The organism is Bacillus sp. ISL-51, assembly GCF_018613535.1.
Taxonomy (GTDB): Bacteria; Bacillota; Bacilli; order Bacillales; family Bacillaceae; genus Bacillus.
This window is the reverse complement of record NZ_JAGGQB010000015.1, coordinates 1-57,671: the sequence shown is the minus strand read 5'-3', so window position 1 is coordinate 57,671 and position 57,671 is coordinate 1. Positions and strand designations below refer to the sequence as shown.

The following is a 57,671-nucleotide window of genomic DNA, read 5'->3' as shown; positions in this document are numbered from 1 at the left end:
TGACGTGTAATACACATCAGAAAAGAAAATCTTTCCCAACACCGGAATGTCACTCAAACCGGGAATATTTGTTTTATAAAAGGGCTCGGGTATTTTATCAGTCTGCGCTTTTCCGTATATGAGCTTGACGATAAACAGCGTTGCGCCTAATGCAAGCATATTAATGGCCACACCGGTTACAGTCTGATCAGCACGGAAGGAAACGGCAGCGGCCGCGTGAATCAGCGAGAACAGACCGCCCGCAATCATCGCTGCAATTAAGGCGAGCCACGGTGTCGCGGACCCGAGCTGATGTCCGAGAAATAAGTTAAACAGGACACTTGTAAAGGCGCCGATAATCATAAGTCCTTCCAAGCCGATGTTGACAACGCCCGATCTTTCAGAAAACACGCCGCCGAGAGCGGTTAAAATAAGCGGGGCAGCGTATACGAGTGTTGCCGGGACAATTATGGATAAGATCTGCAGAAAGTCCACTTATTTCGCCCCCTTTTTCTTCAATTTATCAAGCACGAGACGGATGGCATAGCTTGATGCTACAAATAAAATAATAATGGCAATCACGATATCAACGACTTCTGAAGGCACGCCTGATTCAATCGGCATATTTAACGCGCCGACTTTAAGGCCGCCAAGCAGACAAGCCGCTAGCACTGCGCCGATGGCTGTATTGCCGCCGAGAAGGGCGACCGCGATTCCGTCGAAGCCGACGCCGGTAAAGGCGCCCTTAACCGCCGCGTATTGAAAGGTGCCGAGTCCTTCCATCGCACCGGCAAGTCCGGCGAAAGCGCCTGAAATCAGCATGGAGTACATCATATTTTTTCTGACGCTCATTCCGGCGTACTGTGCGGCATGCTGGTTAAAGCCGACTGCGCGGAATTCAAATCCGCTTCTTGTCTTATGAATGATAAACCACATGACGACAGCCATAAAAAGAGCGATCAGAATGCCCCAGTGAAGGCGGGAGTAATCTGTCAGCTGCTCTAAAAATGGCGAGCGGAGAGAGGCGCTTTCATGGATTTTGGCCGTTTTGTCCCGGTGGTCCGTCATGACATCAGAGATGAGATAATTGGTTAAATGAAGAGCGATATAATTCATCATGATGGTGACAATCACTTCATGGACAAAAAACCGGGCTTTTAAAAATCCGGGAATCAATCCCCAAAGCCCGCCCGCAGCGGCTGCTGCTAATAAAGCAAGCGGAAGGTGGACATAAGCCGGGGCGTCAAAGGAAGTGCCGACCCAAACGGCGGCGGTCCAGCCGACAAGCAGCTGTCCTTCAACACCGATATTGAACAGACCCGTCCGAAAGGCGAACGCCACCGCCAAACCGGACAAAATATAAGGTGTAATCTGCCGTACCGTTTCCCCTATGTAATACACTTCACCGAAGATGCCGTTCCAGAGAGCCGAATATCCGCTGATGACATTGTAGCCGCTGGCGAGCATGATGACGGCTCCCGCCGCTAAACCAAGAATGATCGCAATCAGCGGAACAGCCAGATGAGAAAGTCGATTAATCATGTGTGTTCCCCGCTTCCCTTTGCTTACTTCCCGCCATTAAAAGTCCGAGCTCCTGCTCGTTTGTTTCCAGCGGATTAACGTTTGCGATGATGCTGCCTTCAAAAATGACGGCGATTCTGTCGCTTACATTCATAATTTCATCAAGCTCAAACGATAGCAGCAGCACCGCTTTGCCGTCGTCCCGCTGCTCAATCAGCTTTTTGTGGACGAATTCAATCGCGCCGACATCCAGTCCCCGGGTCGGCTGAGCTGCGATTAAAAGATCGGGGTTTCTGTCCACTTCCCGGCCGATAATGGCCTTTTGCTGGTTTCCTCCCGACAGCGCCCGCGCAGGCGTAAATTCATCAGGGGTTCTGACATCGTATTCTTCAATCAGGCTGCGGGCTTTGTCATAGATGGCATGGCTGTTTAATATGCCGAAAGAAGAGTAGGGCTTTTGGTAGTAACTTTGCAGCACGATATTTTCACCGATCGGAAAATCAAGAACAAGCCCGTGTTTATGGCGGTCCTGGGGAATATGCCCGATGCCTGATTCGGTGACTTTTCGCGGCGGCAGGTTTTGCAAAGGCTTGCCGTTTAACGTGATCGTGCCCGAATGTGTTTTTCTGAGGCCGGTAATGGCTTCAATGAGTTCAGACTGTCCGTTTCCGTCAACGCCCGCAATGCCGACAATTTCACCGGCTCTGACAGAGAGGGACAGCTGTTTGACCGCCTCAACCCCGCGTGCGTCCTTGACAGTGACTTGAGAAAGCGAGAGTACTTCTTTTTTCGGGTCAGCCGCTTTTTTGTCCGTTTTAAATGAAACCTCCCGTCCGACCATCAGGCTCGCCAGCTCATCTTTATCCGTATTCGCCACATCCAGCGTCTGAATGCCTTTTCCTTTGCGGATGATGGTCACCCGGTCGCACACTTCCATAATTTCTTTTAATTTGTGGGTGATGAGAATAATAGATTTCCCTTCATTGACCAGGTTTTTCATAATTTGAATGAGTTCTTGAATTTCATGCGGAGTCAGCACCGCGGTCGGTTCGTCAAAAATGAGAATCTCGGCGCCCCGATAGAGGGTTTTTAAAATCTCAGCTCGCTGCTGCATGCCGACAGAGATATCGGCGACTTTGGCATCCGGATCAATTTGCAGCCCGTAACGGCCGGAAATCTCACGCACATCTTGGGCGGCGCGCTGTTTATCAATTCTGCCGAGCTTTTTCGGTTCTTTGCCGAGAATAATATTTTCAGAGACGGTAAAGGTGTCAACAAGCATAAAATGCTGATGCACCATGCCGATGCCGAGGTCATTGGCTTTGTTCGGGCTGTTAATGTGAACGCGTTCGCCCCGCACGCGGATCTCGCCCTTTTCAGGCTGATACAGGCCGAACAGGACATTCATGAGAGTGGATTTACCCGCGCCGTTTTCGCCAAGCAGGGCGTGAATTTCGCCTTTTTTCACTTGGAGAGTAATGTTATCGTTGGCGACGATACCGGGAAATTCTTTGCGTATATTGAGCATTTCAATTATATATTCCACCGATTTGACCGCTCCTTTATAGAGATGCTTTGTGAGAAAGAGTCTGGCAAAAGAAAAGCTGCAAGAGCTGCAGCTTTTCCTTCACCGCTCTTTTAAGAAAGAGGGGGCAAGAACCCCCTGATCCTTACTCAGCTTTGAAGGTTTTTAATACTTTATCAGTTGAAGGGATGTTAAGCCCGTCTGTGATTTTTTTCTTCCAATCATTCACTGCCTTGATGACATCGTCAGACAGATTTTCCTTGTGGTCGGAGATGCCGACAGCATCTTGATCCAAACCGTATGTTAACGTTTTTCCGCCGGGGAATTTGCCGCTGCTTGCTTTTTTCGTCAAGTCTTCAACGGCCGTGTCCACCTTTTTAACCATTGATGTCAGAGTGACGTTGTCTTTTGTTCCTTCGACTTGGCCTTCCGCGTACTGGTCTTTATCAACTCCGATGACCCACACGCTCCGTTTAGGGTCTTCTTTTTTAAGGTTCTTCGCTTCAGTGAAGACGCCTGTTCCCGTTGCGCCGGCCGCGTGATAAATCACGTCAACGCCGGATTTGTACATGCTTTCAGCCGTAGCCTTACCGACGTCTGCTTTGTCAAATCCTCCCGCGTATTTCACTTCGACTGTCGCATTCGGCTTTGCAGCTTGTACACCCGCGCGGAAGCCGATTTCAAATTTTTTGATTAATTCAGACTCCATTCCGCCTACAAAGCCGACTTTTCCCGTTTTGCTCGATAAAGCGGCCGCCACTCCGACGAGGAATGAACCCTCCTGCTCTTTAAAGGTAAGGCTCGCTACGTTGTCTTTTTTGACAATGGCGTCAATGATCGCAAAATTCGTGTCTTTGCGCTGATCAGCAATTTCGCCGATTGAATCTTGCATTAAGTAGCCGACGCCGTAAATCAGGTCAAAGTGCTCGCGCGCTAATTTATTTAAGTTCGTTGTATAATCTGCATCTGATTTTGATTGAAGGTAGTCATAACCGCTTTTGCCTTTTTCAAGTCCGTTGTCTTTTCCGAACGCCTGAATGCCTTCCCAAGCCGACTGGTTAAATGATTTGTCATCGACGCCGCCGATGTCAGTAACCATCCCGACGGTAAATGTTTTGTCACCGCCTGAGCCGTTTGCTTTGTCGCTTGAGCCGCATGCGCTTAATATGGTTCCGGCTGCCGCAATGAGCGCCATCGCCATTCCGATTTTGCGTTTTTTCAAAGATATAACCCCCCTGTAAAATATGGCTGATGCTGAGTCTGCCCGACCTATGCCCCCGAACCGGGATGCAGAATCGAAAAAACTTTCTGATAATAATGATGAGACTTTTCTCTTTTTCCCGCTGCCGCGAGTGCTCTCATTAAGGTTCGGGACTTATGGCTTATCCGAAAAGATCAGCTAACCAATCATAATTTATCATTTTACCCGCCATAAATAAATAGAAATTTGCTATTTTTTAAAAAATATCAATTTTATGAACCGCCTTCCTCAGCTGGATAAAAAATAGGCGATGAAGATCAGTCATTATTCTTATATAGCATATAAAAGGGAGGTCTCAAGCCTTTTGTCACACGATATGACAGTAAAAAAGCACTGTTCCCATTTGAACAGTGCTTTGGATATTAAAAATATTGCTTTATGCTGCTGACATTGCCGGTATTGATATTGTATTGAAAAACGGGTCTGCCGATCGTGCCGTAGGCCATTTCTACGTTCAGCACTTGAATGTCTTCGAGAAACTTCAGGTACTTTCGGATGGACACTTGGGAAATTTCTGTATGTTTGGCGAGATCCTCAGTGGTAAAGGAGCTGTCGCCGAATGATTCTATGCTCGCCCAAATGAGTTTCAGCGTGCTCTTTGTCAATCCCTTCGGAAGATGAACTTTTTCTGTCGCTTCTTTCTTTTGGAACAGCTCCGCATCCAATTCCTTCTGTGTCATGCTTCTGTGTGACTGATACACCTTTTGCTTCCGTCTGTAGTCGGAAAGGGCGGTCTGGAAGCGGTCAAATTCAAACGGCTTGATTAAATAATCGACGGCGCCGTACCGAAGGGTCTTTTTGATGACATCAAGCTCGCTTGCCGCCGAAATGACGATGACATCAACCGATTCGTTCTGCTTGCGGATTTCAGTCAAAAGCTCCAGTCCGTTTTTCCCCGGCATGTAAATATCAAGAAGTATCAGATCGATATGATGCTCGCCTAAAACATGCAGCGCGCTTTGAAAGGATGAGGCGATGCCTTTCAACTGGAAGCCTTCGATTTGGCTGAGATAGCGTTTATTTAATTCACCCACCATGGGGTCGTCTTCAACTATGAGTACATTAATCATCATTTTCCTCCTTCGGTTCATACGGAATGCGAAGACTGAAAGTAGTTCCTTCATTCTTTTCACTTGTCACAATCATATGGCCTTTTAAATTTTCTGCGCTTTGCTGGGTAAAATAAAGACCGAACCCCCGGTTTATTCCTTTTGTGGAATAACCTTGTTCGAAAATGTGGGCTTGATCCTCAGCGGACATTCCGGCCCCCGTATCCGTAATGTCAATATCAAGCTGACGTTCTTGGAACCGCATTGAAAACGTAATGTTTTTCTTCGGCATCTGCGCCACTGCGTCAAGGGCGTTGTTTAAAAGATTTCCGATAATCGTAATGAGCTCGTGAATGACGGCGGGATCTGCCGCATTCGGTATAATACCGTTCAGCTGAATGTCCAGATCGGCGCCCTGTTCGCGTATGTAGCTTTGTTTTCCTAAGAGAAAGCCTGCAAGAACCGGGCTTTTGACGTCATTTATAATTTCGCTTGTTTCTGTCTTCTGCTGAATCGCGATGTCTTTAATATAAGTACCGAGATCGTCATATTCTTTTAACTGCACGAGGCCTAAAATGACATGAAGCTTATTCATGAATTCGTGTGACTGGGCCCTTAAGGCGTTTGCATACATTTTAACACCCGAAAGCTGTTCTGCTAAATGCTTGACCTCCGTTTTGTCTCTGAAGGTGGCGATCGCTCCGACAGTTTGTCCTTTAAGATGGATGGGGACCTCATTAAAGACCAGTTCCAGTCCGTTAATACGGATATCCCTGTCCTGAAGCGGTTTTTTCGTTTCAATGACCTGCTTCAGCCGGCTTTTCGGCAAAATATCGTTCACATCTTGATCGACCGGATTAGTCGGAATACCCATTTTAATAAACAAACGCTTTGCTTCGGCATTGGCAAGCTTAATTTTTCCATGCGCGTCAACCGCCAGGATGCCTTCTTTTGTCGATTCGAGCATAGCGCTCCGTTCCTCAAGCAGGGTGGCGATTTCATAAGGCTCCAGCCCGTACATAATGTTTTTGACGGTGCGGGCGACAATAACGGCTCCCAGGATGCCGACAAAAATACTGACGCAGATAATGAAGTAGAGCGGTCTTAAACTCTGACTGACAACTTCTTGTATTTTATTCAGAGAAATACCGACGGAAACGACCCCGACCTGTTTTTTATCTTTCCCGTAAACCGGAACGAACGCTCTCATTGATTTGCCGAGAGTTCCTGCCGCTGTGCTCGTATGGACGTGTCCGCGGATCGCGGGCTCTTCATCTCCGCCCGTGAATTGTTTTCCGATTTTATTCGGATTGGGGTGGGTGAGGCGAATGCGATTCATATCCATCACGACAACAAATTCGGTTCCTGTCGTATGCTGGACGTCTAATGTAAAATTCTCCAGCTCTTTAAGCCCTTTTTTTGTCTCTAATGATCGTGCGACGCTGGGTGTTTCAGCAACCAATTGCGCGGTTCTTAAAGCGGTCGCTCGTTCTTCTTCCTTCACGCGGTTTGCGGTCTGGACGCTGATGGTGAAAAAAGTGATACAAAGTGCAATGAGGACGACAATGCAGACGAATATCGTTAATCTGGTTTGCAGTTTTAAAGTTTTTTTCATAACAGCCTTCCTTACGTTTATCATTCCCGCGTTCTACTTTACTCCGAAAAAGCCGGTTTGTGAAGATCGGGCGCTTATTTCGTAAAAGTGAGGAAAAATGGAATATTTTATCTTGTCAATGTGTTTTAAGTCCTCCATAATAAGTGAGGTAGATTACAGAAAGGGACTTTTTATATGAAAAATACTTATTGGACGGGGTATTTTCCTCTCGTCGCGATTCTGCTTTTTAGTTCGTCATTATCCATTTCTACTTCGCTTTATGCCATGAAGCTGCTTCAAACGCTCGGCATGTATCAGGGAATGCTTGATTATTTCTCTGAGAAAGGGATCAGACTGGCGCTTTTCGCAGCGTTCGCCCTTGTATATTTTATGGTTTTTTCCGCTTTAAAGCTGATTGCAAACACTGTGACAGAGCTGTCTCTTTTGTTTTTCACAAATGACCCTGAAGGGGATAATTTGAAAAAAATCAGATTAGGCTCTTTAATTTATGTAGGCGGAGGAATTCTTTCCTTTGCGCTTGTACAAAATGTTTTTTGGATTGCGGCGCTTTTTGCAGCCGTCACTCTTGTGTATTTGATTTTTATGGTATATAGAATCTATGCAACACTCTCCATCGTCTCTTTAATCGGATTTATCTTGCTGGAGATCTTGTTTTGGTTTACCTTTGTTATCGGTATTTTGTACATCTTTATCAAGCTTTATAATAGCATAATGGCTAGCTTACCTGTGTAAGCTAGCCATTTTTGCGTTAAGACAGAAATCTGTTTTTGATGTCAGGGGAGGGGAGCATGCATGCTTCCCTTTTTCCGAACCATTTGTAACGGCTGCGGGCAATGACAGAATACACCATATCCCTGAGGGGACGGGGCACTGCGAAAAAAACCGCTGACAGCCGCCAGGCTCCGCGCAAATGGCGGGAGACTTTTAATACGGCTGCTGATTTCCTGTAGATTTGCCCGTTTTCTATAAAGACCATGCTGTCAAAATGCTCTGTTGGAAGTCCTTGTGATGCCAGAAGCTCCTGAGCGGTATCTGATTGCAGTGAAGCAAATGAGATCAGACCGTCCGGGTCGCGTTTAATGATGAATTGAACGGCGCCGTTGCATAGGTTGCAGACGCCGTCAAACAAAAGCACGCGGTTCGGAAGATGAGCTGGTTTCAAGGCAGATCCCCTCCGTTTTTTAATAGGCTGCTTGCAGCGTATTTTTCCAGATGGAAAGCTGTGGGCTGGCATCATGTAGATATTCAACGCTTGACGGCGTATCCTTGCCGACCCATACCCCCATCGTATATGAATCCGTCAGACCGACGAACCACATATCGTGATAATCATTTGATGTACCTGATTTTCCGCCGACATACGGGGCTTTAAAGTTCGCTTTTTTTCCTGTTCCGCTTTTGACGACGGCGGACATCATTTTCTTGATCTGCATGTTGGTGCGCACGCTGAAAATTTGTGTTGGCTGGTCTTTCCATTTCAAAATCGTTTTTCCTTTTAAATCGGTCACTTTAGTAATCGCGTGACTCGGCGTATAGCTGCCGCTGCTGCCGAATGTCGTGTACGCATTTGTCATTTCGAGCGGCGTCATGCCGTTCGTAAACCCGCCGAGCGCTGCCGGCAGACGGTAATCCGCGCTGACAAGCTTAGCGAAATGAAACGGTTCAAGATAGCTGAAAGCCTTATTGACGCCCACACGGTCCATGATTCTGATGGCCGGTGTGTTATACGAGTATTTAAACGCCGTTTCTAAGCTTACCGTGCCGTACGTGCGGTTGTTGTAGTTTTGCGGGCAATAATCTTTGCTGCAAAACTTGCTCGCGTCAATCGTGCTGCCCGCCGTGGCGCCTGTTTGTTCAATGTAAGGCCCGTAATCAAGGAGCGGCTTAATCGATGAACCCGGCTGTCTGTAGGCCTGATAAGCGCGGTTGAAATCATATTTATGATAATCTTTACCGCCTGAGAGGGCGATGATTTGGTGCGTTTGGTGATTAATCACGGCCGCTCCGCCCTGTACGCCTGCATATGGAAGATTTTGATTCATTTGCGCAACGACTTGATTTTGCATGTATGGATTAAGCGCCGTATAAATCTTCACTCCGTCTTTTAACAGCGTGCTGACTCTTGCAGAAAGCTCATTCTGTATTTTTTGTTTGGCTTTTCCGGATGCTTTCGCCAGCCGTTTATCATAGCCTTCAGATGAAGAGACGAGCTGTGTGAATTCATCATTTACATAGGAAACATAGTCCGGATATTTATTTGTTTTTTCGTTAATATCGAGTGTAATGTGTTCATTTTTGGCTTTTTTCAGCTGTTTGCCGGAAATAACCCCTGCCTGTTTTAACCCGTTAAGCAAGCGGACTTGTCGTTTTTTCGTGTAGTCAAAATGCTTGAGAGGATCATATAATGTAGGGTTATTAGGGATTGCGCAAATAAAAGCCATTTCTCCCAGAGTGAGAGATTTCAGCGGCTTGCTGAAATAAAATTGGGCCGCCGAGCCGACGCCGTATACTCCGTTATTAAAATAAATCGTATTTAAGTAGCCTTCTAAAATCTCATCTTTGCTATACTTCTTCTCCAGCTGATAGGAATAGGCAAGCTCCGTCAGTTTGCGGCTGAAGGTGCGTTCATGGCTCAAATACACATTCCTTGCCAGCTGCTGGGTGATGGTGCTGGCGCCCTGGTCAATTTTGTGATCCTTGAAATTGGACGCGGCAGCCCTGACCATTCCCATAAAGTCAAACCCTTTGTGCTCATAGAAATGACGGTCTTCAGAGGTTAAAAACAGCTGTTTAACCTCATTTGGGATGTTTCGAAAGGGCACGATGACGCGGTTCTCGTGATCACTGACAATTTCAGAAACAAGACTTCCGTCTCTGTCATACATGTAACTGTTTTGAACCAGGCTGATATCTTTTAAATCAATATGTTTATCAAGCACCTGATCCAAAGGCTTGATTTCTTTTACCTCTTTGCCGGAAGCAATAACTGTAAATGCAAACAACGGGATAATGCCAAGCAGCAAAATCCATCCGATTATTTTACGTACCATGGTCACTCTCTTTTCTCCTAATTTCTAGCCATATCGTATCATTCTTTTGAGTGTACGAGAAGGTTAAATTTAGAAGATTCCTCAATTGCGAAGAGATCAGCCTGCATTTGCCGCTGACTCCTTTTGCATTCGCTCCGTCAGCCATAAAAGGCCGGCGCCCGCTAAAAAGAGAAACGCCGTGACGTAAAAGGCGGCCGATATGGAGAAACTGCTCGATACGACGCCGCCAAGCAGAGGGCCGAGCACATTTCCGAGAAAACGAAAGCTGACGTTGTAGCCGAGGACCTCTCCTTGAATGCTGCCGGGAGCCTGAACGCGGATGGAAGCCGTAATACAAGGAAGCGTGCCGCCCATCACCAGGCCGAAGAGAAACCTGAACACAAGAAGCATGGAAAGGGAGGAGGCAAGCGCCTGCGGAATGAAAAACACGGCCGCGGCCGTCAAAAGCACAATTAAAATACGGCGGTGGCCGAAGCGGTCACCCAAGTCTCCCCATTTTCGCGCCAGCAATAAACTCCCAAGTCCGGTGGCTGAAAACGCCATGCCGGAGAAAAAGGCTAAATTCACAGGCCCGTGCAGCTCATTTACATATAAAGCGAGCAGCGGCTGGATGCTGAAATTGCCGGTTTGCACGAGCATGGTCAGCACCATCATCACCAAAAGCGCGGGCTGGTGAAAAATGTAGGAGAGCACCTGCTTACGTGAATATGTTTTCTGTTTATCCTTTTTCTCGCCGAGCGGCTGTTCGTTTACCTTAAATAAGACGAGAAGCACGGATGAAAAAATCACAAATGACGTAATAAAAAAAGTATACGTAAAGCCGAAGCTGTCAGCGAGCAATCCGCCTAAAAGCGGTCCGAATAAAGTTCCCGATACCTGCCCCATCTGCAGGGTGCCGAGTGTTTTCCCCGCAGTCTGTTTCGGTGTCTGCGCGGAAATCATAGCAAGCGAGGTCGGAATAAACCCGGTCACTAGGCCCATGAGCATCCGAAGGAAAAACAGCTGATGAACCGAGGTCACAAACCCCATCAGTAAAATGCTGACGGCAATTCCGGTCCCGGTAATCAGAAGGATTTTTTTGTAGCCGCGTTTATCGCCGAACCGCCCCCAAAACGGGGAAACGATAAATGCCATTAAAAACGTGACGCCGAACACATAACCGCTCCATCTCTGCACATACCCGCCGGGGTGGGGGCTGATTGTTTCAATATATAAAGAAAGAAACGGAACAATCATCGTCGTGCTGGCGGAAACAAAAAAGTTCGCGAGCCAAATGATGACGAAGTTTTTCTTGCGGACAGAAATAACATCACCTTCTTTACTTTTCGTGTGTCTAATTAAAGTATATAGATTTGTATTTTCAATGTTAATATAGGAAAATTCATTATTTTTAGAAAAAGGAGAAAGTTTCAGAAGAGTAATTGATATACTATCATAAAATATCATTTTTGATCGGAGGAAAGGCAGGTGTAAAAAGTGGATCAGCGCGGTTTACTTATTATTGATTTCGAATTTACAATGCCGGACGGCAAATACAGTCCGCAAAATTTCTTCCCGGAAATTATTGAGGCGGGGATTGTCAAAACGGTAAATGATGAAGTGGCTGAAACGTTTTCAAGTTATATTAAACCGAAAAAATTTCCGAAGCTGACGAAGCGATGCAAAACCTTTTTAAACATCAGCCAAAAGGAAGTCGACAGCGGGATTACATTTGAAGAATTCATCCGCAAATTGAATGAGCTTGATCCTGAGAAAAATTGTACCATTGTGACCTGGGGCAATATGGATATGAAAGTACTGAAGCAAAACTGCATGTTTAACCATATTCCCTTTCCGTTTAAAGGCGAACTTCGGGATTTGTCCCTTGAATATAAAAACTTTTTCGGCGACAGGACGCTGACGGGCCTGTGGAAAGCAGCCGAGGAGTATGGCGATAAGGGAACGGGCACGCATCATAAAGCGCTGGACGACGCTCGGACCACATACAAGTTATTTAAGCTTGTCGAACGGGATAAACAATACCTTGAAAAGCCGAAGCCTCCGACAATCGGCGATCGTGTTGACTTGACTGAGCTGTTTCGCCGGGCCACATAAAAAAACCCAATCAGGCTGACTGGGTTACGGTCTTTTGAAATATTCACTCTCCAGTGCGGCCAAATTGGCTAGCGAACGCTTCGCCCACTCCGAATCGTCTTTTGTGAGCTGATCTTTCAGCCGGGCAGCCGCTTCCTTCAATGATGCCGTATAATCCGGCACCTCGCCGTCAAACGGTTTGACCATCTGATGCGGTATGTTTGTCTGCTCACCGAATGCGAGCGCTCTTCTTTCATGGAAAAAAGGAACGTCCGCCTGCTTCGGATGATGGAGATCTCCTTGAGCGGGATGCGTCAGTACAGCTTTGATTTTCACTAAATAGTGATTAGGCCTGACGTCTGTCACTTCTCCTATGTATGCTCCTGTTTTATAAAATCCTTTTACGATTGTGCCGATTTCAAACGAATGCATAGCCCTCACCTCTCTATTATTCTATAAAAGATCAATGCAAATGGCTAGTGAGGAGAATCTGCCGGGAGCTGAACAGAGGCCGTTGTGCCGGAACGCTCGCCGCTTGTGAATAACACGGAGCCTTCATGATGTTCAATGATGGAGAATGTCACAGTGAGCCCGAGCCCCGTTCCGTTCGTTTTCAGGGTGTAATACGGCCTGCCGATTTTTTGCAGCTCCTCATCGGACATGCCGATTCCGTTATCTGTTATCTGAATGCGGACCATCTCTTGTTGTTTTTGGGCGGAGACCGCAATTCTGCCGTTTTCAGTCGGCACGGCTTCAATGCTGTTTTTTATCAGATTAATCAGGGCCTGTTTCAGTTTTTTTACATCTCCGCACACATATAAGTCCGGCTCGCTGTGAACATTGACTGTCACGAATTTAAAATTCGCGTAAGACTCCATCAGTGAACCGGTCTCCTTTACCAGCAGTGAAATATCAAAAATTTGTTTTTCGTAATCATCCTGCTTCGCCATATCAAGATAATTTGTAATGATCGTCTCGGCGCGGTCCAGTTCAGACAGAACGAGCTTTTGATAACCGGCGCTTGATTTGTCTTGAATGTGTTCGCCGCTGAAAAGCAGCTGAACAAAACCTTTGACGACCGTGAGGGGATTGCGGACTTCATGGGCCACGCTTGCGGCAAGCTCGCTGACGACGGCCAATTTTTCTGAGTGTATCAGCCTCGCCTGCATGGACATATTCTCATCAATGCTCTCAATCAAATAAATACACAGCAAAAGCGCATTGATTTGGAAAAACACTGATATCGCCGCCTCATAATAAACTGTATATGGTTTTGAAAATTGAGAATATTTGTTGCGGTATAAGTGAAGAGAGATGCGGTTGATAAGGTGATTTCCCAGCAGCCGATGGTAAGCGCGAGAAGCAGTTTCTTCTGTTTTGAGAGAAAGGGCCATTTTGTTTGGAGCCGTATAAGGATTATCATGAGAAAAGGAAGCACTGATAAGAAAAAAAGGGCAGAAGGTTCGAAAAATATGAGCTGAAAACAAATGGATGCTGCACCTGCGGCAAGTCCTGCGGCAGTGCCGGCATAAAGCAGACAAACCACAATGGGAATGAGCTGCAGACCGTATCGGACGGCAGGTAATTCCTGTATCGGATACACCATACATAATAAAGAAGAAGAGGCTGCAAATGCGGCAACCAGCAATCGGTTTGCTCTCGGCACATGTAAAGAAGGTTTACTGAGCCAGATGACTTGATAAAGAAAAATAGGGAATAAAATAAAAGAGAAATGAAGCAAGTAATCTTTTACAATTTCCATTTATACGAAATCCTTTCATGTAAAAATATGAATCATTATAACATCTTTGGAAATACAATTTCTCTAAAACGAACGCCCTTATCTCTATTGATAAGGGCGTTCTCCATCTGTATTACGCTAAAGCGGCTTTGATTCTTGAAAGGCCCTCTTTTACAGTGGCTGCCGAACAGCCGACATTCAGCCTCATAAAACCTTCGCCGCCCGGACCGTATTTTGTTCCCGGCTCTAAAATGATTTTCCCTTTTTTCAGCATTCTTTCTTTGAGCTCCGCGTCTGACAGTCCGCATCGGCTGAAATCCATCCATATTAAATAAGAAGCATCGGGCTTCATCATACGGACCTGCGGCAATTCGTCCCGTAAAAAGGTCTGAACCATATCAATATTCCGCTCAAGATAAGGCAGCAGCGCGTCAAGCCAAGGGCCGCCCTTTGTATAAGCCGCTTCAATTGCTGCAACGGCGAACGCGTTGAGGTCGGAAATTCCGTTCCGATGCATAACGCTGGAAAATGTCGCGCGTTTATACCGGTCCGGAATGATGATCGCCGACGCCTGGATGCCGGCAATATTAAACGTCTTGCTTGGCGCGGCACAAGTGATGGAAATCCGCGCAAATTCCTCAGAAAGAGAAGCAAAAGGCGTATGCTTCCTGCCGTACAGCATCAAATCGGAATGAATTTCATCAGAAACAACGGTGACGTCATGAGCGGCGCACAGCGTACCGAGCTGGAGAAGCTCGTCCCGGCTCCATGATCTGCCCGATGGGTTGTGGGGGTTGCAGAGAATCATCAGCTTGACCCCGGGATCGCTCAGTTTTTTCTCAAGATCCTCAAAGTCCATATGATAGATTCCGTTTTCCTCCCGTAAAGGATTATGTAAAACCTGCCGTTCATTTTCCTTTGTCATTTGATAAAAAGGCGTATAGACCGGTGATTGGATCAAAACCGGATCGCCCGGTTCAGTAAAGGCTTGTATGGCCATGCTGATCGCCGTTACAACCCCGGGGCTGAACGTAATGCTTAAGGGATCGGGCCGGAAGCCGTGCCGTGTTTCAAACCATGAAGCGACGGCTTCTTTCGTATTTGTGTCAGGAGACGTGTAACCGAATATGCCGTGGTCAAGGCGTTCTTTTAAAGCCTCGGTTATCGCTTCGGGAGCGCGAAAATCCATATCGGCCACCCACATCGGCAGAGCGTCGGATACGCCGAATAACGCCTCCGCCTTGTCCCATTTCACCGATTTTGTGCCAAGGCGGTTTTCTCGAAGGTCAAAGTTCATGTATGTCACTCCTGTAGTATAATTATTTTTCAGAGCGTATCTATGATAAAATAGACTTGCAAACTTTATTATAAGCGGTGATGAATATGGAAGAAAGCCAAGCGGTCATGGAAATGATAAAAATCATTGCCAAGTGGGACCCGTTTCAATATGGAGAAGAATTTTATGAGACGGAGGCCGTCGATGTCGTGCAGGCCGTCTATGATAAAGACCGTGCCGATGAACTGGCTGAAGCCATTCAGGACATCTTCGAGGCTTCTTTTGAACAAAAGCTTCCGATTGCAAGCTGTCTTCAGACGGCTGAAAAGCTTTTGCTCGTAAAAGAAAGCAGCTCCTGCACCCCTTAAAAACCGGCATAGCGCCGGTTTTTTTTTAATCAATAAATTCCAAAATGCGTTCGGAGACGAATTCCGGCCGTTCTTCAGGCACAAGATGCCCGGTTTCCTTAAGAGAATACAGGATCGAATCCGGCAGATCGCGATGAAGCCGTTCCCCCACTGAGAACGGAACGACGCGGTCTTCTTCTCCCCATATTAACAATGCGGGCTTTTCTATCCTTCTCAATTCGTCAGGCTGCAAGTCGCCCTCCCTGTGCCTGATGAATCTTGTCATGGCTTTAAAAATGCGGCGGTCTGTAAATGGTTTTTCATATCCGTCAATCATTTCCTGGTCGATAAGTGTCTGATCGTGCACCACATTCAGCAGGTTTTTCAGCACACCTTCTTTTGAAAGCCAATACTTAATATAAAGATGAAAGCAAGGAAGGTGCGTTCCGAAAATGATCGACGGATGCGAACGCTTTAAATAACCGGAGCTGCATAGCAGAACGACTTTGGAAAAAAGCCCGGGCTTTAACAGAGCAGCCGATAAGCAAATCTGACCTCCCATTGAATGACCGATGAGGGCCGCTTTGCTGATGTTCAGCTTTTCCAAAAGGCCGATCAAGAGCTTAGCGAGATTCGTGTACGTATATATGAAAGTACGCGATTTTTCCGATTGGCCGAAAGGAGGCAAATCGACTGCGATAATCTCATATTGCTTCCGAAGCATTGGTATCAGCTTTCTGAAGCTGAAGGCGGAAGATAAAAAGCCGTGGACGCAGACGAGCGTTTGTTTGCCGGGATTTTCATAGTGCTCGTAATATAATTCAACTCCGTGAATTCCGAGCCGTTTGATTGGTGAAACAGCTTCCATGAGGGTTTTCGCCATCCTTTCTGTCAGTGACAGCCGTGCTTTTATGTTTGTCATATTTTAGCTTAGGTTTTCTCCGTGTTTTTCTTAGCATTTGTCGAAAATCGTGATATAATGTCATGAAGATTTTTGATAATGCAAAGGTGTGAAACATATGAAGCTGACCGAAAAAGAAACAGAAATATTAGAAATTTTAGACGAAAACAGCCGAGTTGATGCGGAAACGATTGCAAAAATGGCGGACATCCCGGCCGATGAAGTAAAAAGTATTATTGATAAGCTTGAAAAGGAAAAAGTCATCATTGATTATGCCGCTATGATCGACTGGCGCAAAGTCGACGGCCTTGAGGGCGTGACGGCTATGATTGATGTAAAGGTGACGCCGAAACGAAATGTCGGTTTTGACGAGGTGGCCGAACGGATTTACCGGTTCCAGGAAGTCGAATCCGTTTACCTGATGTCAGGGGTGTACGATCTCTCTGTCGTCATTCGCGGCAACACCATGTCAGACGTGGCGCGTTTCGTATCGGAAAAGCTGTCTGCGCTTGATTCTGTCGTCTCTACGACAACCCACTTTATCCTGAAAAAATACAAGCATGACGGCAAAGTCTTCGAAACAGGAGACGATGACAAAAGAATCGTGGTGTCTCCGTAAATGGAAACGAAGACTTCTTATTTATCTGATTATGTGCAGCAAATTAAACCGTCAGGCATCCGCAAGTTTTTTGATTTGGCGGCTACGATGGAAGGCGTCATCTCTTTAGGCGTCGGAGAGCCTGATTTTGTAACGGCCTGGAACGTCAGGGAAGCGAGTATTCTTTCTTTGGAACAGGGCTACACGGCTTATACGGCCAATGCGGGACTATATGAATTAAGGGAAGAAATCAGCCGTTATTTGGAGCAGCGGTTCGGCCTTTATTATTCTCCGGACCATGAACTGATCGTTACCGTAGGAGCCAGCCAGGCGCTTGATCTCGCCATTCGCGCCATTATGAATCCGGGAGAGGAAATATTAATTCCTGAACCGTGTTTTGTGGCTTATGAATCACTTGTAACGCTGACGGGAGGAATACCGGTACCGATTCATACAACGGCTGATAAAGGCTTTAAAGCGTCCGCTCATGATTTTAAAGCGGCATTAACAGAAAAAACAAAGGCTGTGCTGCTTTGCTCGCCGTCTAATCCGACGGGTTCTGTCTATACGAAAGAAGAGCTTGAATCCATTGCAGCTTTCGCTAAAAAACACGACATCATTGTGATTGCCGATGAAATCTATGCCGAATTGACGTATGATGAACAATTCACGAGTATGGGGGCTCTTGCTGATATGAAGGAACGGACGATCCTTATTTCCGGGTTCTCCAAAGCGTTTGCGATGACTGGATGGAGGCTCGGTTTCACAGCGGCGCCGCCGGTTATCAGGGACGCGATGCTAAAAATTCATCAGCACGCTATGATGTGCGCGCCGTCGATGGCGCAATACGCTGCGCTTGAAGGGCTGAAAAACGGCCAAGAAGATGTCGAAAGAATGAAAAAAAGCTACCGGAGACGGCGCAATTTGATTGTGGAAACGTTAAATGAAATCGGTCTCAGCTGCCATCATCCGGGCGGCGCATTTTATGCGTTTCCTTCAATTCAATCTACGGGAATGAGTTCAGAGCAATTCGCAGAAGAGCTTCTTATTGAGGAAAAGGTAGCCGTCGTTCCGGGAAACGTGTTTGGCCCGAGCGGTGAGGGATATATCAGATGTTCGTATGCGACTTCAATTGAACAGATCCAGGAAGCGCTCGTCAGAATCAAACGGTTTGTCGATAAAAGAGCATAAAAAAAGATACGAACTCAGTTCGCATCCAAATAAAGGGGGGGAATACTAGAAAGCCTTCGGTAAACATAGTATACCCTCTTTTTTTCGCGGCTAAACCTGCATTTTTAAAAAAGTTCTCTTTGCGAAAATGAAACTTGTATGATATAATTTTAAATTGCGTATAAACTGTATTTAATTTAACTTAGGAGTTGTTATGAATGGCAGCAAAATTTGAAGTGGGCAGTGTTTACACTGGTAAAGTAACAGGATTACAAGCGTATGGTGCGTTTGTTGCATTAGATGAAGAAACTCAAGGACTTGTGCACATTTCTGAAGTCACTCACGGTTTCGTAAAAGACATTAACGAGCACCTTTCAATCGGTGACGAAGTACAAGTAAAAGTACTTGCAGTTGACGAAGAAAAAGGAAAAATCAGCCTTTCTATCCGTGCGACTCAAGCGGCGCCAGAAAGAAAAGAAAGCAAACCAAGAAAACCGAAAGCGGCTCATGTTTCTGAAGAAGCTTCTGCTCCGCAAGGTTTCAACACATTAAAAGATAAGCTTGAAGAGTGGATTGAACAGTCAAACCGCAAAGATCTTATCAAAAAATAAGCACGAAAAAAGCACCGGATATGTATGTTCGGTGCTTTTTTATGTCTATCTCATTTCAGGCTTCGTTGCTTCCTCGCGTGACGTTTCCTCGTTCGGTTTAAACAGCAGGCCGAGATTGATTAATCCGGCGATGCCGACCAGACCGTAAATAATCCGCGACAGAGCTGATCCTTGGCCGCCGAAGATGGCTGCCACTAAATCAAATTGAAAAAAACCGATCAGTCCCCAGTTAATAGCGCCGATAATCGTTAAAACGAGACAGATTCTCTGAATAGCACTCATGTAAAACAACCTCCTCTATGAATTCGTGAAACAGTTATAGATTGTGACAAACTGGAGAAACTATGCATGCAAAAAGCTGATTACTTTACAGTAAAAAGCGTCATCCTGCATAATGTAGACCAAGGAGGAGATATCATGCAGAACTTTACATATTGGAATCCGACAAAGCTGATTTTCGGAAAGGGAGAAGTTGAAAAGCTTCCTGAAGAAATCAAACCATACGGAAAAAACGTACTGCTCGTGTACGGCGGGGGAAGCATTAAGCGAAGCGGCCTTTACGATCAGGTGACAGAGCTTCTGAAAAAAGCAGACGTTAACGTTCATGAGCTTGCTGGGGTTGAACCGAATCCGCGCGTTGCAACAGTTAATAAAGGTGCCGCTATCTGTAAGGAACAAAATATTGATTTCCTTCTGGCTGTCGGCGGAGGAAGTGTCATTGACTGTACGAAAGCCATTGCAGCAGGCGCGAAATATGACGGCGACGCTTGGGATATCGTCACCAAAAAACATCAGCCAACCGAAGCTCTTCCGTTTGGAACGGTCTTGACATTAGCGGCAACGGGTTCAGAGATGAATGCCGGATCCGTTATTACTAACTGGGAAACAAATGAAAAATACGGATGGGGCAGCCCCCTTGTTTATCCGAAATTTTCTATTCTTGATCCCGTCAATACGTTTACGGTTCCGAAAGACCATACGATCTACGGCATGGTTGATATGATGAGCCACGTGTTTGAACAATATTTCCATCACACATCAAACACGCCGTATCAGGACCGGATGTGTGAATCTCTTCTGCGCACAGTCATTGAAACAGCGCCTAAGCTGATCAATGATCTGGAAAACTATGAATTGCGTGAGACCATTTTATATACAGGCACCATTGCCTTAAACGGCATGCTCTCAATGGGCGCAAGAGGCGACTGGGCGACTCATAATATCGAGCATGCGGTGTCAGCGGTTTATGATATTCCGCACGCGGGGGGCCTTGCGATTCTGTTCCCGAATTGGATGAGACACGTGCTGAAAGAAAATCCTGCCCGCTTTAAGCAGCTTGCCGTCCGTGTCTTCGATATTGACGAAGCAGGAAAAACAGATGAGGAAATCGCGCGTGAAGGAATTGACAAGCTTTCGGCGTTCTGGACGAGCCTCGGCGCTCCGAACAAACTCGCTGATTATGACATTTCTGATGAAAAGCTGGATACGATTGCTGATAAAGCGATGGCTAACGGCGTTTTCGGCCAGTTCAAATCACTGCAAAAAGAAGATGTGCTTGCGATCTTAAAAGCATCATTGTAATAAAAAAGGGGGGCGCCAAGTTGGCAGCTCCTTTTTTTCTATGTTATAGTAATCCCCTTACGTTTTTTTGGAGGTCATCAAAAATGGAGAATTTTACGTACTATAACCCGACAAAGCTGATTTTCGGCAAAGGGCAAATCGAACAATTAAAGAAAGAGCTGAAGCAATACGGAAAAAACGTCCTGCTTGTATACGGCGGCGGCAGTATTAAACGAAACGGCCTGTTTGATCAAGTAACGGGCATATTAAAAGAAGAGGGCGCTAATGTCTATGAGCTTGCAGGAGTAGAACCGAACCCTCGTCTGGCAACGGTTAACAAAGGAATTGAACTGTGCAGACAGCACGAGATCGATTTTCTTCTTGCCGTTGGCGGGGGAAGCGTTATTGACTGTACAAAAGCGATTGCAGCCGGAGCGAAATATGACGGCGATGCATGGGACATCTACAGCAAAAAAGTGACAGCGAAAGATGCACTGCCGTTCGGCACGGTGCTGACGCTCGCGGCAACCGGCTCAGAAATGAACCCCGATTCCGTGATCACCAATTGGGAAACAAACGAAAAATTCGTATGGGGCAGCGATGTCACTCATCCCCGTTTTTCTATTTTAGATCCGGAGAATACGTTCAGCGTTCCCGAAAATCAAACGGTATACGGCATGGTGGACATGATGAGCCACGTATTTGAACAGTATTTCCACAATGTTGAAAACACACCGCTGCAAGACAGAATGTGTTTTGCTGTACTCCAGACGGTCATCGAAACAGCTCCGAAGGTGCTTGAAGACCTGGAGAACTACAAACACCGTGAAACGATTTTATACGCTGGAACAATCGCTTTAAACGGCACCCTGCAAATGGGCTACTTCGGCGACTGGGCATCTCATACGATGGAACACGCCGTGTCAGCGGTTTATGATATTCCGCACGCAGGCGGCCTGGCGATTCTCTTCCCGAACTGGATGAGATACACCATTGACCAAAATGTCGGCCGTTTCAAAGCGCTCATGCTGAACATGTTTGACATTGAAACAGAAGGCAAAACCGATAAAGAAATTGTGCTGGAGGGCATCGACAAACTGTCCGCATTCTGGACAAGCCTCGGCGCACCGTCCCGTCTTGCGGATTATGACATCGGCGAAGAAAAACTTGAATTGATTGCAGATATTGCCGCTAAAGAGATGGAATACGGCGGTTTCGGCAACTTCAGGAAGCTGAATAAAGATGACGTCCTTGCTATTTTGAAGGCGTCCCTGTAATAAATCCCCGGCCGGAGTGAATGCGAAAGAGATCGTGTTCACCCGGCCTTCTTGATGACTTGATTTAGCGGAAAAGTTCATATAAAGTGATAGAGAAAACAATTCACCGTTATGGAGGGACAAGCAAATGACGCATGTACGCTTTGATTACTCAAGCGCGTTACCTTTTTTCAATGAACATGAACTTACATATGTACGTGATTTCGTAAAAACGGCACACCATAATATCCATGAAAAAACAGGCGCAGGAAGCGACTTTTTAGGCTGGGTGGACCTTCCTGAACATTACGATAAAGATGAATTCGCGCGCATCAAAAAAGCCGCTGAAAAAATCAAGTCAGACTCGGACGTGCTTCTCGTCGTAGGAATCGGCGGTTCATATTTGGGCGCCCGTGCTGCAATTGAAGCGCTTAACCACTCTTTTTATAATATCCTGCCGAAAGACAAACGCAAAAATCCGCAAGTCATCTTCATCGGCAACAATATCAGCTCGACTTATATGAAGGATGTTATGGATCTGCTTGAAGACGCGGATTTCTCCATTAATGTGATTTCTAAGTCAGGAACGACAACAGAACCTGCAATCGCTTTCCGTATTTTCCGCAAGCTGCTTGAAGAAAAATACGGGAAAGAAGAAGCGAAAGCGCGGATTTATGCGACAACTGATAAAGAGCGCGGCGCTTTAAAGACGCTTTCTAATGAAGAAGGCTTCGAATCATTTGTGATTCCTGATGATGTAGGCGGCCGTTTCTCCGTTCTTACTGCGGTAGGTCTTCTGCCGATTGCAGTCAGCGGAGCTGATATTGATGAGATGATGAAAGGCGCTTTTGATGCGAGCAAAGACTTCTCAAGCTCAGAATTAGAAGAGAATGCCGCTTACCAATACGCCGTCGTCCGCAATGTCCTTTACAATAAAGGCAGAACCATTGAGATGCTGATCAACTATGAACCGGCGCTGCAATATTTTGCGGAATGGTGGAAGCAGCTCTTCGGTGAAAGTGAAGGAAAAGACGAAAAAGGCATTTACCCTTCTTCCGCTAATTTCTCAACTGATCTTCACTCACTCGGCCAATACGTGCAAGAAGGCAGACGGGATCTGTTTGAAACCGTATTAAATGTTGAAAAGCCGAAGCATGAGCTGACGATTGAGGAAGCGGAAAATGATCTTGACGGCCTGAACTACTTAGCCGGAAAAACAGTCGATTTCGTCAATAAAAAAGCGTTCCAAGGCACGATGCTTGCCCACACGGACGGAAAAGTGCCTAACTTAATCGTCAACATTCCGGAGCTTAACGCATATACATTTGGATACCTCGTGTATTTCTTTGAAAAAGCCGTAGCGATGAGCGGCTATTTGCTCGGCGTCAATCCGTTTGACCAGCCCGGTGTTGAAGCGTATAAGGTGAATATGTTCGCACTTCTCGGCAAACCTGGTTTTGAAGAGAAAAAAGCAGAGCTTGAAAAACGCCTCGAGAAATAAAAATTAAAGGCTGGCCCGCTAATGTAACGGGTCAGCCTTTTTCAAACGTGAAGGGTGTGATCATGAATTGAAACGAAATGTTTGGAGGCACGCCGTCATTTCCGTCTGTTCTGCCGCCGTTTTCTATCTGGTTATAAGTCCCTCTCCCGCTATCTTCTTGCAGACCATCCTTTTGCTCGCCTTTCCCCTTGGCCTCTTTACAGATGCGGTTCGGCTGAAGCTGAAGCTGGGCCGTATGCAATCTCTTATGACGAAGCTCGGTTTGTATTCCGCCGTTTTCTTTTTCTCATCAAGCGCGCAAGCAGACTCTTTGGCGGCTCTCTTTACGTATTTTCTAATCGAATGCGCGATTTCCTTTATGGCGCGTTCTAGTGATACGGCCGTCCCGCCGGATTCTGCCCCTAAGCCGTATGAAGATGGAGCGGAGCGGGGACGATAAAGAAAAAAGGAGCATGTGAACCATGACCAGCATACCATCTTCACTTGAGGGCCAATCTTTTTTACTCCGCGAACTGGAACAGGTCATGAAACCGATGGGGTATGTAATCGGCGGCGGCTGGGAGTACGAACGGGGTTTCTTCGATTACAAGATTGACGATAATCACGGTTATTTATTTTTGCGAATCCCCGTTGAAGCAAATAAGGGCCGGCTTGATGAGCGTGGCGCCGCCGTCACAATCGGCACGCCTTTTTTGCTGCGGCATGTGTATCAGAAACATACGGATGACTTTGCCGGCGGCGGTGTTTTTGAATCGTTATTCCAGCAATTTTCTGAGCCGGAAAGACGCGATGCGGAAATTGACCGTTCATATGCAGATATCGGCGTATCGCTCGTTAAAGAGCTGGAAGACGTTCTTTTGCATTAAAGCGCCAAAAATAAATCTGAACTGAGCACTTGATATGAAAGAGGAGGGGTAAGCATCGGCCCCTCCTCTTTTTGAATGCCGATAATCGTCGTATTCCGTTTGAGAAAATAGAGCACACAGTCATGATAGGACTTATCCTTTAGATCATCAGGAACGGGAATGATGCGGACCTTTTTCTCCAACGTCAAATCAGACAGCGTTTGCGGCTCAGCCAGCTGCAGCTTCACCCGATAATGCTCAAACATCACCCGGCTTAAAAGGCGTGACGTGCCGATGATTTTGTTGGCTCCGGCGCGCTCTGCATTTTTTACATACCGTTCCGTCAGAATCTCCGTGATGCAGTAAACGGACGGGTTCAGCCCCTTGATGGCGAGCAGCGTTAATACGGAAAGCATATCAGCCTCCGCTTCATTTTTTTCCTGGTCGGCTGTCAGGATGACGGTATCCGCGGCGGCAATATTGGCCCTTTTCAATGTGCTGTCATCAGCTGCATGGCCGCGAATAAAATGGACATTTTCAATGAGAGGGCCCTCTCGTAATGAATCGTCAATCAATACGACAGTTTTTGACGGCGCTGCCCGCTGGAGCTCCTCCAGCAGCATATTGGACTTCTCGTTCCACCCGATAATAATCATGTGCTCCCGGCCTTTAAAGGCGACCTTCCCTTCCACATAGCGGTGCTGCTTTCTGAATGCGGCTGTGGCAAGCGTGGCGAAATACGCGGTCACAAAACTCGCGCCGGTTAACACAAGCACCATACCGGCGATCTTTCCGAGAGGAGTTTTCGGGACATAATCTCCATAGCCGACCGTGGATACCGTGATGACCGCCCACCAAATCCCTTCAAAAACAGATGGAAACTGCTTCGGCTCCAATATGTAAATCAACTGTCCGAACAATAAAATCAAGGCAATAATGATCAATCCGATACGGATATACAGCGGCCATCGCAGCCAAGAAATGAGAACGCGGTTCGACTTCATTCGTCCTGCTCTTCTTCCGACAGCGAAATGGATAAAATTTGTTTAATAATGGCGTTTAATTTTTCGTTCAGCTTTTCTTGGCCGTATAAATGACGCGCCTGTTTCACGAGTTCGGCAGTTTCATCTTCAAATTGAATGAGAGGCTCGTCGATTTCAGATTCATTATAAAGCTGGATGAAGACGTCAAGCCCCTCATTCATGCGGTCTATGGCAGTGCTCAGCTGCTCTTTCTCTCCGTTTGTCACTTTCATGATGTATCACACCTGTGTCTTTTTTTATACAGTATGTCCCAGTTTGTCTTTCGAAAATCGGTGAAAACATATTCATCCGTTTTTTTTCATATGCTATAGAAAGCGGACCGAAAAGGGTGGGGCAGATGACAGTCATTGAAAAGACCGCAGCAGCGCTGGCCGGAGCGCAGCTGCTCGCTTCGGCGGCCGTGCTTCTAATTTTTGAATTGAATGCATATAACCACATGTCCGATGATTTTTCATGGCCTGTTTTTGTGAAGAGCGTGATAGGGTCGCTTCCGTTTTATTTAGGGCTGGCCGGCGTCTTTTTTATACTGGCGGGAGGCTTGATTCCTGTCAGAAAAAAGAAGCGGATTTCTGTACAGGATAGGGAACATTCTTTAGAATAATGTATAAGCAGAAAGTATGATAAGAAAAAAGGAAGAGGATAATATGCTGTTTATAATTTTAACTTTTGCCGCATTGGGTTTATCGTTTTGGGCACAATTTAAAGTGAAAAGTAATTTTCAAAAATACTCAGATGTGGAAGCCTCAAGTCAGCGGACGGGGGCCGAAACGGCAAGACGGATTCTTGATATAAACGGTTTATATGATGTGCCGGTTGAACCGGTGAGAGGCACTTTAACAGACCATTACGACCCGACGGAGCGGGTGGTGCGTTTATCCGAACCAGTGTATTACGGGCGTTCCATTTCCGCCATTTCCGTCGCTTCCCATGAAGTCGGACATGCCTTGCAGCATCAGGAATCATACGGTGCGCTTGTGCTGCGGCACAAAATATTTCCGGTTGTCAATTTTGCCTCGGGTGTCGCCCCCTTGCTTTTTTTGGGCGGTATGCTCTTGGGCAGTTTGAATTTAATCGGACTCGGCATTATTTTGTTTTCAGCCGCCGTCTTTTTTCAGCTTGTCACGCTGCCTGTTGAGTTCAACGCCAGCGCGAGAGCGAAGCGGATTATCGTGTCAGAAGGATTCATTCGAAACAGTGAAGAACACGGCGTGAATAAAGTGCTGAACGCCGCCGCGCTAACGTATGTGGCTGCGGCGCTCGTTTCATTATTCGAGCTGCTTCGTTTTGTGATGATCTTCTTGAATGGTCGTGATGAGAATTAACACGAAGGAGGTGGCCCCTTACCGTTTGCGGTAGGGGTTTTTTTGCTTATTTTAAAACTGATTCTCATTATGCTGTTAATCGGATTAACGGCCATCTTTGTCGCCGCGGAATTTGCGATTGTTAAAATCCGCGGTTCGAAAATTTCAGAGCTGGTCGAAAGCGGTGACAGCCGGGCGCTTGCCGCCCATAGGGTCATCTCTAATTTGGACGAATATTTATCAGCGTGCCAGCTCGGTATTACGATTACGGCGCTCGGACTCGGCTGGCTCGGAGAACCGACAATTCAGCGGATTCTTCATCCTGTTTTTCATCTGATCGGCATGCCGGAATCCATTACGCACGTCGTCACCTTCATTGCTGCATTTATCACCGTTACGTACCTGCATGTCGTTATTGGCGAGCTTGCGCCGAAAACGATATCGATTCAAAAAGCTGAAGCCGTCAGTTTAAGGACGGCCAAACCGCTTATTCTTTTTTATAAAGTGATGTATCCGTTTATCAAGCTGTTAAACGGCTCGGCCGGTTTTTTGGTCAAGCTGTTCGGCTTTCACTCGGTCAAAGAACATGAAGTTGTTGTCAGTGAGGAGGAATTACGGTTGATTTTGTCCGAAAGCTATAAAAAAGGACAAATCAATCAGTCAGAATTCCGATACGTCAATAAAATATTTGAATTCGATAATCGGGTCGCGCGGGAAATCATGGTTCCGCGTACCGAAATCGCCGCCATTTCGCTTGATCAATCGGTTGATGAAGCCATTCATTTGATTATCAATGAACGCTATACACGTTATCCGGTCATCAAGGAAGATAAAGACCATATTCTCGGCATTATTAACAATAAGGACTTATTTAAGGCGTATTTCCTCGGACGTTCCATTGAATTAAAAGAAATTATGCGCCCGGTCATCAGGGTTATTGAAAGCATTCCTGTACAAGAGCTTCTTATACGTATGCAGAAGGAGCGGATTCATATGGCCATACTCGTCGATGAATACGGCGGCACTGCTGGACTTGTCACCGTCGAAGATATTTTGGAGGAAATCGTCGGTGAGATTCGGGATGAATATGACCAGGATGAAATGCCGCATATCGTCAAAAAAGGCGAACACCATTATGTGATGGACGGGAAGGCGCTGATAGACGAAGTGAACGACCTGCTTGATATCGCGATCGATAATGAGGATATCGACACGATTGCGGGCTGGCTGCTGACGCAAAAAATGGAGCTGGAAAACGGAGATGTATTTCATGCCGAAGGCTGCGAATTCAAGGTGCTTGAAGCAGAGGATCATCATATCCGCTTTGTCGAAATTAAAAAAACAGACTACTAAGCCGCCTTCACGCGGCTTTTTTATGCGGGAGGATAAGGGCGAAGCGCTGTGCAAACATACTCCTTTTATATAATGTAACTGGTATACGTGCATGAAATGAAAAACACCGCATTCATCAAATCAATCCGGTTATGCTGTTTGATATTCTTTTTTCGGAATGGAGCGCTCAAGTTAAATAACATATAAGTCTTCTTGCCGGCTGCAAGAGGCTTTTTTTCTGAAATATATGCTTCTTTCGCTTGCTTCTTCATATTGTATAAAGAAAGGAGTGGCTGTATGAAAACGGCTTGGTGGAAAACAGCGGTTGTATATCAAATCTATCCCCGCAGCTTTATGGATTCAAATGGCGACGGAATCGGCGATATAAACGGGATCAGGTCAAAACTTCATTACATAAAAGGCTTAGGGGCGGACGTGATTTGGCTTTGTCCCGTTTTCGACTCGCCCGGGGCAGATAACGGCTACGATATTCGCGATTACAAACAAATCTTAAGTGAATTCGGGACAATGGAGGATTTCGATCAGCTGCTCGCCGGCATCCATGACCTCGGCATGAAGCTGATCATAGACCTTGTCGTAAACCATACAAGCGATGAACACCCGTGGTTCATTGAATCATGCTCGGACAAAGATTCACACAAACGGGACTGGTACATTTGGAAAGACGGAAAAAACGGCAAAGAGCCGAACAACTGGGAAAGCATTTTCGGCGGTTCAGCGTGGCAATACGATGAGAAAACAGACCAATATTACCTTCACCTGTTTGACAAAAAACAGCCGGATTTGAATTGGGAAAACCAAAATATGAGGCAAGCCGTTTATGAGGTTGTCCGCTGGTGGCTTGATAAAGGAATAGACGGCTTTCGGGTGGACGCCATTTCCCACATTAAGAAAAAAGCAGGACTCCCCGATCTGCCGAATCCCGGCGGACTCCCTTACGTCCCTTCCTTCCCGTATCATATGAATGCGGATGGGATTATGGAAATGTTAACAGAACTGAAGCAAGAAACATTTTCACGCTATCCGATCATGACGGTCGGAGAGGCAAACGGCGTAAGTGCCGAGGAAGCGGCTGACTGGGCAGGTGAAGAATCCGGCGTCTTTGACATGATTTTTCAATTTGAACATCTCGGCCTGTGGGATACAGATGCAGATGAACGTATCTGTATTCCGGCATTCAAAAGCATTTTGTCCCGTTGGCAGAACAGTCTGGAAGGAAAGGGCTGGAACGCACTATTTATGGAAAATCACGACCAGCCCCGTTCCGTATCCGTTTGGGGCGATGACCAGTTATTTCTGGCAGAAAGCGCCAAGGCACTCGCCGCTGTTTATTTTCTGATGAAAGGCACGCCGTTTATCTATCAGGGGCAGGAACTCGGGATGACCAACGTCTCGTTTCCTTCCATTGACGATTATGATGACGTCGCAATAAAGCGGCTGTATGAAATCGAGACGTCCCGCGGCGTACCGCACGAAGAAGTGATGAAGGCCATCTGGAAAAAAGGGCGGGACAATTCAAGAACACCGATGCAATGGGACGGCGGGGAGTATGCCGGATTCTCAACGGCTTCCCCATGGATCGGCGTGAACCCAAACCATACATGGCTGAATGCTGCATCGCAAATATACGATCAAACATCCGTTTATCATTTCTACAAAAGTTTAATCGCCCTCAGAAAAGAGCATGATGTGTTGATCAACGGGAGGTATGAATTGCTGCTGCCGGAAGATCGGCAAATCTTCGCTTATTTGCGAAAAGGCTGCGAAGAAACCGCGCTTATCATAACAAATCTGACGAAAACTCCGGCCTTTTACAGACATCAGGGATTTCCGCTTGATTCCGCTTCACTCGTTTTGGCAAACACGGAACCGGAACATCATCGGCACGTGACGTCCTTCCTTTTAAAGCCTTATGAAACACGAGTATACGTATGGGTAAAACTTCAGTCCCGCGGCTGAAGTTTTTTGTGAATTAAGTTTATGACATCATTCGACAGGAAAAGAACAATACAGAACGAATAAGGGAAAGGAAGAGGAAAAGAAAGGAGCATTCTCATGCTGAAAACATTGCAGATAAAAACAAACAAGCGGGATGAAATGATAGACATCACTCATGAGGCCGAGGCGTTTCTCCGCGAAACAGGAGTAAAAAACGGCTTAGCGCTTATATACCGCCCTCATACAACCGCCGGCATCACCATTAATGAAAATGCCGATCCGGATGTGAAAAGAGATATGCTCAGAAGATTTGATGAGATCTATCCGTGGGATCATGAGCTGGACCGGCATATGGAGGGGAATACGGCAGCTCATATGAAAGCTAGCACAATCGGTGCATCCCAGCATGTCATCATTGAAGACGGCCGCTTGATTCTCGGTACGTGGCAGGGCATTTATTTCTGCGAATTTGACGGTCCGAGAAACCGGACGTGTTATATCAAAATAACAGCTGAAACGGAGGAGAACATTGTTGAGTGAGTGGATGAATGCATTATCATTAACAAAGCCCGTGATTCAGGCGCCGATGGCCGGAGGGCTTGTCACACCGCGCCTGGCTTCGGCCGTATCAAATGAGGGAGCGCTCGGCAGCCTCGCATCCGGATATGTCAGCCCGGCATCGCTTGAGCAACAGATCATCGCGATGCAGCAGAAAACAAACCGGTCCTTTCAGGTGAATCTTTTCGTTCCTGAAGAAAGAGAGGCGCCAGAGGAAGGCGTGTTTGAAAAATGGAAGGCGAACATCCCGATGGCCGATGAGGCTCAGCCATTCTCCACACTAGAAGAGGATTGGAAGGATTTTGAGGAGAAAGTTGAGCTGCTTATCCGCTTCCGGGTAAAAGCGTGCTCATTTACCTTCGGCCTGCCGCCGGAAGAAACGGTTCAAAAGCTGAAGGACAGCGGTTGCTTCCTTTTCGGAACGGCCACAACACCAGAGGAAGCGGCTGCCCTTGAAAAACGGGGAATGGACGCCGTCGTATTGCAAGGGGTTGAAGCGGGCGGGCATCGCGGGTCGTTTCTGACGGCAAAAGGAGAACCCGCCCTCGGCCTTATGGCGCTGATTCCGCAGGCTGCCGATGCGCTGTCCGTTCCTGTTATTGCGGCAGGCGGCATTTTTGATCATCGCGGCGTTCAGGCAGCCAGGTGTTTGGGCGCTGACGGCGTTCAAGTCGGCACACCGTTTCTCCTTTGTGAAGAAAGCAGCGCCTCTCCGGCTTACAAACAGGCCATTGCCGGGGCGGAAGGGGCTGACACGCGGCTGACCTCACTGTTTTCCGGAAAACAGGCGAGGGGAATCGTCAATCAGTTTATGAAAACATATGAAGCGGATGAAGGGAATACGCTTCCTTACCCGCTGCATAACACGCTGACAAAACCGATGCGCGGGCACGCGTTACAATCCGAAGATGCGGATTATATGTCTTTATGGGCGGGCCAGTCGGCAGGGATGCTGAAGGGACCGACCGATGTAAAAACCGTTTTGCGCGATTTGTGCCGGTCTTAAAAAAGATTTGAGGTGATTTTTGCATGAAGATTCTTCAAATGTTCTATAAAAAAAGAGGATATATTGAATTTGTATTTGAAGATTTTCCTTATTCCAAAGTCACCATGGCGCCGATCAAGGGGTATTACTTTGTGCGAACCATCAAGTGGAGCAGCCGGGACAGAGCCGTCACACGCCATGATTTAGAAAAGTTCGAATGGGCGGCGAACCAGACGCTCGGCACAACCGCTTTTTACCGGAAAAGAAAAGCATTTCACATCCCATCGTCACAATGACAGACGATGGGATGGTTTTAATGCATGATTTGATACAGTGCAGGCGCATCAAGCCTTGTAGCCTGAGAAAGGAGATAAGCCGACTGCACGGCGTCTTTTTTTCTTAAAGAATTCAGCTTTTGGATAATTTGCTCAGCGGTCAAAATTCCGAGGCCATGGGCAAAATATTGATCTTTCCCCAATACAATCACGTTTTCTCCTCTCCACTGCGCCTTTTGCGGGTTAAAATCCGGATTTTTAAAATATAAACAGTCGCCCAGCAAAAAGTGATGGCCGGTTTCCGTATAGATCGGCAGATGTTCATAGTGCCAGTCATACAGGGTGATCTTCTCGAAACGGGTATCAAATCTTTCGGCTCCGACTGTTTTTAATACAGCTGAATAATAAATGACAACAATCGCGGTAGCGCATTCAAACGCATAAAACGCTCCGTTTTCAATAATATCCCGAATGGCTTTTGAAGCGGGGATTCTATATTTCAGCTCCAAGGCTCCCTCTGGCGTCACTCTCCAAAATGCCGTATTTCCATATGTTTTAGCGAAGGTCGCGAATTTTGCGCCGGAGCCGTTCAATTCTTTGGCGGCCTGCACGATATTGCGCCGCAACTGTACTTCAAACATCAGCTCAGCGATTGACCCGTAATCAAATTGTACGGGCGAAGCGTTCAATTCGTTTAAATATGGAAGCAGACTCTCTTCGGTCTGCCAGTTTGCGATGTCTTGGGGCCGCAGCGTTTGCCCGGATATGATAATCATAGAAACGCCCCCTCTCTTTTTTTATAAGATATGCAAGAGGCTTGGGCAATGAAAATAAGTCATAAAACAGGATAAAACGATTACAAAATGTGAGAGGTGAGCCGATATATAAGGTATCACATAAGAGGGAGCAGCATAATATGAAGAATTTCATCAATTGGTGTACAAAAGCATCAATCTCACGAAAATTAATCATTTCATTTATCGTGATCTTAATCATACCGATTCTCATTTTAGAATTCAGCTCATATCATACAGCGAGCAGCTCGCTGGATGAGCAAATTTCAAGCAACGCAAAAAATAACATCGACTCTTTTAATACAACCATCACAAATGATATAGGGGCAAAGGCGAAGGCGATTGAATTTTTCAGTGAGACCTTAAAGACTTCGTCATTCACAAAGAAAAATAAATCCGAGCTTGAAGGGAAATTCGGGCAATACACGTCAATACATAGAGACGCAGCCCGTATTTACGGAGGAACGGAAGACGGCAGTTACACACAAGCACCGAAGGAAAACCTGCCGGCCGGCTATGATCCGAGAACCCGTGCATGGTATAAAGACGCTGTGAAGGCAGGCGGCGCGCTTGTTGTCACCGACCCATACGTAGCCGCGAACGACGGCAGCATGGTCGTAACCGTGGCGAAGCAGCTGCAGGACGGGACCGGCGTTGTGGCCATGGATATTACGATTGACCAGCTGCTGAAACAAATGCAGGAAATTAAAATCGGCCAAAAAGGATTCGTGTTTATCGTCTCTAAAAATAAAACCTATGTCGCGCATAAAGACCATAAGCCGGGTGATAAGGTCTCAACCCCGTGGGTAAACGAGGTATATAGCAATAACAGCGGTATCATTTCATACAAGCTCGATAATCAGGATAAAAAAATGGCGTTTACGACAAATAAGCTGACCGGCTGGAAAATAGCGGGATCGATGGAGCTGGCCGAAATTAAAGACGCATCAAAGCCGGTGCTTACGATGGGGATGATCGTGCTTGGCGCGTCCGTTATGATCGGGGGCATATTAATCTTATTGATTGTCAGATCAATTACGACACCGCTGAAACGGCTTGTCCGCTCGTCTAAACGAATCAGCGGCGGAGACCTGACAGAAACGATTGATATCCGTTCGAAAGATGAACTGGGCGAACTCGGGGCGAGTTTTAATGAGATGGGGGAATCATTGCGGGGGCTCATCAGCGGAATCCAAAGCTCAGTCGACAACGTGGCGGCATCATCAGAACAGCTGACCGCATCAGCTTCGCAAACAAGCAAAGCAACGGAGCATATTACAATGGCGATTGAACAGTTTTCAAACGGCAACGAGGAGCAGAGCGAAAAAGTCGAATCAAGCTCAGCGAAACTGAATCATATAAATGACGGACTCGCTGCCGTGTCCCAGACATCATCGGCTATTACCGAAGCATCTAAACAATCGACGGAAATTGCCGGAACCGGGGAGACGTACGTACAGAAAACGGTCGGTCAGATGAACCTCATCAACCAATCCGTCCAGCAGGCGGAAGCCGTCGTCAAGGGCCTTGAGGCAAAATCAAAAGACATCACACATATTTTAAGAGTTATTAACGGCATTGCCGATCAGACAAACCTGCTAGCTTTAAACGCCGCCATTGAGGCTGCCAGAGCGGGAGAATACGGAAGAGGCTTTTCCGTTGTCGCGGAAGAAGTGCGCAAACTGGCCGTCCAATCCGCCGGCTCTGCAAAAGAAATTGAAAAACTGATCCAAGAAATCACGTCCGAAATTGATACATCTCTTCACATGTTTACCTCGGTAAACGAAGAAGTTCAATCAGGACTTGCCGTGACGGACCGTACGAAAGAAAGCTTCCAAAACATCTTCGGCATGACAAACGAAATCGCCGAAAAGCTTCAATCCATGAACAGTACGGTTGAGCAGCTTTCAGACAGCTCTCAGCACGTCTCAGCCGCTGTTACTGATATTGCGGACGTTTCGAGAGAAAGCGCCGCAAGCATTCAGGATATTGCGGCATCAGCCGAAGAACAGCTTGCTTCCATGGAAGAAATCAGCACCTCCGCCGACACTTTGGCTCAAATGGCCGAAGAGCTGCGGGAATTAACAAAACAATTTAAAATCAATTAGCACAAAAGGACGCTTTCCAACCGGAAAGCGTCTTTTTTAGATGATGACGAATGAAATTGATTAAAAAGTCACGTGTTTTGCGGGAGTATATAGAACTAAATTTCATTTATTCCTATATTTTCAATGTAATAAAAAGGGAGTATACCGATATAAAGTGTAAATGTTTGAAAGAGGTTAAAAAATGAAAAAAACAGCAAGCACCGCAAAAAAATCAATAGCCAGAAGACTCATCACTTCATTTTTACTCATCTTAATTATTCCGGTGGCTGTATTGGCGGCAAGCGCCTACCGGTCGGCGGCTTCCTCCGTTGAAAGCCAAATGATGGAAAGCGCCAAGGGGAATGTGCAAATCTTAAATAATATGATTGACGACCGGATCGGAACATTTACAAAAAGCTCGGTGTATTTCAGCGAGTGGGCGACAAATGCAAAGTTTAAGGAAAAGAACCGCACGGAAATGAAAGACCGATTCAAGCAATTCATTGAAAGCAACGATAAGGCAGCCGCTATTTTTTCAAGCGGCAAGGACGGAACGTTTACACGCTACCCCCATGCCGATATGCCGGCCGATTTCAATCCGCTTGAAAGAAGCTGGTACAAAGAAGCCATGGAGAATAAAGACAAAACCATCATAACTGACCCTTATCAGTCCATTTCAAACGGAAAGATGGTCGTCACCATGGCGCGTGCGGCACAAGACGGGTCAGGCGTCGTCGCGATTGATATTAAGATCGGCGACCTCGTGACTATGACAAAAGAAATCAATATTGGAAAAGAAGGCTATGCCTTTATCCTCAGCAAAAATAAAAAAGCCGTCGCCTACAGCGGTGAAAAAGCGGGAACAACACTGTCAGGAAAATGGGTTGATACTTTATACAGCGAGAAAAAAGGCGACTTTCAATACATGTTTAACGGCAATGCGAAAAAAATGGCGTTTGTCACCAATGAAGCGACAGGCTGGAAAATCAGCGGAACGATGTCCGCGGATGAAGTTAAAGATGCGGCAAAGCCTGTTCTGACCATGGCCGTTATCGTATTGGTCATTGCCATTGCGGCCGGAATCATATTCGGGTATTTCGTCATCCGCTCCATCACAAAGCCGTTAAAACGCCTCGTGGCCTCTGCTGAAAAAATCAGCGCCGGCGATTTGACCGAAAGAATTGAAGTCAGTTCCAAAGATGAGCTGGGCGTGCTCAGTAAAAGCTTTAATCATATGACAGATTCACTCCGTTCAGTCATTCAAGGCATTCAGGATTCCGTTGAATACGTGGCTTCATCTTCAGAGGAGCTGACGGCTTCTGCTGAACAGACGAGTAAAGCAACAGAGCATATTACCTATTCTATAGAACAATTTTCTAACGGAACAGAAAGCCAAAGTGACAGCATTGACAGAGCGACAGAACAAGTTAATGAAATGAAAGACGGGCTCAGTGACTTAGCGGAAGCCGCTGCCGTTATTACGGAATCTTCAATTGAATCAGCGGAGATATCCGGCGCCGGCGAACAGCTTGTCCGAAAAACAGCCGGCCAAATGAGCACTATTGATCTTTCGGTAAGTGAAGCGGAACAAGTCGTAAAAGGGCTTGAATTAAAATCAAAAGACATCACCAGCATTTTGGGGGTGATAAACGGCATTGCGGATCAAACGAACCTTCTTTCTTTAAATGCCGCCATTGAAGCTGCAAGAGCGGGAGAATACGGGCGCGGTTTCTCCGTCGTTGCCGAAGAGGTGCGTAAGCTCGCCGTCCAGTCCGCCGAATCAGCGAAAGAAATCGAAACCTTGATTCATGAAATCGTCAAGGAAATCCATACATCCCTCGGTATGCTGGAATCCGTCAATCATGAGGTAAAAAACGGCCTTGTGTTAACAAATGAAACGGAAAAAAGCTTCCGGGACATTTCGGTAAAGACAAACCAAATCGCCGGGGAGCTGCAAAATATGAATGCGACTGTGGAACAGCTTTCCTCCGGCTCTCAGGAAGTATCAAGCGCATCAGAGGACATCGCGGCCGTTTCTAAAGAAAGCGCGGCAAGCATCCAGGACATCGCGGCTTCCGCCGAAGAGCAGCTTGCATCTATGCAGGAGATCAGTTCATCAGCCGTAACGCTGGAAAAAATGGCCGAAGAGCTTCGGGAATTAACAAAGCGCTTTAAAATAACCTCTTAATTAAGTCTAAAAGACTATTTTATAATAGGTAAAAAGTATCTTTCGATATATTTCTTCTTAATGGATATGTATATTTACCCATAATTGCCGATATGAAGGGTAAACCAGCTAGAGGAGATATAGTAGATGAAAAAAATTGTACAAATCATCAAGCAGCGGTCGCTTACGAGAAAACTTCTCATTTCTTTTTTAGCCGTTCTCATTCTTCCTGTTTCAGTACTTGCTTTTATTGCTTATCAATCGGCGGTGAGCACGCTTGACAGGCAGGTGATGGGCAGCGCGTTAGAGAATGTGCAGCAAATCAATAATCTGATCAATACAAGCATCAGCCAAAAAGAAGACGGTGCCGCTTATTTCAGCGAGTGGCTTACTGAAGATAAATACAAGCCGAAAAACAAAGCGCAAATGACAGATAAATTCACAGAGTATATGAAGATCAATAAAGATGTGGAATCCATCTATACGAGTGACACAAAAGGCCATTTCACACGGTATCCCGATTTGCAGATGCCGAAAGGGTATAATCCGGTTGAAAGAGATTGGTATAAAAAAGCCGTTGAAAGCAAGGGGAAAGTTGTCGTAACAGACCCTTACCGCACCGCTTCAACCAATACGATGGTCGTCACGGTCGTTCAGCAGACGAAAGACGGCTCCGGAGTGGTAGCCATTAATATGAAAATTGAAGAGATCCTGAAAACCACGAAAAAAGTGAATATCGGAAAATCAGGCTACGCGTTTATCCTGACGAAAGACAAAAAAGTTGTCGCCCATCCGAACAGAACGCCCGGCACTGCATTAGACGGTGATTGGGCCGATCAGCTTTACAGCAGCAAAAAAGGAGATTTTCAATACGTTTACGACGGTGAAAAGAAGAAAATGGCTTATGACACCAATGAGTTAACGGGCTGGAAAATCAGCGGAACGATTTATTTGGACGAGATTCATGAAGCCGCACTGCCGATCCTACACCTGTCCTTGCTCGTTCTGGTATTAGCCATTGTCATCGGAACAATCGTCATGGTGCTGATCATCCGCTCGATTACAAAACCGCTCAAGCAGCTCGTGACGACATCCAAACGGATCAGCGAAGGCGATTTGACAGAAACGATTAAAATTCAATCAAAAGATGAATTGGGCGAGCTGGGCAAAAGCTTTAACAATATGGCGGCCTCACTCCGTTCTTTGATTCATGCGATTCAGGATTCCGTGAACAACGTCGCGTCTTCCTCAGAAGAGCTGACAGCTTCAGCGGAGCAGACAAGCAAGGCAACCGAACACATTACACTGGCGATTGAACAATTTTCAAACGGAAATGAAAGCCAAAGTGAAAAAATTGAAAGCGCCGCGGAACATATTTATCAAATGAATACCGGACTTGAAGATATGGCGAAAGCATCGGCCGTCATTACGGAGTCCTCCGTAAAATCTGCGGAAGTCGCCAATTCAGGCGGACAGCTTGTTCACCAAACGGTCGGCCAAATGAACATCATTGACCAATCCGTGAAAGAAGCGGAAAACGTCGTGCGCGGTCTGGAAACAAAATCAAAAGACATCACAAACATTCTCCGCGTCATTAACGGAATCGCCGATCAGACAAACCTTCTCGCGCTGAATGCGGCAATCGAAGCGGCGCGTGCCGGAGAATACGGACGGGGTTTCTCTGTCGTCGCTGAAGAAGTCAGAAAGCTTGCCGTGCAATCAGCTGATTCGGCTAAAGAAATCGAAAGCTTAATCGTGGAAATCGTAAAAGAAATCAACACGTCTCTCGGCATGTTCCAATCCGTCAACCGGGAAGTAGAGAGCGGTCTTGATATTACGAATCAAACCGAAACAAGCTTCAAACGGATTTCTGAAATGACAAGCCAAATTGCCGGAGAAATCCAAAATATGAACGCCACTGTAGAACAGCTGACAGCCGGTTCACAGCAAATCTCAGGAGCCTCTGAACATATCGCATCCATCGCGAAAGAAAGCTCCGCCAGCATCCAAGACATCGCCGCCTCCGCTGAAGAGCAGCTGGCATCGATGGAAGAAATCAGCTCGTCATCAGAAACATTGTCACAAATGGCGGAAGAACTACGTGATATGACGAAACGCTTTAAAATAGAATAATAGATAAAAACACCCAAACTTACACGTTGGGTGTTTTTTTTAGTTTTTTTAATAAATCTTTTGTCCTATCTGACGATATTAGATTTAGCTTTTGAAAGAAGGAGACTGAAAAAATGAAACAACTGATACATTGGATCAAACAGCCATCCATCAGCAAGCCGCTTATCGCGGCATTCTTGGCCGTACTGGTGCTGCCGGTCGGCATACTCGCCTACTTCAGCTATCAAACGGCGGGAAGTTCGTTAGAAAGCGAACTGACACACAGCGCCCAAGGAAATGTCAACGAATTAAACAGCGTGCTGGAAAACATGCTGGATGGCAAGCTGAAAGCCATCGATTATTACAGTGAATCAATCACCAAGGACAAACTGAAACCAAAAAACAAATCCATACTGCTTGAAAATATGAAGCAGTATGTCACAGTAAACGACGATGTTGAATCAGTGTATGCCGCGTCCGCCGACAAAGCATTCGTTAAATATCCGTCAACTGAAATGCCGGCCGATTATAATCCGGTAACACGCGGCTGGTATACAAAAGCAGTTGAAAAAAACGGACAGCCTGTATTCACCGAGCCTTATAAAGACGCATCAAACGGAAAAACCGTCGTGACAATTGCCAAACAGACAAAAGACGGATCGGGCGTTGTCGCTCTTGATATCAACCTGGACGACCTGCTTACCGCTTCCGAACGCGTGCAGATCGGTCATAAAGGATTTGCTTTTATTACAACGGGAGATAAAAAATACATCGCCCATCCGACCATTAAACCGGGAACGGCAGGTTCAGGGGGCTGGACAAAAGAAGTTTTTTCAAAAACAAGCGGAACGTTTGAATACATGTTTGAAGGACAGCAAAAGAAAATGGCCTTCACGACAAACAAATTGACAGGCTGGAAAATCGCCGGCACTTTCTTTGTCAGTGAAATCCATGACGCAGCCGCTCCCGTTATGAATATGGCGCTCATCATCCTTGCTGTTTCTCTTATCGTCGGCGGCATTTTAATCATTTATATCATTCGCTCAATCTCAAGACCGCTCAAAAAGCTTGTCTCGACATCCGCTAAAATCAGCGATGGTGATTTAACAGAAGTAATTGACATTAAATCGAAAAACGAATTCGGCCAGCTCAGCCAAAGCTTTAATGAGATGTCAGCGTCACTGCGATCTGTCATTGGCGTCATTCAATCGTCAGTAGAGCATGTGGCTTCCTCTTCAGAAGAGCTGACGGCATCTGCCGGGCAGACGAGCAAAGCGACAGAGCATATTACATTGGCGATTGAACAATTTTCGAACGGAAACGAATCCCAGAGCGAGAAATTGGAAGAAAGCGCAGAACATCTTTCCAAAATGAATGCAGGCATTGCCGAGACGGCGAATGTATCGGCAGGCATTACCGAATCCGCCATTCAAACCTCTGATACGGCCGGAAGCGGAGAAGAATTAGTGGCGAAAACCGTCGGCCAGATGAAAACAATTGATCGTTCCGTTCAGCAGGCGGAAGCGGTCGTAAAAGGATTAGAAACGAAGTCACAAGATATTACGAGCATTCTGAACGTCATTAACGGCATTGCCGATCAAACGAATCTGCTTGCCTTAAACGCCGCCATCGAAGCGGCCAGAGCCGGCGAATACGGACGGGGCTTCTCTGTCGTAGCCGAAGAAGTGAGAAAGCTTGCCGTGCAATCAGCTGACTCCGCTAAAGAAATTGAAACGCTGATTCAAGAAATCGTCAAAGAAATCGCCACATCGCTTTCTGTATTCCAAGCGGTGAATCAAGATGTGAAGGAAGGCCTCAGCATTACTGATCAAACGTCCGAAAGCTTCAAAAAAATCTCGGAGATGACGACACAGATTTCAGGCGCTTTACAGCATATGAACGGAACGCTTGAGCAGCTTGCGGCCGGGTCGCAAAACGTGACAAACGCGGTGGATGACATTAACGCTGTCGCCAAAGAAGGATCCGCCAGCATTCAAGACATTGCCGCGTCCGCCGAAGAACAGCTTGCCTCTATGGAAGAAATCAGCTCATCCGCTGAAACGCTTGCCCATATGGCCGAAGAACTGCAGCAGGTCACACGGAAATTTACCATTGAATCAGAAAACAAAGCCGGGAAACAGCTGTAACGAGCTGTTTCTTTCCTCCCGCCGAAAAAAACGATACACTTGAACATAAGAAGGGAGTGTTACGATGAGACTCGAAGGGAAAAAAGTCATAGCGCTGGTCAGTGATGATTTTGAAGATTTAGAGCTTTGGTATCCCGTCTATCGGTTACGGGAAGAAGGGGCAATTGTTCATTTAATAGGAGAAGAAGCGGGCCGTTCATATAAAGGAAAATACGGCGTGCCTGCAATAGCGGATTATGATTTTAAGAGCCTGATTATCCAGGAGTATGATGCCGTGCTCGTGCCGGGCGGCTGGGCTCCTGACAAATTGAGGAGATACCCGGAGGTTCTTGAAATCATTCGCACGATGAACGAGCAGAAAAAGCCGATCGGCCAAATCTGCCACGCGGGCTGGGTGCTGATATCAGCCGGAATACTGGCAGGAAAAAAAGTGACAAGCACGCCCGGCATCAAAGACGATATGACAAACGCCGGGGCGGAGTGGCTGGATGAGGCTGTCGTAACAGACGGCCATATTGTTTCAAGCCGCCGTCCGCCTGATCTCCCGCAATATGCAAAAGCATTTGCCGATGTTTTAGCGGCCAAATAAAGAAACATCCGCCCGTAACTCCGGGCGGATGTTTTTAGTTTCGGTCGGCGGGAAACACAATTCCCATTTGTTTTCTCGCTTCTTCCATAATGTTTGCCGTGATGAACGAGCGTTCAAATGTATTTTCGGAAGACTCAAGCTGATGGTTTTCAAGAAGTGATACGAATTCAGCCGTTTCGTAATACATGGCTGGTTTCGTATCAGGAACAGAAATGTCTTCCACGCGCCCGTCACGATAACGGATCTCCGCTCTCTCCGGTCCGTGAATGCTGTCCAGCACGATGGTGCCATCTTCTCCCTGTATCTCTGCCGGAGCATAGGAATTCGAAATTTTTGAGTGCATGAGCACCGCTTCAAATCCGTCATATGACAGAATCACCGTGCCCTCGCCGTCAACGCCTGTAGATAATCTGTAACCGGTTGCTTTTACCTCTTTCGGTTTTCCGAACAGTACGACCGCCGGATAAATACAATACACGCCGATATCCATTAAAGAACCGTTTGATAATTCCGGCTGAAACGCGTTAAGCACCGTTCCGTTTTTAAAAGCATCATAGCGTGATGAATATTGGCAATAGCTTGCCGTAAATCTGCGGATTGCTCCGATTTTATGTAAGTGGTTTTTAATCAATTTAAAGTTGGGCAGGAAGGTGGTTTTCATCGCTTCCATCAGCAAAACGCCGTTTGCCTTGGCTGTTTTAATCATTTCTTCTGTTTCCCGTGCGTTAGAAGCAAACGGTTTCTCACACAGCACATGCTTTCCGTGCTTCATAAAAAGGATTGCCTGTTCTTTATGGAATGCGTTTGGGCTGGCAAGATAAACCGCGTCATAGCTTCCGCTTTTCGCCATCTCTTCCAGGCTTGTGAAATGATGTGCTGCACCGTGGGTACTGGCAAATTCCCTGGCCCGTTCCTCTGATCTTGAATAAACCGCCGCCAATTGAAAATGGTCAATAGCGGAAGCCGCTTGGAGGAAGCGGTCTGTAATCCAATTCGTTCCTACTGTTGCAAACCGAATCATTGCTATCGCTCCTTCTGTTTACTGTCTTTCATTATAGCACAAACATAAAAGCAAAATAGTTTACGGTATGAATGCGTAGGAAAATTTCCCAAAGAGGCTGGTTTATATTTTTCATTATAGGAACGATAGTGTACAATTTAGGTAAAATACGTATGATGGAGGAACAATAGTGGAAACATTGCAAACATGGGGCGGCCGATTTAAACAGTTTTTCTTAGACAATAAATTTGTCTTGTTTTTGCTTGTATTGCTGCTCATCGGTCTCAATATCCTTGTTTTTACAAAAACATCGTTTATTTTCACACCAATTATCGTCCTGCTCAAAACGATTGCGCTCCCCGTCATTTTGACAGGAATTGTTTTTTATTTACTCAATCCGATCGTAGATATACTCGAAAATGTAAGAGTGAAAAGGGTCTATTCCATTTTGATCCTTTATCTCATCATTATAGGATTAATTACGATCACCATCGTATCGATCATTCCGTTTTTAAAGGAACAGATCATGAGCCTGATCGACAATCTGCCGAGATATGTGGATATCGTTGAAGATCAGTCGAAAAATCTGATTGGAAGCGATTTTGTGAATCAGGCGCAGAAGACGATGAATATTAACATTTCCGATTTGGCAAATAAAGCTTCGGCTCAGGCTGCGACGATAGCGAACAGCACATTTACCGGCGTCGGAAATTTTATCGGCGCACTGACTGAGGTTATAATTTCTATCGTTACCGTTCCGTTTATTCTGTTCTACTTGCTGAAAGACGGAAAAAAACTGCCTATCTATATCTTAAAGTTTGTGCCGACCCGTTTAAAGGAACAAACGTACACGATGCTGAGCGAGATGAACCACAGATTAAGCTCCTATATCAGAGGCCAGGTTATCGTCAGCTTCTGTATCGGTTTTTTATTATTTATCGGATATCTGATTATCGGGCTTGATTACGCCTCGCTGCTTGCGGTCATTGCCGCTTGTACAAGCGTTGTGCCGTATTTAGGGCCGACGATTGCCATCACGCCGGCTATCATTATCGCTTTGGTGACTTCTCCGTTTATGCTGCTGAAGCTTGCGATTGTCTGGACCATTGTCCAGCTTGTGGAAGGAAAATTAATTTCTCCGCAAATTATGGGGAAAAACCTTCACATTCACCCGATTACCATCATCTTTGTCCTGTTGACCGCCGGAAAACTGTTCGGCGTTGTCGGCATTATTTTGGCCATCCCGGGTTACGCGGTCATTAAAGTGGTCACGACCCACTTGTTTGATTGGTTTAAAATGCGGTCGCATTTATACGAAGAAGAAAAAAATGATGCGGCTCCCAAGGCATAAAAACGGGACGGATCTGATATTTATAAGAGACAGGCTTTCCTCTAGGGGAGAGCTTCTCTTTTGTAAATGCTTAATGAAGGGAAGAATAAGATGACACTATGGGAAATGTTCACAGCAGCCGTTTTAGGGATAGTTGAAGGGTTAACGGAATACGCGCCGGTTTCTTCAACGGGACATATGATCATAGCGGATGACATCTGGCTGAAATCCGGCAATCTGATGAATCCTGAAGCTGCCAATTCCTTTAAGGTGGTCATTCAGCTGGGCTCCATATTGGCGGTGGCGATTGTATTTAAGGATCGGATTTTAAATTTACTGGGCCTCAAAAAGAATGTGACACGCGATCAGGAAAAAGGGCACAGGCTCACCATTGCGCAAATAGCGATCGGACTTGTCCCGGCGGCAATTCTCGGCTTTTTATTTGAGGATTACATTGACCGATACTTATTTTCCGTAAGAACAGTGGCCTTCGGGTTAATTGCCGGAGCCATCCTCATGCTTGCGGCAGACTGGATCAATAAAAGGAAAGAAACGACCGATACGGTTGACCGAATCTCCTGCAAACAGGCCCTCTGTGTCGGCTTATTCCAATGTCTCGCCCTATGGCCGGGCTTTTCCCGCTCAGGGTCAACGATTGCCGGCGGCGTCATCCTCGGCTTGAAACACAGAGCGGCAGCCGATTTTACGTTTATTATGGCTATTCCGATTATGGCGGGAGCCAGCCTTTTAAAGCTGGTGAAATACTGGGACAGCCTCTCATCCGACATGATCCCGTTTTTTCTTATCGGCTTCATCAGCGCCTTTTTTGTCGCTCTCTTAGTCGTTAAATTTTTTCTTCGCCTCATTAATAAAATCAAACTCGTGCCTTTCGCCATTTACCGTATCATTCTCGGCGTGATCTTACTGATGCTTGTGGTATAAAAAAAGAAAACCCCGCGTAAGGGTCTTCTTTTTTTATAAGTACCAGCAACTAAATTTCCTATTGAATTCTGAAGAAAACTCGTCTATAATAAAACATGACGTTACCGCACGGGGCCATAGCTCAGCTGGGAGAGCGCTACGCTGGCAGCGTAGAGGTCAGGGGTTCGAGCCCCCTTGGCTCCATACCCGAAACCCTTGATATGATCAAGGGTTTTTTTGTTTTTCAGGAACAGAGCCATTGTACTTAAAAAGCAATTGGGGACGAATTGGGGACCAAAATTTCGTTACTTTTCGCATTCAATTTAGGGTTATATTGATCGAAAAATCCAGCTGTCTCATTTTCAAGTTTTTCGGTCACATGTCCATAAATATCGGCTGTTATTCGTCGGCTTGCATGACCGGCCCGTTTTTGAATTGCGCTCATATTTTCGCCGGTTTCTATAATGAGAGCTGCCATAGCATGTCGCAGATCATGGAGCCCGGACTTGTTCCTCGTAAAATGGGGGCTTTTTGCTGATTTTAACAGAAATTGTAAACCTATGCTTACTGAAGGAATCACAACCCTCTTGGGAGGGCTGTTAGGAGAAAAAGCTACGAAATTTATCAGAGATTACGAGAGAATTTTTATTTTTTAAATATTTTGTGAAATATGGTTAGAGAGACGGATGTGAACTTGGGTTCGGATACGTTTGTTTTGCTGAGGAAGATATCTAATATAGATAGATGTTCAAGCGTGTTTAACTGTTTAATCCCCAATACATTGAAGGTTACGACGATCCTTTGTAAACATACGGCTAACGTTTCCGGAAAGTGAACTGCGTATTTGGAAACGTAAAACGAAGAGATATTCAAACCCCTGCTTTTATGATGAATGTGTACAACATTTAGAGGGATAAAAACCCATAATTACCATAAGTTAAATAATATTGTGACGACTTTATTAAACATTCATTTTATATATATCTTTTATTCGAAATACCCCTTACTATAAAGGTGTATTTAAAATACATCTTTTAGAAGGGTTGAGACGAACATGTTGGATGAGAAAACAATAAACATCATAAAAAGCACTGTACCTGTATTGAAAACAAAAGGAGAAGACATTACCGGACGCTTTTATAACCTGATGTTTCAAGATCATCCTGAGCTTCTGAATATGTTTAACCAAACCAATCAAAAGAAACAAACCCAACGGGCAGCATTGGCTAATGCGGTAATTGCGGCCGCTGCCAATATTGATCAATTAGAAAATATCATTCCAGCGGTCAGACAGATCGGTTATAAGCACACAAGCATTGGGGTGAAGCCGGAACATTATCCGATCGTAGGAAAGTATTTGCTGCTGGCCATAAAAGACGTGCTGCAAGATGCCGCTGCTCCTGACATCATGCAGGCGTGGGAAAAAGCGTACGGTATTATCGCAGACGCGTTTATCGGCGTTGAAAACGAGATGTACAAGCAAGCCGGCTGGCAGGGGTATAAAGGCTTCACTGTTATAAAGAAAATGAAAGAAAGCAAAGACATCACATCATTTTATGTAAAACCGACCGAAGGCCTTCCGCTGCCGAAGTTTGAAGCGGGACAATATATCAGCGTCAAAGTGCGGATTGCGGATTCACCTTATACGCACATTCGCCAGTACAGCATGTCTGACGCTTCCGGAAAAGGTCATTACCGAATTTCTGTGAAAAAGGACGGAGCAGTTTCGTCTCATCTTCACGATCATGTCCATGAGGGTGATGTCCTGGACATCAGCGCCCCAGCCGGAGATTTCACGCTGACGTCTTCCGGAAAAACAGCGGTTTTAATCAGCGCGGGCGCCGGTATTACGCCGATGATGAGCATGCTGAAAACGGCTGCCGAAAAACAGCCCAAGCGTTCCATTATCTTTATTCATGCGGCTAAAAACGGAGATTACGCGGCATTCCGTAAAGAGGCGGAGGAAGCGGCAGCAAACCATCCATACATGAAAACCATCTTTATATACAGCGACCCGACACAAGAAGACCGCTCGGGAGACAAGTCTTTTTACGAAGGGCGAATCGATCAGGATTTTCTTGAACGTTTGAACCTGAAGCAAGATACTGAATTCTACCTGTGCGGCTCTGCTCCATTTATGACACAAATGAACGGCATGATCATCGAACTCGGATTTGATCCGCAATCCGTTCGCTATGAATTATTCGGCCCGCAGCTAAGCATGGCACAGGCTAATTAAAAACCCCTCACAGAGGGGTTTTTTGGATGATATAATGGCGGATATACGCATTTTTCGGGAGGATAACATGAACGTAAAAGGACTGAATCATTTTTTATTTTCCGTAGCCGATTTAGAAATCTCCATCGCGTTTTATCAAAAGGTGTTTGGCACAAAGCTGCTAGTGAAAGGAAAAAAAACGGCTTATTTTGACCTGAACGGAATGTGGCTTGCCCTCAACGAAGAAAGCGATATTCCCCGCCATGAAATTCATCAGTCATACACGCACATCGCCTTCTCAATCGATGAAGAGGACTTTGAGGACATCCATCGTCACCTGAAACAGCTGAAAGTTCATATACTGACGGGAAGAGAAAGAGATGTAAGAGATAAAAAGTCTATCTATTTTACTGATCCGGACGGCCATAAATTTGAGTTTCACACCGGTACATTGGAAGACAGACTGGACTATTATCAAAAAGAAAAAAGCCATATGGAGTTTTACTAGAAAAACAGACGGCCTTCCTCCGTCTTTTTCCCTATTTTATTGAAATTTTCATCAATGAACAGTAAAATTATAAATCTAGTCATTCGGAATTAAAGGAAGGTTGATATGAAAAAGAAAGCAAAGACAAAAAAGGTGCTTGCCGGCCTTTTTGCTGTATCTCTTATATTCGGATTATTTCTGATTTCAATGGTGTTTTCCAAATTCATCGTAACAGAGGAAAAACCGCCTGAAGAGGTGGATGAGCAGCAGGTCTTTATTGACAGCCTTTCCGGGCACGCTCAAATTTTATATGAGAAGTATCATGTCCTTCCGAGCATCACCCTGGCACAGGCGATTCTGGAATCGGATTGGGGGAACAGTGAGCTTGCGGGAAAAGCCCGCAATCTGTTCGGTGTGAAAGGTGATTATAAAGGAAAGCATGTCACGATGAATACAGATGAGTTTGAAAAGGGAAAACGAAAAACGATCCGGGCGAAATTCCGCAAGTACAGTACGTTCTTTGAATCCATGGACGACCATGCCAAATTATTTGTCAACGGCACATCGTGGAATAAAAAGAAGTACAAGCCTGTATTGGAAGCGGGCGATTACAAAACGGCTGCTGCCGCTCTTCAAAAATCAGGCTACGCCACCGATCCGGACTATGCAGAAAAAATTAAAGACGTCATAGAAACTTATAACCTGAATGAATTTGACAAAGTCAATGAGTCTCTCAAAGCAGTTGATCTGAAAGGCGCCATTAAAGACCGCTCCATTGAAGACGTGTGGTCAAAACCATCGAAAGAACCGCATTCTATTAAACTTGCGTCGGCGCAAAAGTTTACCGGACAGCATATTAAAGTCGTTTCTGAAAAACAAAACGGGCAATCCGTCTGGTATCAATTTCAGGTGAACGACCAGCTGATAGGCTGGGTTGACAAAACCGCCGTACAATTAAATGAAGAAACGTGACCTTAGAAAAAAGCCGGCGGACTGCCGGCTTTTTTTACATCCCCTCATTCTCAAACCGTTTAATATCATGTTTATGCCCCATCAGGACAAGGCAGTCACATTCGTGAATGACAGTCTCCGGAGAAGGGGAAAGCTGAATGTCTCCGTTATGTTTGACGGCAAGAATGGTACAGCCGAATTTGGATCGGACGCCCAACTCAAGAATTGATTTTAAATGCAGCTTTTTCGTAGCCAAAAGCTCAACGATGCTGTATTCGTCTGATAAATCTATATAATCTAAGACATTTTCATCTGAAAGGCTCTGCGCGATCCTGACGCCCATATCCTTTTCAGGATGGATAATGCGGTCCGCGCCGATTTTTTCAAGCACCTTATGATGATAATAATTTTGCGCTTTCACCCAAATATGAGGGATGTTCAGTTCCTTCAATAACAACGTCGTTAGGGTGCTTGCCTGAATATTGGCGCCAATCGCCACGATGACATATTCAAAATTTCTGATGCCGAGCGAATGCAGCTCGCTTTCTTCTGTCGCATTTGCCCTGACAGCGTGCGTAGCGTAAGAGGAGTACGCATTAACTCTTTCCTCGCTGATATCAATGGCGAGCACCTCGTGCCCCATTTTAAAAAGCTCTTTGCAGATACTTCCTCCGAAACGGCCCAGCCCGATAACGGCAAATTGTTTATTTTTTATTCTTCCCAATACTCATAACTCCTTATGAAGCTGTTTTTTCGTTACTTCCATCACATTGAGCTGACAAACAACAACCAAGAATGTACTCCTGTTTCAAGTGTTTGTCAATGAAAGATAGAAGATGTGAAACACAGCAAAAAAAAAGACCGGCTGACAAGCGTTGTGAGCTTGAGCCGGCCTTAACCGAGATTATTTGCAGTTGCAAGGCTGTGTAGGCGGTGTGCTGCGCTTTTGGACAACAATTGTGTCCTCAGCATAAAACTTAGAACCGATGCTTAATGATTTATTTTCTGCACGGAATTTATATGTACCCGCAGCAGGAAGCGTTTTGTTATTCAGAGACAGCTTGAATTCTGCTGCGCCAAGTAAATCAATGTTTAACGGAAGTCTGACCGTTTTTCCGTTATTAAGAATCTGTCTTTCGCGCAAAGCGTGTCCGTTAACTGTATCCTTTGTGGTTGCAGTGAACCCGCTCGGAAGAGTGAATTCCATTACGCCTAAGCTCAGAATCGTGTTCGGACGGTAAGTCAGTTCAATATCAGAAAATGACCATTCCTGCTGGCTGGCGCCGGTGTATTTTGCAAATAATGTAGCAGTTGCTTTTGTGGACATTTCCGGCTCGTGAACGGATGAACCTGATTCCGCGGCAAAAGACGTTGCCGGAAGAGCGAGCAGCAAAACAAGGCCGAATAAACTTGCCATCAAAGATGTGAAAAGCTTGTGTTTCATGTTAACAAATCCCCCTAAAAAATATTGTAAACCCTGATCACCCGCCCTCCAAGAGGAGAATGACCAATATTTACCTATAAAAATTTACCATCAATTTTAATGGAAGTAAATGGGTTTATATTCCTATATTTTCTGAGGGGTTCTCTGGAAATACGACGTATAGTGACAAAAAAGCAAGAAAAAACGCCTGTTTATTCAGGCGTTTTTTCATTAGTTTCTATTGGGATAAATTTAAAAATCTCCCCGCTCTGCACCGAGTCGGCAAGCCGTTTCAGCCAATGGTAATAGGCTTTTGAGCTTTCGAGCTGATCGTATAAATGGCGTGCTTCTTCTTTTAATTCCGAATCACCGTCTTCCTTCTCCAAAACGGCCTGCAAATCCGCCTGGGCTTGAACGATGGCAGACAAATTGACCTGAACTTCCCGATCCCATTTCGGCGGGAAAAAATTTGTGAAAAACGTAAAGAAGTCCTTTTCCGCTACAAACGTATGCTTTCTGATGCCGCGGTGAAAGGTTTTTTTAACCACATTTAAGTCCTGCAGTTTTTTGACGCCGGTGCTCATGCTCGGTTTGCTCATTTGCAGCTCCTCGCGCATTTCATCAAGTGTCATCTCATCTCTCATATACATTGTTCCATATAAAATCCCGACGCTCCGGGTAATTCCGTATAGATCCATCGTCTCTGCAATTGAATCAATCACAAGGTCCCTTGCTTGTTCTATAGCTGCGAATTCTGGATTTTCATCCATACTGTCCCTCTTTTCTCTTGAAGATTAAATTTGTTAAGTCATTTCTTTATGTTCTTAATCTTAACGAATCATCACAAAAAGTCAAAACCAAAAAGAGGACAAACTGGGTTTTGACATGTAAAAAAACGTATGTTAAATTAATATTGTTAAAAATATTAAATTTTTATTTAACAAACTTTCTGTTCGGTAAGGAGGACTCTCATGAGCAAAACGCTATATATCGGCGGCGAATGGGTCAGCGCAGAAAAAAAACAGACTCGCCGTATCATCAACCCATTTAATCAAGAAGAAATCGCAACGGTATGCGAAGGTGACCGCGACGATGCCGTAAAAGCCATCGCCGCAGCCAGAAAAGCATTTAATGAAGGAGACTGGCCGGCGCTTTCCGGACTTGAGCGCGGAAAATTTGTTCTGAAAATTGCGGAATTAATCAGACGCGATCTGAATGAACTGGCTGAGCTGGAATCACTTGATACAGGAAAAACACTTGAAGAAAGCAAAGCCGATATGGACGATATCGCAAATGTATTCCAATACTATGCCGGTCTTGCGGATAAAGACGGAGGAGAGGTTATCTCATCTCCGATCCCCGATTCTGTGAGCAAAATTGTCAGAGAGCCCATCGGTGTATGCGGACAAATTACGCCGTGGAATTATCCGCTCTTGCAGGCAAGCTGGAAAATCGCTCCCGCTCTGGCGGCTGGAAACACGATTGTATTAAAGCCGAGTGAAATCACTCCGCTGACGACGGTTAAAGTATTTGAATTAATAGAAGAAGCCGGCATTCCGAAAGGTGTCGCAAATCTCGTGTTAGGACCGGGAGCAACAGTCGGCGACGAGCTTGCGAGAAACCTTGAAGTCGACTTAGTATCCTTTACGGGCGGAATCGAAACAGGCAAAAAGATTATGCAGGCGGCAAGCGGCAATGTGAAAAAAATTGCTCTCGAGCTTGGCGGCAAAAACCCGAATATTGTGTTTAAAGATGCAGATCTTGAAGTGGCTGCCGACCAAGCGCTGAACGCCGTGTTTTTCCATGCCGGCCAGGTCTGTTCGGCAGGTTCGCGTCTGTTAGTGGACGAAGCCATTCATGATGAATTTTTAGCAGAGCTGATTAAACGCACGAAACGCATCAAATTAGGCAGCGGATTTCATGAAGATACCGAAAGCGGCCCTCTGATTTCCGCCGAGCATCGGGCAAAAGTTGAAAAATATGTGGAAATCGGAATCGAAGAAGGCGCTACACTCGAAACAGGAGGCAAACGCCCTGACGCTCCCGCGCTTCAAAACGGTTTCTTCTATGAACCTACTATTTTCTCAAACTGTACGTCTGATATGCGGATTGTGCAGGAGGAGATATTCGGCCCTGTTTTAACAGTCGAGTCATTCTCTTCCGAAGAAGAAGCTGTCAGACTCGCAAACGACACCATTTACGGCCTGGCCGGAGCAGTATGGTCCAAAGATATTGAAAAATGCGAACGGATGGCAGCAAAACTGCGGATGGGAACCGTTTGGATCAATGATTTCCATCCATATTTCGCGCAAGCGCCTTGGGGCGGCTATAAACAATCCGGCTTCGGCCGCGAACTCGGCAAAATCGGCCTTGAAGAATATACAGAAGTCAAACATATTTATCGCAACACAAAACCTGCAGCTGTTAACTGGTTCCATTCATAATAAGGAGGAAATTCAATATGACATTAAATATGAAAGTAGAAAGCATGCATAAATTCCATACATTCGAAATCCCGACGGTGATCAAGCACGGTATCGGCGCGATTAAACACGTCGGACATGAAGTTGGCGCGTTAGGCGTAACAAAAGCGCTTCTCGTCACAGATCCCGGAATTTATAATGCGGGAGTGGCAAACCCTGTCATTGAATCATTACAGGAAGCGGGCATTGAAGTCGTACTGTTCAACAAAGTTGAACCGAACCCGCCTGTACGCCTCGTAAACGAAGGATCAGAACTGTACAAAAAAGAAAACTGCAACGGCCTTGTAGCTGTCGGCGGCGGAAGCTCCATGGATACAGCGAAAGCAATCGGTGTAGAAGCGATGCATAAAGGAAGCGTGCTTGATTACGAAGCCGCGGAAGGCAAAAAACCGCTGGAAAACCGCATCCCTCCGCTGACAACGATCCCGACAACCGCGGGAACAGGTTCAGAGGTTACGCAATGGGCCGTCATCACAGATGAAGATAGAGAATTTAAATTCAATACGGGCGGACCGCTTATCGCCGCGCATCTAACCGTTATTGATCCTGAGCTTCACGTTTCCATGCCGCCGCATGTAACGGCAATGACAGGCATCGATGCACTGGCGCATGCCATCGAGTGCTATACGATGAAATTCGCCCAGCCGATTACTGACGCCGTGGCTCTGATGGCGATTGAATACGCGGCGCATTATATTAAGCGTGCATTTGCTGACGGAGAGGATGTAGAAGCAAGATACGGCATGGCGCAGGCCGCGATGCTCGCAGGCCTTTCATACGGCAGTGAATCAGCAGGCGCGGCGCACGCGATGAGCCAGACTCTCGGCGGCATTATTCCTGTCGCTCACGGACAGTGCGTGGCGGCCATGATGGGGCCTGTGATGGAATACAACTGGAAAGGTTATCCGGAAAAATTCGCCCGCATCGCCAAAGCTTTCGGAATTGACACAAGCAAAATGTCGACGGAAGAAGCGGCCAAAGCGTCTGTCAACTGGATGTATGACCTTGTAAAAGATTTAGAGGTTCCGAGCTTAGAAGAACAAGGCGTATCTCCGGATATGATTGAGCGCTTATCAAAAGAAGCGATGAAAGATCCGCAAACATTCGGAAACCCAAGAGATTTAAATGAGAAAGCATATAACTGGATTTACAAACGCTGCTTTGACCTGACGCCGAAAACAGTATAAAAAAATGTCCCCGCTTCTTTACAGAGCGGGGTTTTTTACGGATAATGGCAACAACAAGGCGGTGGTTTTATGTGGAAGCGGATAAAAGCAAAGGCTGAAGGGCTATATAAAGCCGATACGAAACACTTTGTCACAAAAAGAATGGACAAGCTTCATGCGGATTACGGAGGGATTCCCGGCGACCTGCATTTTGGCCTGACCAAAAAAGCGGGAGCGCGGGAACCGATGTATGAGAGAGGAACCGAAATTTTTAACCGCAGGCAGATATCAATCGTGTCAATTGAAGAATGCGATGAGATTGCTGATGCGATGGGGATTCCGAACCTCTTCCCGGAATGGCTCGGCGCCAATATTGCCATCAGCGGTTTCCCTTCATTAACATTACTGAAAGAAGGCAGCAGGATCATTTTTCCAAGCGGTGCCTCCTTCCTGTGTGAGGGAGAAAATGATCCGTGCATTCAGCCGGGAGAGGTCATTCAATCCTATTACCCGGATCATCCGAAACTGGCGGCGGCGTTTGTGCGGCATGCCCTGGGCAAAAGGGGCATTGTCTGTATCGTCGAACGGCCGGGTGACATTTGTGCGGACGACACGATAGACATTCATTCTTATGAACCGAAGCGCGCCAAGAAAAAAATCGAAAGGGTCTGAGTCAGACCCTTTCGATTTTTTGTTTGATTTCTTCTATTTGATTAATGTGCCGTTTTTCATGATGGCCGATAAAATCAATCCATTGGCGGATCGTTAATTCTTGAAAAACGGGATGCGGAAGCACTCGTTCAAAGTCCTCCTCTTTTAATGAAGCAATGACGGCGGTTAAGTGCTGTCTCGCCACATCTAATTCCTCTTTCGATTCAACGATTGATTTGTGGTCTTGTTCAGGCGCAAGGTGAGGCGGCGCGGTGCGTTTGTTCGTTCTGTCTTCTGCCATCACAAGCGGTTTTTCTTCTGTTTCTTTTATCGGTGCATCCTTTGCGCGTTCTGATAAAAGAGTATGCGCTGTTTCATCAAGTTTCTTTAAATGGTCAAGCACTTCCCGCACGCTCCACTCATCAGCCGACGGCTTCCAGTTGAATTGCTCTTCCGAGAGTCCCTTCACTTCATCCCAAGTCTGCTGTCTGGCGTCATTAAAAATACTCATCATATCTCCTCCTTAAGAAAACATTACCATATCCAGCTTTTATATTCATGTATTCCTGTGCGTTTTTCTGAAAATTGAAACCTTTTGTCGGGCAGCCCGTATATAAAGTAGCACTCCATCATCTCATCCGAAAGGAGGGTTGAATGTGGACATATTTCATATTCCGTTACAAACGATTTATCTTTACACACTTATCATTGCGGGAAGCCTGATGCTTTTGTTTCTCTTTTTCAATGATGTTTTTCACGGCCTCGCAGAAGCCATTCCGGTCTCTTTTCTGAATCCTGCGTTGATATTGTCGTTTCTGACGATCTTCTCAGCCTCAGGTTATATCGGCGAAATCGCCGCTCCGCTATCAAGTCCTGTTATTGCATTACTATCATTTGCTGTTTCAGTTCTCATGGTCAGCTTGCTGCACTTCTTTGTCCTTGTGCCGCTTTCATCAGCGGAGGAATCGCTTGTTTATCGGGAAGCGGATTTAAGAGGGAGAGTCGGCAAAATCATTACCTCCGTTCCGAAAGATGGTTATGGGGAGGTCTTAATAGAGGGGATCAGCGGTGCTGTCTCTAAGTCCGCGGTCAGTTTTGATAACGAGCAGATCAATTACGGAACGGCAGTATTAATTATAGACGTGAAAGACGGAGTGCTCTCAGTAACACCGCATGAATCAATTTAAATAAGGGGGAACTTGATATGACAATGCCGATTATAATCGTCATCGGAGTGGTATTCTTTTTACTCATCGCACTCATTGCTGTATTTATTACAAAATACCGGACGGCGGGACCGGATGAAGCCCTCATCGTGACCGGAAGCTACCTGGGCAATAAAAATGTCCATATTGATGAAGGAGGCAATCGGCTGAAAATCGTCCGCGGCGGGGGAACGTTCGTACTGCCGGTTTTCCAGCAGGCTGAACCGCTCAGTCTATTGTCAAGCAAGCTTGACGTCTCAACACCCGAAGTATACACCGAACAGGGCGTTCCCGTCATGGCGGACGGAACGGCCATTATTAAAATCGGCGGCTCCATCGGCGAAATCGCGACTGCTGCTGAACAATTTTTAGGGAAATCCAAGGAAGACCGCGAGCAAGAGGCGCGAGAAGTGTTAGAAGGCCACCTGCGTTCAATCCTCGGTTCCATGACGGTAGAAGAAATTTATAAAAACAGAGAGAAGTTTTCTCAAGAAGTTCAGCGGGTCGCGTCCCAGGATCTTGCCAAAATGGGGCTGATGATCGTCTCCTTTACCATTAAGGATGTCCGCGACAAAAACGGCTATCTCGAATCATTAGGTAAGCCGAGAATCGCCCAAGTAAAACGAGATGCGGATATTGCCACGGCGGAAGCTGATAAAGAGACAAGAATTAAACGGGCTGAAGCCGATAAAGACGCCAAAAAATCAGAATTGGAACGCGCCACGGAGATTGCTGAAGCTGAAAAAATCAATCAGCTGAAAATGGCGGAATATCGGAGAGACCAGGATACCGCGAAAGCAAATGCCGATCAGGCATACGATCTCGAAACCGCAAAAGCCCGCCAGCAGGTGACTGAGCAGGAAATGCAGGTCAAAATTATCGAGCGGCAAAAGCAAATTGAATTAGAAGAAAAAGAAATTCTGCGCCGTGAGCGCCAATATGACTCTGAAGTGAAGAAAAAAGCTGATGCAGACCGCTATTCTGTAGAACAAGCGGCCGCTGCCGCAAAAGCGAAGCAGCTCGCAGAAGCAGACGCCGAGCAGTACAGCATCGAAGCTATGGCGAAGGCGGAAGCCGAGCGTGTAAGAATAGACGGTCTTGCTAAAGCGGAGGCTGAAAAGGCAAGAGGGGAAACCGAAGCTGAAGTCATTCGTCTGAAAGGACTCGCGGAAGCCGAAGCGAAAGAAAAAATCGCCGAAGCGTTCGAAAAATACGGGCAGGCGGCGATCCTTGATATGATTGTGAAGATGCTTCCTGAATATGCGAAGCAAGTATCGGCCCCGCTTTCAAACATTGATAAAATTACCGTCGTCGATACAGGCGGAAACGGTGAAAACAGCGGAGCCAATAGAGTTACAGGCTACGCAACCAATTTAATGGCAGGATTGCAGGAAAGCCTGAAGGCCTCTTCAGGAATAGATGTAAAAGAAATCATTGAGAATTTTTCAGGTAAAGGAAACATAAAACAAAGCATTAATGAGCTGACAAATGAACTGAAAGATTCAAGCATCGAAGAGAATCACGAATAGAAAACAGCAGGCGGTAAACGCCTGCTGTTTTTTATTCTGTCCGCTTTGTCTCAAGAAGCCGCGGTGCAGTTATAAATAATAAACAAAGTACAATTGTGCAAATAATAAAAGAAGGAATCATATAAGTGGCATTATAACCGAGAGAATAAATCCAAACCGGCGTCCCTTTTGGAGCATAGCTGCCGAAAAAGACAGCGCCCGAGATGACATGAGCAGCATATCGCAGCACACTGCCTATAAACACCGCGATAACGACATGTACGGTTAATACGCTTCTTTTTTTGGCAAAAGCCGCTTTACGGACGGCAGAAGCAAAAAAACCGCTAAAACCGATTACAGCAAAAGCCGCTAGGTAGTCGAGTAAAAGCTGAACCGGGTGCTGCAAAAAGAGATTGCCGATGGCGATTTGGACAAGTCCGGTAAGCAACCCCGTCGTCAGTCCGGCCTTCACCCCCCAGCGAAATGAAATTAAAAAAATCGGAATCATCATAATAGAGACTGAACCGCCTTGCGGCATACGGAGAAACATACCGGACACAATATCCAGAATGACGGCTGCCCCGGTCATAATCGCTATTTCAATTAAGCGCACAAGCTGTGTTGATTGATTCATAGTTTTCCCCCTGACTAGACAACCCTCTTAAGGATAAACAAAAAAGCAGCGCGGGAAAGGATGGGGAAAGTTCCACGCACTGCTTACAAACTGCAATTCATTTGGCTTTGCCACATCCCTACGCCAGCGTTAACTGACAGGTTCAAAGGGTCAGAACGAAACGTTCACTCTCAGCTTTATTGCTCCCCTTGTGGTCATCAAGTATTTAGTTCAATCCTACTATACAAGAAAACGGTACAAACGACAAGACAGCTTGTTTATTCTATAGAAGAGAAATGAAAACTGCATTGCACAAATTAATCGCGGAGTTTTTTTGAAAAAACTATTGTAATATGTTTTAAAGGATGTTATATTATTAAACGTCGCTGATGAACAGCTGACAACAACAAAATGCTTCAAAAACAACATGAAAAAAGTTGTTGACATAAAAGAAGCGAAATGTTATTATAATAAAGCTGCTTCAATA

56 protein-coding genes, 1 tRNA gene, 3 pseudogenes and 1 riboswitch (1 of these 61 running past the window's edge) are annotated in these 57,671 nt (G+C 45.9%); of the genes and pseudogenes, 35 read left to right on the top strand and 25 right to left on the bottom strand.

Features of this window, described 5'->3' with window-relative positions:
* The 6 genes from J7E26_RS16965 to malK form a co-directional block, all read right to left on the bottom strand.
* Positions 1–474 carry the 5' end (the start) of an ABC transporter permease gene (locus J7E26_RS16965; protein ID WP_214803512.1) on the bottom strand. Its footprint begins 486 nt before the window's first position, so only the first 474 of its 960 coding nucleotides appear in the window; it begins with the start codon at positions 472–474; the stop codon falls past the left edge of the window.
* On the bottom strand, positions 475–1,521 hold the full coding sequence (locus J7E26_RS16960; RefSeq protein WP_214803515.1) for an ABC transporter permease: 1,047 nt from the start codon (positions 1,519–1,521) through the stop codon (positions 475–477).
* A complete protein-coding gene (locus J7E26_RS16955) occupies positions 1,514–3,046 on the bottom strand; it encodes an ABC transporter ATP-binding protein (protein ID WP_214803518.1) in 1,533 nt (510 codons plus the stop codon). The genes J7E26_RS16960 and J7E26_RS16955 overlap by 8 nt, the downstream gene beginning before the upstream one ends.
* A 124-nt stretch (positions 3,047–3,170) precedes the next feature.
* Positions 3,171–4,247 (bottom strand): BMP family lipoprotein, encoded by a 1,077-nt coding sequence (locus J7E26_RS16950; RefSeq protein ID WP_214803521.1) that lies wholly within the window; start codon positions 4,245–4,247, stop codon positions 3,171–3,173.
* Between the two features lie 401 nt (positions 4,248–4,648).
* A complete protein-coding gene (locus J7E26_RS16945) occupies positions 4,649–5,356 on the bottom strand; it encodes a response regulator (protein WP_214803524.1) in 708 nt (235 codons plus the stop codon).
* Positions 5,349–6,950: a malate sensor histidine kinase MalK gene (gene malK, locus J7E26_RS16940; RefSeq protein WP_214803527.1), complete on the bottom strand. Its 1,602-nt coding sequence runs from the start codon at positions 6,948–6,950 to the stop codon at positions 5,349–5,351. The genes J7E26_RS16945 and malK overlap by 8 nt, the downstream gene beginning before the upstream one ends.
* A gap of 174 nt (positions 6,951–7,124) precedes the next feature.
* On the opposite strand from malK, the gene J7E26_RS16935 reads away from it, so the two are divergent.
* Positions 7,125–7,682, top strand: coding sequence for a YufK family protein (locus J7E26_RS16935; RefSeq protein ID WP_214803530.1), 558 nt, complete (start codon positions 7,125–7,127; stop codon positions 7,680–7,682).
* 16 nt (positions 7,683–7,698) lie between these two features.
* Here J7E26_RS16935 and J7E26_RS16930 read toward each other — a convergent pair whose 3' ends face one another.
* The 3 genes from J7E26_RS16930 to J7E26_RS16920 form a co-directional block, all read right to left on the bottom strand.
* Positions 7,699–8,112, bottom strand: coding sequence for a thiol-disulfide oxidoreductase DCC family protein (locus tag J7E26_RS16930; protein ID WP_251034673.1), 414 nt, complete (start codon positions 8,110–8,112; stop codon positions 7,699–7,701).
* A 19-nt stretch (positions 8,113–8,131) separates the two neighbouring features.
* On the bottom strand, positions 8,132–10,006 hold the full coding sequence (locus J7E26_RS16925) for a transglycosylase domain-containing protein (RefSeq protein WP_214803532.1): 1,875 nt from the start codon (positions 10,004–10,006) through the stop codon (positions 8,132–8,134).
* A gap of 90 nt (positions 10,007–10,096) precedes the next feature.
* Positions 10,097–11,365 carry an MFS transporter gene (locus J7E26_RS16920; protein WP_311379926.1) on the bottom strand — a complete coding sequence of 423 codons (1,269 nt, stop codon included), beginning with the start codon at positions 11,363–11,365 and terminating at the stop codon, positions 10,097–10,099.
* 153 nt (positions 11,366–11,518) lie between these two features.
* Between J7E26_RS16920 and kapD the strand changes: the two genes are divergently transcribed.
* Positions 11,519–12,094 carry a 3'-5' exonuclease KapD gene (gene kapD, locus J7E26_RS16915; RefSeq protein ID WP_251034686.1) on the top strand — a complete coding sequence of 192 codons (576 nt, stop codon included), beginning with the start codon at positions 11,519–11,521 and terminating at the stop codon, positions 12,092–12,094.
* Positions 12,095–12,118: 24 nt separating this feature from the next.
* Here the strand turns inward: kapD and kapB are convergent, their stop codons facing one another.
* From kapB to J7E26_RS16900, 3 genes and pseudogenes are all read right to left on the bottom strand, one after another.
* A complete protein-coding gene (gene kapB / locus J7E26_RS16910) occupies positions 12,119–12,505 on the bottom strand; it encodes a kinase-associated lipoprotein KapB (protein ID WP_214803537.1) in 387 nt (128 codons plus the stop codon).
* Between the two features lie 44 nt (positions 12,506–12,549).
* Positions 12,550–13,835, bottom strand: a pseudogene (locus tag J7E26_RS16905) (ATP-binding protein).
* Between the two features lie 112 nt (positions 13,836–13,947).
* Positions 13,948–15,111, bottom strand: a complete 1,164-nt coding sequence (locus J7E26_RS16900) for a MalY/PatB family protein (protein WP_214814422.1) — start codon at positions 15,109–15,111, stop codon at positions 13,948–13,950.
* Between the two features lie 86 nt (positions 15,112–15,197).
* Here J7E26_RS16900 and J7E26_RS16895 point away from each other — a divergent pair, with 86 nt between their 5' ends.
* Positions 15,198–15,458: a DUF1871 family protein gene (locus J7E26_RS16895; protein WP_214803542.1), complete on the top strand. Its 261-nt coding sequence runs from the start codon at positions 15,198–15,200 to the stop codon at positions 15,456–15,458.
* A gap of 25 nt (positions 15,459–15,483) precedes the next feature.
* On the opposite strand, the gene J7E26_RS16890 is transcribed toward J7E26_RS16895, so the two are convergent.
* Positions 15,484–16,305: an alpha/beta fold hydrolase gene (locus J7E26_RS16890; protein ID WP_214803545.1), complete on the bottom strand. Its 822-nt coding sequence runs from the start codon at positions 16,303–16,305 to the stop codon at positions 15,484–15,486.
* 151 nt (positions 16,306–16,456) lie between these two features.
* Here J7E26_RS16890 and J7E26_RS16885 point away from each other — a divergent pair, with 151 nt between their 5' ends.
* From J7E26_RS16885 to yugI, 3 genes are all read left to right on the top strand, one after another.
* Positions 16,457–16,957 (top strand): Lrp/AsnC family transcriptional regulator, encoded by a 501-nt coding sequence (locus J7E26_RS16885; protein WP_061522342.1) that lies wholly within the window; start codon positions 16,457–16,459, stop codon positions 16,955–16,957.
* Entirely contained in the window at positions 16,958–18,127 is a 1,170-nt protein-coding gene (locus J7E26_RS16880; RefSeq protein WP_214803548.1) for an aminotransferase, read from the top strand.
* Positions 18,128–18,324: 197 nt separating this feature from the next.
* On the top strand, positions 18,325–18,717 hold the full coding sequence (yugI, locus tag J7E26_RS16875; protein ID WP_214803551.1) for a S1 domain-containing post-transcriptional regulator GSP13: 393 nt from the start codon (positions 18,325–18,327) through the stop codon (positions 18,715–18,717).
* Between the two features lie 45 nt (positions 18,718–18,762).
* Here the strand turns inward: yugI and J7E26_RS16870 are convergent, their stop codons facing one another.
* Positions 18,763–18,999 carry a DUF378 domain-containing protein gene (locus J7E26_RS16870; RefSeq protein WP_214803554.1) on the bottom strand — a complete coding sequence of 79 codons (237 nt, stop codon included), beginning with the start codon at positions 18,997–18,999 and terminating at the stop codon, positions 18,763–18,765.
* 135 nt (positions 19,000–19,134) lie between these two features.
* On the opposite strand from J7E26_RS16870, the gene J7E26_RS16865 reads away from it, so the two are divergent.
* From J7E26_RS16865 to J7E26_RS16845, 5 genes are all read left to right on the top strand, one after another.
* On the top strand, positions 19,135–20,298 hold the full coding sequence (locus tag J7E26_RS16865) for an iron-containing alcohol dehydrogenase (protein ID WP_214803556.1): 1,164 nt from the start codon (positions 19,135–19,137) through the stop codon (positions 20,296–20,298).
* Between the two features lie 83 nt (positions 20,299–20,381).
* Positions 20,382–21,554: an iron-containing alcohol dehydrogenase gene (locus J7E26_RS16860; protein WP_214803558.1), complete on the top strand. Its 1,173-nt coding sequence runs from the start codon at positions 20,382–20,384 to the stop codon at positions 21,552–21,554.
* A 127-nt stretch (positions 21,555–21,681) separates the two neighbouring features.
* Positions 21,682–23,034, top strand: coding sequence for a glucose-6-phosphate isomerase (locus tag J7E26_RS16855; protein ID WP_214803561.1), 1,353 nt, complete (start codon positions 21,682–21,684; stop codon positions 23,032–23,034).
* Between the two features lie 67 nt (positions 23,035–23,101).
* Positions 23,102–23,473 (top strand): transporter, encoded by a 372-nt coding sequence (locus J7E26_RS16850; protein WP_214803564.1) that lies wholly within the window; start codon positions 23,102–23,104, stop codon positions 23,471–23,473.
* A 22-nt stretch (positions 23,474–23,495) separates the two neighbouring features.
* The gene (locus tag J7E26_RS16845) at positions 23,496–23,900 is read left to right on the top strand and encodes a YugN-like family protein (RefSeq protein WP_214803567.1); all 405 of its coding nucleotides are present in this window, start codon (positions 23,496–23,498) and stop codon (positions 23,898–23,900) included.
* Here J7E26_RS16845 and J7E26_RS16840 read toward each other — a convergent pair.
* Both J7E26_RS16840 and J7E26_RS16835 read right to left on the bottom strand, forming a co-directional pair.
* The gene (locus tag J7E26_RS16840; RefSeq protein ID WP_214803570.1) at positions 23,897–24,883 is read right to left on the bottom strand and encodes a potassium channel family protein; all 987 of its coding nucleotides are present in this window, start codon (positions 24,881–24,883) and stop codon (positions 23,897–23,899) included. The genes J7E26_RS16845 and J7E26_RS16840 overlap by 4 nt on opposite strands.
* Positions 24,880–25,134: a protein mistic gene (locus J7E26_RS16835; protein ID WP_214803572.1), complete on the bottom strand. Its 255-nt coding sequence runs from the start codon at positions 25,132–25,134 to the stop codon at positions 24,880–24,882. Before J7E26_RS16835 ends, J7E26_RS16840 begins: the two co-directional genes overlap by 4 nt.
* Before the next feature lie 125 nt (positions 25,135–25,259).
* Between J7E26_RS16835 and J7E26_RS16830 the strand changes: the two genes are divergently transcribed.
* From J7E26_RS16830 to J7E26_RS16800, 7 genes are all read left to right on the top strand, one after another.
* A complete protein-coding gene (locus J7E26_RS16830; protein WP_214803575.1) occupies positions 25,260–25,523 on the top strand; it encodes a YuzI family membrane protein in 264 nt (87 codons plus the stop codon).
* A 43-nt stretch (positions 25,524–25,566) separates the two neighbouring features.
* A complete protein-coding gene (locus J7E26_RS16825) occupies positions 25,567–26,244 on the top strand; it encodes a zinc metallopeptidase (protein ID WP_214803578.1) in 678 nt (225 codons plus the stop codon).
* Between the two features lie 42 nt (positions 26,245–26,286).
* Positions 26,287–27,576 (top strand): hemolysin family protein, encoded by a 1,290-nt coding sequence (locus tag J7E26_RS16820; RefSeq protein WP_214803581.1) that lies wholly within the window; start codon positions 26,287–26,289, stop codon positions 27,574–27,576.
* A 276-nt stretch (positions 27,577–27,852) separates the two neighbouring features.
* Positions 27,853–29,535 carry a glycoside hydrolase family 13 protein gene (locus J7E26_RS16815; protein WP_214803585.1) on the top strand — a complete coding sequence of 561 codons (1,683 nt, stop codon included), beginning with the start codon at positions 27,853–27,855 and terminating at the stop codon, positions 29,533–29,535.
* Positions 29,536–29,631: 96 nt separating this feature from the next.
* On the top strand, positions 29,632–30,054 hold the full coding sequence (locus J7E26_RS16810) for a secondary thiamine-phosphate synthase enzyme YjbQ (protein WP_214803588.1): 423 nt from the start codon (positions 29,632–29,634) through the stop codon (positions 30,052–30,054).
* A complete protein-coding gene (locus tag J7E26_RS16805) occupies positions 30,047–31,078 on the top strand; it encodes a nitronate monooxygenase (RefSeq protein ID WP_214803591.1) in 1,032 nt (343 codons plus the stop codon). Before J7E26_RS16810 ends, J7E26_RS16805 begins: the two co-directional genes overlap by 8 nt.
* Before the next feature lie 23 nt (positions 31,079–31,101).
* On the top strand, positions 31,102–31,353 hold the full coding sequence (locus J7E26_RS16800; protein ID WP_214814420.1) for a hypothetical protein: 252 nt from the start codon (positions 31,102–31,104) through the stop codon (positions 31,351–31,353).
* A gap of 17 nt (positions 31,354–31,370) precedes the next feature.
* Here the strand turns inward: J7E26_RS16800 and J7E26_RS16795 are convergent, their stop codons facing one another.
* Positions 31,371–32,108 (bottom strand): protein-glutamine gamma-glutamyltransferase, encoded by a 738-nt coding sequence (locus J7E26_RS16795; protein WP_214803596.1) that lies wholly within the window; start codon positions 32,106–32,108, stop codon positions 31,371–31,373.
* 140 nt (positions 32,109–32,248) lie between these two features.
* Here J7E26_RS16795 and J7E26_RS16790 point away from each other — a divergent pair, with 140 nt between their 5' ends.
* The 6 genes and pseudogenes from J7E26_RS16790 (at position 32,249) to J7E26_RS16770 (ending at position 41,228) form a co-directional block, all read left to right on the top strand.
* A complete protein-coding gene (locus J7E26_RS16790; RefSeq protein WP_214803599.1) occupies positions 32,249–34,234 on the top strand; it encodes a methyl-accepting chemotaxis protein in 1,986 nt (661 codons plus the stop codon).
* Between the two features lie 181 nt (positions 34,235–34,415).
* A complete protein-coding gene (locus tag J7E26_RS16785) occupies positions 34,416–36,401 on the top strand; it encodes a methyl-accepting chemotaxis protein (protein WP_214803602.1) in 1,986 nt (661 codons plus the stop codon).
* Positions 36,402–36,527: 126 nt separating this feature from the next.
* Positions 36,528–38,513, top strand: a complete 1,986-nt coding sequence (locus J7E26_RS16780; RefSeq protein WP_214803605.1) for a methyl-accepting chemotaxis protein — start codon at positions 36,528–36,530, stop codon at positions 38,511–38,513.
* Between the two features lie 113 nt (positions 38,514–38,626).
* A pseudogene (locus tag J7E26_RS18650) lies at positions 38,627–39,667 on the top strand (HAMP domain-containing protein); the annotation flags it as partial.
* Entirely contained in the window at positions 39,662–40,639 is a 978-nt protein-coding gene (locus J7E26_RS18645; protein WP_396019848.1) for a methyl-accepting chemotaxis protein, read from the top strand. The pseudogene J7E26_RS18650 and the gene J7E26_RS18645, both read left to right, overlap by 6 nt.
* A 64-nt stretch (positions 40,640–40,703) precedes the next feature.
* On the top strand, positions 40,704–41,228 hold the full coding sequence (locus J7E26_RS16770) for a type 1 glutamine amidotransferase domain-containing protein (RefSeq protein ID WP_214803612.1): 525 nt from the start codon (positions 40,704–40,706) through the stop codon (positions 41,226–41,228).
* Between the two features lie 34 nt (positions 41,229–41,262).
* Here the strand turns inward: J7E26_RS16770 and J7E26_RS16765 are convergent, their stop codons facing one another.
* Complete coding sequence (locus J7E26_RS16765; RefSeq protein WP_214803615.1) at positions 41,263–42,249, bottom strand: Gfo/Idh/MocA family protein; 987 nt, start codon at positions 42,247–42,249, stop codon at positions 41,263–41,265.
* 169 nt (positions 42,250–42,418) lie between these two features.
* Here J7E26_RS16765 and J7E26_RS16760 point away from each other — a divergent pair, with 169 nt between their 5' ends.
* The 3 genes from J7E26_RS16760 (at position 42,419) to J7E26_RS16750 (ending at position 44,683) form a co-directional block, all read left to right on the top strand.
* On the top strand, positions 42,419–43,579 hold the full coding sequence (locus tag J7E26_RS16760) for an AI-2E family transporter (RefSeq protein WP_214803617.1): 1,161 nt from the start codon (positions 42,419–42,421) through the stop codon (positions 43,577–43,579).
* 90 nt (positions 43,580–43,669) lie between these two features.
* Complete coding sequence (locus J7E26_RS16755) at positions 43,670–44,500, top strand: undecaprenyl-diphosphate phosphatase (RefSeq protein ID WP_214803620.1); 831 nt, start codon at positions 43,670–43,672, stop codon at positions 44,498–44,500.
* A 110-nt stretch (positions 44,501–44,610) separates the two neighbouring features.
* Positions 44,611–44,683 (top strand) — tRNA-Ala (locus J7E26_RS16750).
* A 61-nt stretch (positions 44,684–44,744) separates the two neighbouring features.
* On the opposite strand, the gene J7E26_RS16745 is transcribed toward J7E26_RS16750, so the two are convergent.
* A complete protein-coding gene (locus J7E26_RS16745; RefSeq protein ID WP_311379530.1) occupies positions 44,745–45,059 on the bottom strand; it encodes a tyrosine-type recombinase/integrase in 315 nt (104 codons plus the stop codon).
* Between the two features lie 116 nt (positions 45,060–45,175).
* Positions 45,176–45,348: pseudogene (locus tag J7E26_RS18570) on the bottom strand (cupin domain-containing protein); the annotation flags it as partial.
* 185 nt (positions 45,349–45,533) lie between these two features.
* On the opposite strand from J7E26_RS18570, the gene hmpA reads away from it, so the two are divergent.
* From hmpA to J7E26_RS16730, 3 genes are all read left to right on the top strand, one after another.
* The gene (gene hmpA / locus J7E26_RS16740; RefSeq protein ID WP_214814418.1) at positions 45,534–46,718 is read left to right on the top strand and encodes an NO-inducible flavohemoprotein; all 1,185 of its coding nucleotides are present in this window, start codon (positions 45,534–45,536) and stop codon (positions 46,716–46,718) included.
* A gap of 67 nt (positions 46,719–46,785) precedes the next feature.
* Positions 46,786–47,205 carry a FosM family fosfomycin resistance protein gene (fosM, locus tag J7E26_RS16735; protein WP_214803626.1) on the top strand — a complete coding sequence of 140 codons (420 nt, stop codon included), beginning with the start codon at positions 46,786–46,788 and terminating at the stop codon, positions 47,203–47,205.
* A gap of 105 nt (positions 47,206–47,310) precedes the next feature.
* The gene (locus tag J7E26_RS16730) at positions 47,311–48,156 is read left to right on the top strand and encodes a glucosaminidase domain-containing protein (RefSeq protein ID WP_214803630.1); all 846 of its coding nucleotides are present in this window, start codon (positions 47,311–47,313) and stop codon (positions 48,154–48,156) included.
* A gap of 34 nt (positions 48,157–48,190) precedes the next feature.
* Here the strand turns inward: J7E26_RS16730 and ktrA are convergent, their stop codons facing one another.
* The 3 genes from ktrA to cudC all read right to left on the bottom strand — a co-directional run bounded on the left by ktrA (position 48,191) and on the right by cudC (position 50,328).
* Positions 48,191–48,859: a potassium uptake protein KtrA gene (gene ktrA, locus J7E26_RS16725; protein ID WP_214803633.1), complete on the bottom strand. Its 669-nt coding sequence runs from the start codon at positions 48,857–48,859 to the stop codon at positions 48,191–48,193.
* Between the two features lie 180 nt (positions 48,860–49,039).
* On the bottom strand, positions 49,040–49,579 hold the full coding sequence (gene bslA, locus J7E26_RS16720; protein WP_214803636.1) for a biofilm surface layer hydrophobin BslA: 540 nt from the start codon (positions 49,577–49,579) through the stop codon (positions 49,040–49,042).
* Between the two features lie 191 nt (positions 49,580–49,770).
* Positions 49,771–50,328: a transcriptional regulator GbsR gene (cudC, locus tag J7E26_RS16715; protein ID WP_214803639.1), complete on the bottom strand. Its 558-nt coding sequence runs from the start codon at positions 50,326–50,328 to the stop codon at positions 49,771–49,773.
* Positions 50,329–50,529: 201 nt separating this feature from the next.
* Here cudC and betB point away from each other — a divergent pair, with 201 nt between their 5' ends.
* From betB to J7E26_RS16700, 3 genes are all read left to right on the top strand, one after another.
* On the top strand, positions 50,530–52,002 hold the full coding sequence (gene betB / locus J7E26_RS16710) for a betaine-aldehyde dehydrogenase (protein ID WP_214803642.1): 1,473 nt from the start codon (positions 50,530–50,532) through the stop codon (positions 52,000–52,002).
* A 17-nt stretch (positions 52,003–52,019) separates the two neighbouring features.
* Positions 52,020–53,228: a choline dehydrogenase gene (gene gbsB / locus J7E26_RS16705; RefSeq protein ID WP_214803645.1), complete on the top strand. Its 1,209-nt coding sequence runs from the start codon at positions 52,020–52,022 to the stop codon at positions 53,226–53,228.
* A gap of 69 nt (positions 53,229–53,297) precedes the next feature.
* Positions 53,298–53,879 (top strand): MOSC domain-containing protein, encoded by a 582-nt coding sequence (locus tag J7E26_RS16700; RefSeq protein WP_214803649.1) that lies wholly within the window; start codon positions 53,298–53,300, stop codon positions 53,877–53,879.
* Between the two features lies 1 nt (position 53,880).
* Here the strand turns inward: J7E26_RS16700 and J7E26_RS16695 are convergent, their stop codons facing one another.
* Entirely contained in the window at positions 53,881–54,369 is a 489-nt protein-coding gene (locus J7E26_RS16695; protein ID WP_214803653.1) for a DinB family protein, read from the bottom strand.
* 145 nt (positions 54,370–54,514) lie between these two features.
* On the opposite strand from J7E26_RS16695, the gene J7E26_RS16690 reads away from it, so the two are divergent.
* Both J7E26_RS16690 and J7E26_RS16685 read left to right on the top strand, forming a co-directional pair.
* Positions 54,515–55,045, top strand: coding sequence for an NfeD family membrane protein (locus J7E26_RS16690; RefSeq protein ID WP_214803656.1), 531 nt, complete (start codon positions 54,515–54,517; stop codon positions 55,043–55,045).
* A gap of 17 nt (positions 55,046–55,062) precedes the next feature.
* The gene (locus tag J7E26_RS16685) at positions 55,063–56,592 is read left to right on the top strand and encodes a flotillin lipid rafts scaffold protein FloT (protein WP_214803659.1); all 1,530 of its coding nucleotides are present in this window, start codon (positions 55,063–55,065) and stop codon (positions 56,590–56,592) included.
* A 31-nt stretch (positions 56,593–56,623) separates the two neighbouring features.
* Here the strand turns inward: J7E26_RS16685 and thiT are convergent, their stop codons facing one another.
* A complete protein-coding gene (gene thiT, locus J7E26_RS16680) occupies positions 56,624–57,205 on the bottom strand; it encodes an energy-coupled thiamine transporter ThiT (RefSeq protein ID WP_214803662.1) in 582 nt (193 codons plus the stop codon).
* Between the two features lie 98 nt (positions 57,206–57,303).
* A riboswitch (TPP riboswitch) is annotated at positions 57,304–57,404 on the bottom strand.
* Positions 57,405–57,671 lie beyond the last annotated feature (267 nt).

Bases quoted from the DNA above. Each gene is read 5' to 3' on its own strand.
- J7E26_RS16960 (WP_214803515.1), bottom strand. From the start codon at position 1,521: ATGATTAATCGACTTTCTCATCTGGCTGTTCCGCTGATTGCGATCATT.
- J7E26_RS16945 (WP_214803524.1), bottom strand. From the start codon at position 5,356: ATGATTAATGTACTCATAGTTGAAGACGACCCCATGGTGGGTGAATTA.
- malK (WP_214803527.1), bottom strand. From the start codon at position 6,950: ATGAAAAAAACTTTAAAACTGCAAACCAGATTAACGATATTCGTCTGC.
- J7E26_RS16935 (WP_214803530.1), top strand. From the start codon at position 7,125: ATGAAAAATACTTATTGGACGGGGTATTTTCCTCTCGTCGCGATTCTG.
- kapD (WP_251034686.1), top strand. From the start codon at position 11,519: ATGCCGGACGGCAAATACAGTCCGCAAAATTTCTTCCCGGAAATTATT.
- kapB (WP_214803537.1), bottom strand. From the start codon at position 12,505: ATGCATTCGTTTGAAATCGGCACAATCGTAAAAGGATTTTATAAAACA.
- J7E26_RS16900 (WP_214814422.1), bottom strand. From the start codon at position 15,111: ATGAACTTTGACCTTCGAGAAAACCGCCTTGGCACAAAATCGGTGAAA.
- J7E26_RS16895 (WP_214803542.1), top strand. From the start codon at position 15,198: ATGGAAGAAAGCCAAGCGGTCATGGAAATGATAAAAATCATTGCCAAG.
- J7E26_RS16890 (WP_214803545.1), bottom strand. From the start codon at position 16,305: ATGGAAGCTGTTTCACCAATCAAACGGCTCGGAATTCACGGAGTTGAA.
- J7E26_RS16885 (WP_061522342.1), top strand. From the start codon at position 16,457: ATGAAGCTGACCGAAAAAGAAACAGAAATATTAGAAATTTTAGACGAA.
- J7E26_RS16880 (WP_214803548.1), top strand. From the start codon at position 16,958: ATGGAAACGAAGACTTCTTATTTATCTGATTATGTGCAGCAAATTAAA.
- yugI (WP_214803551.1), top strand. From the start codon at position 18,325: ATGGCAGCAAAATTTGAAGTGGGCAGTGTTTACACTGGTAAAGTAACA.
- J7E26_RS16870 (WP_214803554.1), bottom strand. From the start codon at position 18,999: ATGAGTGCTATTCAGAGAATCTGTCTCGTTTTAACGATTATCGGCGCT.
- J7E26_RS16865 (WP_214803556.1), top strand. From the start codon at position 19,135: ATGCAGAACTTTACATATTGGAATCCGACAAAGCTGATTTTCGGAAAG.
- J7E26_RS16860 (WP_214803558.1), top strand. From the start codon at position 20,382: ATGGAGAATTTTACGTACTATAACCCGACAAAGCTGATTTTCGGCAAA.
- J7E26_RS16855 (WP_214803561.1), top strand. From the start codon at position 21,682: ATGACGCATGTACGCTTTGATTACTCAAGCGCGTTACCTTTTTTCAAT.
- J7E26_RS16845 (WP_214803567.1), top strand. From the start codon at position 23,496: ATGACCAGCATACCATCTTCACTTGAGGGCCAATCTTTTTTACTCCGC.
- J7E26_RS16840 (WP_214803570.1), bottom strand. From the start codon at position 24,883: ATGAAGTCGAACCGCGTTCTCATTTCTTGGCTGCGATGGCCGCTGTAT.
- J7E26_RS16835 (WP_214803572.1), bottom strand. From the start codon at position 25,134: ATGAAAGTGACAAACGGAGAGAAAGAGCAGCTGAGCACTGCCATAGAC.
- J7E26_RS16830 (WP_214803575.1), top strand. From the start codon at position 25,260: ATGACAGTCATTGAAAAGACCGCAGCAGCGCTGGCCGGAGCGCAGCTG.
- J7E26_RS16825 (WP_214803578.1), top strand. From the start codon at position 25,567: ATGCTGTTTATAATTTTAACTTTTGCCGCATTGGGTTTATCGTTTTGG.
- J7E26_RS16815 (WP_214803585.1), top strand. From the start codon at position 27,853: ATGAAAACGGCTTGGTGGAAAACAGCGGTTGTATATCAAATCTATCCC.
- J7E26_RS16810 (WP_214803588.1), top strand. From the start codon at position 29,632: ATGCTGAAAACATTGCAGATAAAAACAAACAAGCGGGATGAAATGATA.
- J7E26_RS16800 (WP_214814420.1), top strand. From the start codon at position 31,102: ATGAAGATTCTTCAAATGTTCTATAAAAAAAGAGGATATATTGAATTT.
- J7E26_RS16795 (WP_214803596.1), bottom strand. From the start codon at position 32,108: ATGATTATCATATCCGGGCAAACGCTGCGGCCCCAAGACATCGCAAAC.
- J7E26_RS16790 (WP_214803599.1), top strand. From the start codon at position 32,249: ATGAAGAATTTCATCAATTGGTGTACAAAAGCATCAATCTCACGAAAA.
- J7E26_RS16785 (WP_214803602.1), top strand. From the start codon at position 34,416: ATGAAAAAAACAGCAAGCACCGCAAAAAAATCAATAGCCAGAAGACTC.
- J7E26_RS16780 (WP_214803605.1), top strand. From the start codon at position 36,528: ATGAAAAAAATTGTACAAATCATCAAGCAGCGGTCGCTTACGAGAAAA.
- J7E26_RS18645 (WP_396019848.1), top strand. From the start codon at position 39,662: ATGTCAGCGTCACTGCGATCTGTCATTGGCGTCATTCAATCGTCAGTA.
- J7E26_RS16770 (WP_214803612.1), top strand. From the start codon at position 40,704: ATGAGACTCGAAGGGAAAAAAGTCATAGCGCTGGTCAGTGATGATTTT.
- J7E26_RS16765 (WP_214803615.1), bottom strand. From the start codon at position 42,249: ATGATTCGGTTTGCAACAGTAGGAACGAATTGGATTACAGACCGCTTC.
- J7E26_RS16755 (WP_214803620.1), top strand. From the start codon at position 43,670: ATGACACTATGGGAAATGTTCACAGCAGCCGTTTTAGGGATAGTTGAA.
- hmpA (WP_214814418.1), top strand. From the start codon at position 45,534: ATGTTGGATGAGAAAACAATAAACATCATAAAAAGCACTGTACCTGTA.
- fosM (WP_214803626.1), top strand. From the start codon at position 46,786: ATGAACGTAAAAGGACTGAATCATTTTTTATTTTCCGTAGCCGATTTA.
- J7E26_RS16730 (WP_214803630.1), top strand. From the start codon at position 47,311: ATGAAAAAGAAAGCAAAGACAAAAAAGGTGCTTGCCGGCCTTTTTGCT.
- bslA (WP_214803636.1), bottom strand. From the start codon at position 49,579: ATGAAACACAAGCTTTTCACATCTTTGATGGCAAGTTTATTCGGCCTT.
- cudC (WP_214803639.1), bottom strand. From the start codon at position 50,328: ATGGATGAAAATCCAGAATTCGCAGCTATAGAACAAGCAAGGGACCTT.
- betB (WP_214803642.1), top strand. From the start codon at position 50,530: ATGAGCAAAACGCTATATATCGGCGGCGAATGGGTCAGCGCAGAAAAA.
- gbsB (WP_214803645.1), top strand. From the start codon at position 52,020: ATGACATTAAATATGAAAGTAGAAAGCATGCATAAATTCCATACATTC.
- J7E26_RS16700 (WP_214803649.1), top strand. From the start codon at position 53,298: ATGTGGAAGCGGATAAAAGCAAAGGCTGAAGGGCTATATAAAGCCGAT.
- J7E26_RS16695 (WP_214803653.1), bottom strand. From the start codon at position 54,369: ATGAGTATTTTTAATGACGCCAGACAGCAGACTTGGGATGAAGTGAAG.
- J7E26_RS16685 (WP_214803659.1), top strand. From the start codon at position 55,063: ATGACAATGCCGATTATAATCGTCATCGGAGTGGTATTCTTTTTACTC.
- thiT (WP_214803662.1), bottom strand. From the start codon at position 57,205: ATGAATCAATCAACACAGCTTGTGCGCTTAATTGAAATAGCGATTATG.